The sequence below is a fragment of the Candidatus Omnitrophota bacterium genome, from assembly GCA_040755155.1.
Lineage (GTDB): Bacteria > Hinthialibacterota > Hinthialibacteria > Hinthialibacterales > Hinthialibacteraceae > JBFMBP01.
Window position 1 is genome coordinate 57,672 of the sequence record JBFMBP010000084.1, and the last position, 57,537, is coordinate 115,208.

Annotated in this window: 55 protein-coding genes and 1 other RNA gene (2 of these 56 running past the window's edge); 25 read left to right on the forward strand and 31 right to left on the reverse strand. The window is 50.2% G+C overall.

The genetic code is table 11. The annotated features are described in order from the left end of the window. From AB1656_11950 to rnpB, 7 genes are all read left to right on the forward strand, one after another. Window positions 1-95 carry the end of a type II toxin-antitoxin system VapC family toxin gene (locus AB1656_11950; GenBank protein ID MEW6236091.1) on the forward strand. Its footprint begins 274 nt before the window's first position, so the window shows 95 of its 369 coding nt (coding positions 275-369); the start codon falls outside the window, past its left edge; its stop codon occupies window positions 93-95. 182 nt (window positions 96-277) lie between these two features. Further along, window positions 278-1,606, forward strand: coding sequence for a hypothetical protein (locus AB1656_11955; GenBank protein ID MEW6236092.1), 1,329 nt, complete (start codon window positions 278-280; stop codon window positions 1,604-1,606). Between the two features lie 97 nt (window positions 1,607-1,703). Then, window positions 1,704-2,210 (forward strand): hypothetical protein, encoded by a 507-nt coding sequence (locus AB1656_11960; protein ID MEW6236093.1) that lies wholly within the window; start codon window positions 1,704-1,706, stop codon window positions 2,208-2,210. Window positions 2,211-2,219: 9 nt separating this feature from the next. Then, window positions 2,220-2,891, forward strand: coding sequence for a hypothetical protein (locus AB1656_11965; protein ID MEW6236094.1), 672 nt, complete (start codon window positions 2,220-2,222; stop codon window positions 2,889-2,891). A 23-nt stretch (window positions 2,892-2,914) separates the two neighbouring features. Then, window positions 2,915-4,753 (forward strand): O-antigen ligase family protein, encoded by a 1,839-nt coding sequence (locus tag AB1656_11970; GenBank protein ID MEW6236095.1) that lies wholly within the window; start codon window positions 2,915-2,917, stop codon window positions 4,751-4,753. Further along, on the forward strand, window positions 4,750-5,655 hold the full coding sequence (locus AB1656_11975; protein ID MEW6236096.1) for a flavodoxin-dependent (E)-4-hydroxy-3-methylbut-2-enyl-diphosphate synthase: 906 nt from the start codon (window positions 4,750-4,752) through the stop codon (window positions 5,653-5,655). The genes AB1656_11970 and AB1656_11975 overlap by 4 nt, the downstream gene beginning before the upstream one ends. Before the next feature lie 77 nt (window positions 5,656-5,732). Then, an RNA gene (gene rnpB, locus AB1656_11980) (RNase P RNA component class A) lies at window positions 5,733-6,094 on the forward strand. Between the two features lie 79 nt (window positions 6,095-6,173). Here rnpB and AB1656_11985 read toward each other — a convergent pair. Further along, window positions 6,174-6,926 (reverse strand): class I SAM-dependent methyltransferase, encoded by a 753-nt coding sequence (locus AB1656_11985; GenBank protein MEW6236097.1) that lies wholly within the window; start codon window positions 6,924-6,926, stop codon window positions 6,174-6,176. Between the two features lie 203 nt (window positions 6,927-7,129). On the opposite strand from AB1656_11985, the gene AB1656_11990 reads away from it, so the two are divergent. The 3 genes from AB1656_11990 to pseH all read left to right on the forward strand — a co-directional run bounded on the left by AB1656_11990 (window position 7,130) and on the right by pseH (window position 9,152). After that, the gene (locus AB1656_11990) at window positions 7,130-8,302 is read left to right on the forward strand and encodes a DegT/DnrJ/EryC1/StrS aminotransferase family protein (protein MEW6236098.1); all 1,173 of its coding nucleotides are present in this window, start codon (window positions 7,130-7,132) and stop codon (window positions 8,300-8,302) included. Between the two features lie 71 nt (window positions 8,303-8,373). Further along, the gene (locus AB1656_11995; protein ID MEW6236099.1) at window positions 8,374-8,637 is read left to right on the forward strand and encodes a hypothetical protein; all 264 of its coding nucleotides are present in this window, start codon (window positions 8,374-8,376) and stop codon (window positions 8,635-8,637) included. Further along, a complete protein-coding gene (pseH, locus tag AB1656_12000) occupies window positions 8,634-9,152 on the forward strand; it encodes a UDP-4-amino-4,6-dideoxy-N-acetyl-beta-L-altrosamine N-acetyltransferase (protein ID MEW6236100.1) in 519 nt (172 codons plus the stop codon). Before AB1656_11995 ends, pseH begins: the two co-directional genes overlap by 4 nt. Window positions 9,153-9,173: 21 nt before the next feature. Here pseH and AB1656_12005 read toward each other — a convergent pair whose 3' ends face one another. Together AB1656_12005 and AB1656_12010 are read right to left on the reverse strand one after the other, a co-directional pair. After that, window positions 9,174-9,860, reverse strand: a complete 687-nt coding sequence (locus AB1656_12005; protein ID MEW6236101.1) for a DUF4276 family protein — start codon at window positions 9,858-9,860, stop codon at window positions 9,174-9,176. Next, the gene (locus AB1656_12010; GenBank protein ID MEW6236102.1) at window positions 9,857-10,969 is read right to left on the reverse strand and encodes an AAA family ATPase; all 1,113 of its coding nucleotides are present in this window, start codon (window positions 10,967-10,969) and stop codon (window positions 9,857-9,859) included. Before AB1656_12010 ends, AB1656_12005 begins: the two co-directional genes overlap by 4 nt. 211 nt (window positions 10,970-11,180) lie before the next feature. Here AB1656_12010 and AB1656_12015 point away from each other — a divergent pair, with 211 nt between their 5' ends. Then, window positions 11,181-12,458: a Gfo/Idh/MocA family oxidoreductase gene (locus AB1656_12015; GenBank protein ID MEW6236103.1), complete on the forward strand. Its 1,278-nt coding sequence runs from the start codon at window positions 11,181-11,183 to the stop codon at window positions 12,456-12,458. Window positions 12,459-12,747: 289 nt separating this feature from the next. Here AB1656_12015 and AB1656_12020 read toward each other — a convergent pair whose 3' ends face one another. Then, window positions 12,748-14,100, reverse strand: coding sequence for a hypothetical protein (locus AB1656_12020; GenBank protein ID MEW6236104.1), 1,353 nt, complete (start codon window positions 14,098-14,100; stop codon window positions 12,748-12,750). Window positions 14,101-14,266: 166 nt separating this feature from the next. On the opposite strand from AB1656_12020, the gene AB1656_12025 reads away from it, so the two are divergent. Both AB1656_12025 and AB1656_12030 read left to right on the forward strand, forming a co-directional pair. Beyond that, on the forward strand, window positions 14,267-17,629 hold the full coding sequence (locus tag AB1656_12025) for a hypothetical protein (protein ID MEW6236105.1): 3,363 nt from the start codon (window positions 14,267-14,269) through the stop codon (window positions 17,627-17,629). A gap of 57 nt (window positions 17,630-17,686) precedes the next feature. Then, the gene (locus AB1656_12030) at window positions 17,687-18,061 is read left to right on the forward strand and encodes a four helix bundle protein (GenBank protein MEW6236106.1); all 375 of its coding nucleotides are present in this window, start codon (window positions 17,687-17,689) and stop codon (window positions 18,059-18,061) included. Window positions 18,062-18,147: 86 nt separating this feature from the next. Here the strand turns inward: AB1656_12030 and AB1656_12035 are convergent, their stop codons facing one another. After that, window positions 18,148-19,170 carry a hypothetical protein gene (locus AB1656_12035; protein MEW6236107.1) on the reverse strand — a complete coding sequence of 341 codons (1,023 nt, stop codon included), beginning with the start codon at window positions 19,168-19,170 and terminating at the stop codon, window positions 18,148-18,150. Window positions 19,171-19,664: 494 nt separating this feature from the next. On the opposite strand from AB1656_12035, the gene AB1656_12040 reads away from it, so the two are divergent. Further along, complete coding sequence (locus tag AB1656_12040; protein ID MEW6236108.1) at window positions 19,665-23,549, forward strand: PQQ-binding-like beta-propeller repeat protein; 3,885 nt, start codon at window positions 19,665-19,667, stop codon at window positions 23,547-23,549. Window positions 23,550-23,552: 3 nt separating this feature from the next. Continuing rightward, window positions 23,553-24,518, forward strand: coding sequence for a hypothetical protein (locus AB1656_12045; GenBank protein ID MEW6236109.1), 966 nt, complete (start codon window positions 23,553-23,555; stop codon window positions 24,516-24,518). Window positions 24,519-24,780: 262 nt separating this feature from the next. Here the strand turns inward: AB1656_12045 and AB1656_12050 are convergent, their stop codons facing one another. From AB1656_12050 to AB1656_12110, 13 genes are all read right to left on the reverse strand, one after another. Beyond that, on the reverse strand, window positions 24,781-25,737 hold the full coding sequence (locus AB1656_12050) for a hypothetical protein (GenBank protein ID MEW6236110.1): 957 nt from the start codon (window positions 25,735-25,737) through the stop codon (window positions 24,781-24,783). A gap of 41 nt (window positions 25,738-25,778) precedes the next feature. Further along, a complete protein-coding gene (locus AB1656_12055; protein MEW6236111.1) occupies window positions 25,779-27,164 on the reverse strand; it encodes a radical SAM protein in 1,386 nt (461 codons plus the stop codon). A gap of 106 nt (window positions 27,165-27,270) precedes the next feature. Next, window positions 27,271-27,753 (reverse strand): MarR family transcriptional regulator, encoded by a 483-nt coding sequence (locus tag AB1656_12060; protein MEW6236112.1) that lies wholly within the window; start codon window positions 27,751-27,753, stop codon window positions 27,271-27,273. Window positions 27,754-27,836: 83 nt separating this feature from the next. Then, the gene (ispE, locus tag AB1656_12065; protein MEW6236113.1) at window positions 27,837-28,709 is read right to left on the reverse strand and encodes a 4-(cytidine 5'-diphospho)-2-C-methyl-D-erythritol kinase; all 873 of its coding nucleotides are present in this window, start codon (window positions 28,707-28,709) and stop codon (window positions 27,837-27,839) included. 84 nt (window positions 28,710-28,793) lie between these two features. Next, window positions 28,794-29,594: a 2-C-methyl-D-erythritol 4-phosphate cytidylyltransferase gene (gene ispD / locus AB1656_12070; GenBank protein ID MEW6236114.1), complete on the reverse strand. Its 801-nt coding sequence runs from the start codon at window positions 29,592-29,594 to the stop codon at window positions 28,794-28,796. Between the two features lie 155 nt (window positions 29,595-29,749). Then, entirely contained in the window at window positions 29,750-30,019 is a 270-nt protein-coding gene (rpsT, locus tag AB1656_12075) for a 30S ribosomal protein S20 (protein MEW6236115.1), read from the reverse strand. 39 nt (window positions 30,020-30,058) lie between these two features. After that, complete coding sequence (gene rpsR, locus AB1656_12080) at window positions 30,059-30,331, reverse strand: 30S ribosomal protein S18 (protein MEW6236116.1); 273 nt, start codon at window positions 30,329-30,331, stop codon at window positions 30,059-30,061. Window positions 30,332-30,358: 27 nt separating this feature from the next. After that, entirely contained in the window at window positions 30,359-30,799 is a 441-nt protein-coding gene (locus AB1656_12085; protein MEW6236117.1) for a single-stranded DNA-binding protein, read from the reverse strand. 9 nt (window positions 30,800-30,808) lie between these two features. Beyond that, window positions 30,809-31,309 carry a 30S ribosomal protein S6 gene (rpsF, locus tag AB1656_12090; protein ID MEW6236118.1) on the reverse strand — a complete coding sequence of 167 codons (501 nt, stop codon included), beginning with the start codon at window positions 31,307-31,309 and terminating at the stop codon, window positions 30,809-30,811. Window positions 31,310-31,692: 383 nt separating this feature from the next. Next, the gene (gene pth, locus AB1656_12095; protein MEW6236119.1) at window positions 31,693-32,247 is read right to left on the reverse strand and encodes an aminoacyl-tRNA hydrolase; all 555 of its coding nucleotides are present in this window, start codon (window positions 32,245-32,247) and stop codon (window positions 31,693-31,695) included. Window positions 32,248-32,262: 15 nt separating this feature from the next. Then, window positions 32,263-32,907, reverse strand: coding sequence for a 50S ribosomal protein L25 (locus AB1656_12100; GenBank protein ID MEW6236120.1), 645 nt, complete (start codon window positions 32,905-32,907; stop codon window positions 32,263-32,265). Between the two features lie 32 nt (window positions 32,908-32,939). Next, a complete protein-coding gene (gene glmU / locus AB1656_12105) occupies window positions 32,940-33,980 on the reverse strand; it encodes a bifunctional UDP-N-acetylglucosamine diphosphorylase/glucosamine-1-phosphate N-acetyltransferase GlmU (GenBank protein MEW6236121.1) in 1,041 nt (346 codons plus the stop codon). 487 nt (window positions 33,981-34,467) lie between these two features. Next, window positions 34,468-35,547, reverse strand: coding sequence for a hypothetical protein (locus tag AB1656_12110; protein MEW6236122.1), 1,080 nt, complete (start codon window positions 35,545-35,547; stop codon window positions 34,468-34,470). Window positions 35,548-35,821: 274 nt separating this feature from the next. On the opposite strand from AB1656_12110, the gene AB1656_12115 reads away from it, so the two are divergent. The 3 genes from AB1656_12115 (at window position 35,822) to AB1656_12125 (ending at window position 38,047) form a co-directional block, all read left to right on the forward strand. Then, window positions 35,822-37,183: an aminotransferase class I/II-fold pyridoxal phosphate-dependent enzyme gene (locus tag AB1656_12115; protein MEW6236123.1), complete on the forward strand. Its 1,362-nt coding sequence runs from the start codon at window positions 35,822-35,824 to the stop codon at window positions 37,181-37,183. 302 nt (window positions 37,184-37,485) lie between these two features. Then, on the forward strand, window positions 37,486-37,710 hold the full coding sequence (locus tag AB1656_12120; protein MEW6236124.1) for a hypothetical protein: 225 nt from the start codon (window positions 37,486-37,488) through the stop codon (window positions 37,708-37,710). A 64-nt stretch (window positions 37,711-37,774) separates the two neighbouring features. Further along, the gene (locus tag AB1656_12125) at window positions 37,775-38,047 is read left to right on the forward strand and encodes a hypothetical protein (protein MEW6236125.1); all 273 of its coding nucleotides are present in this window, start codon (window positions 37,775-37,777) and stop codon (window positions 38,045-38,047) included. A gap of 447 nt (window positions 38,048-38,494) precedes the next feature. Here AB1656_12125 and AB1656_12130 read toward each other — a convergent pair whose 3' ends face one another. Continuing rightward, complete coding sequence (locus tag AB1656_12130; GenBank protein ID MEW6236126.1) at window positions 38,495-38,704, reverse strand: type II toxin-antitoxin system HicB family antitoxin; 210 nt, start codon at window positions 38,702-38,704, stop codon at window positions 38,495-38,497. Between the two features lie 1,075 nt (window positions 38,705-39,779). Between AB1656_12130 and AB1656_12135 the strand changes: the two genes are divergently transcribed. Beyond that, on the forward strand, window positions 39,780-41,438 hold the full coding sequence (locus AB1656_12135) for a hypothetical protein (GenBank protein MEW6236127.1): 1,659 nt from the start codon (window positions 39,780-39,782) through the stop codon (window positions 41,436-41,438). A gap of 82 nt (window positions 41,439-41,520) precedes the next feature. On the opposite strand, the gene AB1656_12140 is transcribed toward AB1656_12135, so the two are convergent. Beyond that, window positions 41,521-42,780 (reverse strand): molybdopterin-dependent oxidoreductase, encoded by a 1,260-nt coding sequence (locus tag AB1656_12140; GenBank protein MEW6236128.1) that lies wholly within the window; start codon window positions 42,778-42,780, stop codon window positions 41,521-41,523. Between the two features lie 191 nt (window positions 42,781-42,971). On the opposite strand from AB1656_12140, the gene AB1656_12145 reads away from it, so the two are divergent. From AB1656_12145 to AB1656_12165, 5 genes are all read left to right on the forward strand, one after another. After that, window positions 42,972-43,319, forward strand: a complete 348-nt coding sequence (locus AB1656_12145) for a hypothetical protein (GenBank protein MEW6236129.1) — start codon at window positions 42,972-42,974, stop codon at window positions 43,317-43,319. A 30-nt stretch (window positions 43,320-43,349) separates the two neighbouring features. After that, window positions 43,350-43,547, forward strand: coding sequence for a hypothetical protein (locus tag AB1656_12150; GenBank protein ID MEW6236130.1), 198 nt, complete (start codon window positions 43,350-43,352; stop codon window positions 43,545-43,547). Between the two features lie 69 nt (window positions 43,548-43,616). Beyond that, the gene (locus AB1656_12155) at window positions 43,617-43,904 is read left to right on the forward strand and encodes a HigA family addiction module antitoxin (GenBank protein ID MEW6236131.1); all 288 of its coding nucleotides are present in this window, start codon (window positions 43,617-43,619) and stop codon (window positions 43,902-43,904) included. 55 nt (window positions 43,905-43,959) lie between these two features. After that, window positions 43,960-45,351: a DUF3696 domain-containing protein gene (locus AB1656_12160; protein ID MEW6236132.1), complete on the forward strand. Its 1,392-nt coding sequence runs from the start codon at window positions 43,960-43,962 to the stop codon at window positions 45,349-45,351. Further along, window positions 45,348-45,839 carry a hypothetical protein gene (locus AB1656_12165; GenBank protein ID MEW6236133.1) on the forward strand — a complete coding sequence of 164 codons (492 nt, stop codon included), beginning with the start codon at window positions 45,348-45,350 and terminating at the stop codon, window positions 45,837-45,839. The genes AB1656_12160 and AB1656_12165 overlap by 4 nt, the downstream gene beginning before the upstream one ends. A 9-nt stretch (window positions 45,840-45,848) precedes the next feature. Here the strand turns inward: AB1656_12165 and AB1656_12170 are convergent, their stop codons facing one another. The 4 genes from AB1656_12170 to AB1656_12185 form a co-directional block, all read right to left on the reverse strand. Then, entirely contained in the window at window positions 45,849-46,502 is a 654-nt protein-coding gene (locus AB1656_12170; GenBank protein MEW6236134.1) for a prepilin-type N-terminal cleavage/methylation domain-containing protein, read from the reverse strand. 84 nt (window positions 46,503-46,586) lie between these two features. Next, window positions 46,587-47,462, reverse strand: a complete 876-nt coding sequence (locus tag AB1656_12175; GenBank protein ID MEW6236135.1) for an NAD-binding protein — start codon at window positions 47,460-47,462, stop codon at window positions 46,587-46,589. After that, window positions 47,432-49,003: an ion transporter gene (locus tag AB1656_12180; protein MEW6236136.1), complete on the reverse strand. Its 1,572-nt coding sequence runs from the start codon at window positions 49,001-49,003 to the stop codon at window positions 47,432-47,434. The genes AB1656_12175 and AB1656_12180 overlap by 31 nt, the downstream gene beginning before the upstream one ends. 239 nt (window positions 49,004-49,242) lie before the next feature. Beyond that, window positions 49,243-50,631, reverse strand: a complete 1,389-nt coding sequence (locus AB1656_12185; GenBank protein MEW6236137.1) for a hypothetical protein — start codon at window positions 50,629-50,631, stop codon at window positions 49,243-49,245. Between the two features lie 502 nt (window positions 50,632-51,133). Here AB1656_12185 and AB1656_12190 point away from each other — a divergent pair. Beyond that, the gene (locus tag AB1656_12190) at window positions 51,134-52,303 is read left to right on the forward strand and encodes a metallophosphoesterase family protein (GenBank protein ID MEW6236138.1); all 1,170 of its coding nucleotides are present in this window, start codon (window positions 51,134-51,136) and stop codon (window positions 52,301-52,303) included. A 160-nt stretch (window positions 52,304-52,463) separates the two neighbouring features. Here AB1656_12190 and AB1656_12195 read toward each other — a convergent pair whose 3' ends face one another. From AB1656_12195 to AB1656_12225, 7 genes are all read right to left on the reverse strand, one after another. Beyond that, on the reverse strand, window positions 52,464-52,724 hold the full coding sequence (locus AB1656_12195) for a type II toxin-antitoxin system RelE/ParE family toxin (protein ID MEW6236139.1): 261 nt from the start codon (window positions 52,722-52,724) through the stop codon (window positions 52,464-52,466). After that, on the reverse strand, window positions 52,721-52,963 hold the full coding sequence (locus tag AB1656_12200; protein ID MEW6236140.1) for a hypothetical protein: 243 nt from the start codon (window positions 52,961-52,963) through the stop codon (window positions 52,721-52,723). The genes AB1656_12195 and AB1656_12200 overlap by 4 nt, the downstream gene beginning before the upstream one ends. Before the next feature lie 80 nt (window positions 52,964-53,043). Next, window positions 53,044-53,304 carry a type II toxin-antitoxin system RelE/ParE family toxin gene (locus tag AB1656_12205; protein MEW6236141.1) on the reverse strand — a complete coding sequence of 87 codons (261 nt, stop codon included), beginning with the start codon at window positions 53,302-53,304 and terminating at the stop codon, window positions 53,044-53,046. A gap of 4 nt (window positions 53,305-53,308) precedes the next feature. Beyond that, window positions 53,309-53,545, reverse strand: a complete 237-nt coding sequence (locus AB1656_12210; protein ID MEW6236142.1) for a hypothetical protein — start codon at window positions 53,543-53,545, stop codon at window positions 53,309-53,311. A 123-nt stretch (window positions 53,546-53,668) separates the two neighbouring features. Further along, a complete protein-coding gene (gene speE / locus AB1656_12215; GenBank protein ID MEW6236143.1) occupies window positions 53,669-54,901 on the reverse strand; it encodes a polyamine aminopropyltransferase in 1,233 nt (410 codons plus the stop codon). Between the two features lie 373 nt (window positions 54,902-55,274). Then, window positions 55,275-57,170: a 1-deoxy-D-xylulose-5-phosphate synthase gene (dxs, locus tag AB1656_12220; GenBank protein ID MEW6236144.1), complete on the reverse strand. Its 1,896-nt coding sequence runs from the start codon at window positions 57,168-57,170 to the stop codon at window positions 55,275-55,277. A 290-nt stretch (window positions 57,171-57,460) separates the two neighbouring features. Next, a protein-coding gene (locus AB1656_12225) for a polyprenyl synthetase family protein (GenBank protein MEW6236145.1) crosses the window boundary here: on the reverse strand, window positions 57,461-57,537 show its 3' end. Its footprint extends 850 nt past the window's final position; only the last 77 of its 927 coding nucleotides appear in the window; its start codon lies off the right edge, out of view; the stop codon is at window positions 57,461-57,463.

Here is a 57,537-nt window from a genome sequence, read left to right on the forward strand (position 1 = left end):
CTTTCCTAATCACGGCCGATAGAGAATTGTATGATCGGGTGAGGAATAGTCCTTATCGCAACATTATCGCATGGATTGAATATCCAGTTTTATAAGATTAATTATGGGTTCATTAATCAAGAAAAAAAGTATTATTAAATTGCAATGAAGCTATTCAAGCAACTCAAAAAATATTCCCATTAAATACGCATAAGGATCATTTATCATCATTTTAAAAGAGAATCGTAAAGAGATCGGAAATGAAACACGAAGGGCATAAATATTAAGAGGATTTCCAATGGCTTCTCTTACGAATATGCAAGATTTACGGACTATTCTAGGCCATCTGAACGCGGAAAAACCTGCGGGGCTAGGACTGAAAGATGGAGAAACGGCGCGTCAGGAACGAGGCGGCGATTTTTTGCGCAGATTGAATCTCGAACTAGAAAGCCGTCAGGGAAAAGCGCGGGTGCTTGTTACAGGACAAATTGGGGTTGGGAAGTCTACCGAATTATTACACTTTTTTCATAACCACGGTGGAATAAAAAAAACTGGTTATTGGATTTTCTGTAATTTAGAAAAAGATGAACATCCGGAACGATGCGGCGCAACAGGAGTTTTTCTTACAATTTTAAGAGATTGTTGGGGGGCAACACGAAATTTACGTAATAAAGCTGATCTACCACAAAGGGACAAAAAAGAATATCTTCAGTTACGGGATGAAATATTGAAAAGATTAATCGATTGGCTAAAAGGTGAGATCATTGAAGATGACGCAACAGCAATTTTTCGTTTTGGAAACATGGATTTTCCTGTATTTCTTGAAGAAAAGGGACAAGCATTAGCTCTTATATTAGGGAAAGCCTCTCAGCATGAAGCTGTTTCTCAACGTTCGGAACAATTCGGATTAGTTCCTGACTCTTTAGTAAATTTATTAAATAAATTACTAATATGGATAAAGAATGCATGGTATGAACGTCCACCTGTTTTAATTGTCGATCATGTAGATAAAATCCGTGATTCAACAGCCGCTAGCGAAGTTTTAAAAGAATCTATTCCGCATTGGCAACGAATTGAAGCCTCCATCATCATGACGGCGCCTTATGAATATACGCTGGGAGAGATGCGCCATTCCGTCGAATCGTATTGGGGAAGGCCGTTGATGATTTATCCGCTAGAGATTCCCGAATTGGATGAGAGCGACATTCCTTCCATTTATCATGATATACTCAAGAGTTGCGGATTGTATACGCTCATCACGACGGATAGTTTAAGATTACTGGCTCATTATAGCGGGGGAATACCTCGTTCCTTCGTCCAGTTTTTGATAGAAGCCAGTAAAGAAGCGCATTTGTCAGGGCATAAAAGAATTGAAACTTCCGATGCGCAGGCAATTATATACAATGCGGAAAGAGCGTATCAGGATTATGGTCCAACTCAAATGGATTTATTGGATCAGATTACGCAAAATAAAATCGGATTAAATCAATCGGCGTATCTTTTGCGATCCCCGATTGGGCTGCTGGTATTGGAAGCTAAAGAGGGAGTGCAACCCTTACGTGTTCATCCATTGGCTCAAAAAATGCTGGAACGCTATCGGATGAATCCGATGAAAAGCGCAATATAATATGTCTACCGCCGAACAATTCGCCCAATCCATCCTGTTAGAAAATCGCGGCGTTCATGTCCTGCTTTGGAGCGATCAAGACGATCTCTATCGAGCTTTGATCGTCATTCTTTCCGTCCTGAAAGACCAGCCGGTTTATCCCTTGCTGCTTACTTCTACAAATGAATCCATTTCAAAACTTAGAAGCTTATTCGAGATAAAACAACCGCCGCAAGAAATCGATGGGGAGACAGACGAATCCCTGCTGCCTGCAAGAAAAGACCTTTTGATATTCTTTATTCAACAAGCGACAAGTAAAATGATCGGACCATGGTTGAATGGATGGCGGAGCCAAATAGCCTCTTCCCCTGGAACCCTCTTAGTGATTCGTCACGCCGATTTTATGGACTTTCAAAGAGAGGCGCCCGATTTAGCGTCCTTTTTCGGTTCGAAAAATCAGGATTCCGCTTCTATGTTATCGCTCTGGAATAAAGAAACCGCCCAAAATATCAAAATAAATTTACCGAAAGAACTTCATGATATTCTCATAAAACTACCAGGAGAACTCCCTTCCAAGAAAGAAATTGAATTTTGGATAAAACAACATCCTCCTATTGACGCATAGATTCTTGCTATGAATAGTTTACCTTTTAAGGAAATTCAAAATTTATTTTTGAAATGTTTGAAAGAGGCGAATATTTTTGATCGTCCCGATTCCGATGGCAGGTTATTCGAAGCGGAAGACATTACAAAAGATAATAAAAGATGGTTAGCGGTTGCGGCAGGAGTCAATAAAAAAGAAGCAAGCGAGCTATTCTTCGGAAATAAATCGCGCGCCGTCAAAGCGGAGTATCCAATCCGCTTCCATCGATCCGGCGAAATCCGAATGTTATTTATCGTTCGTCCCTTCGATAGCGATTTATCCAAAGTTCAACCCTTATCATTAATAATGCCTTTCGCGAAAACCATTCCATGGTTGGAAGTACGTCAAGCCTATCTTAGAGTTTCGAATTTACCTCAAAATGATAAAAATATCGATAATATTCGTTGGGAGTGGGATTGCAATTACTTCAGAGAAAAGCCGCAAGAATTTTGGCTCAAAGGTTGGTTCGATGAATTAGGTTTTAATCCATCCCACTCGCCATCTCATCTTCATTTTAATTCGAATAAATCAATCCAAAATAATCCATCGAGCATCCGTGATGGCGATTTAGCGGATGATTTGCGCCTTGCCATAGGAAATCCCAATCCTCTCGCTTTTATTATTTCGCTTGCCTTATGGATAAAGACTTTGCAAGTACGATAAAATAATTTGAGTTAATGAATCTCATGCCACCATCCTTCCCCCCCCGCGATCTTAAATTCATAACCGTCTTGTTAGCCATCCTCTTTCTGTTCGCGCCGCTTTTTCCTCAATTGTCCACTCCCCAGTTCGCCTATTTCTTTCGTTCCGTCATTGATCTTTTGATTGTCGTTGCTTTCTGCCGGTTGGGATTGGTTTCGGCGATGGCTCGAATTCTGCTATTCCCTATATCGATCCCTGCTCTTGCGGGATTGGCTTGGCTGTTCTTGGAATTGATGCAAACGCCTGACTTGTATCGCGCCAAAGGCAAGTGCATGGTTTTATTAACGGTGTGGATGTTGTTCGTCCTGATGCGTCTGATTCCCATAACGAATGCTTCGCGGCGCTGGCTTTGTCTTTGTCTCGCGTTGGGCGGCGTTCTCGCCGCTTTGCATGGGCTTTATTTGCAATGGACGGGCTTCGGCGAATTTATCGACGTTATGAAAGAAAACGCTCTCTATGACGACGCTATGCGCAAGGAACTCATCGTCTCGCTGGAAGCCAACCGCGCTTTGGGGCGCTTCGGCAATCCCAATCACCTGGCGGGGTATCTTGCGCTCTCGCTCTGGCCGTTCTGGTTCCTTTGGAAAGAAGAGCGCGCCGCCTGGCCGCGCCGCTTGCTGCCCGTGATGGCGCTTCCCATCTTGATTTGTCTTTACCGAACCTATTCCCGCAGCGGGCTGCTGGCTTTGCTCGCGGCGATGCTTTTCGTTTTTCTTTATGAATTGATCGAGCGAGGTTACGGTCCCCGGCTCATGCGTTGGGCTTGGATCGCTGGCGGATTATGTCTTGCGGGGATCGTCGCGGCGGGATTGCTGGGATGGTTCATGGCGCAGGGAATTATCCCCTCGCCGCCGCCGTCGCTTTTCGGTGGACGGCTATTGACGATATCGACGGTGGAAGCGCGGATGGATTTCTATCGCGGCGCTTTGGCGATTATCAAGCAAAATCCCTGGCTGGGCGTGGGGCCGGAAGGATTCGAATCTTACTACTGTTCCTTTATACGTCCCGGTGACCGCGAATCCCGTTATGTACATAATTTCCTGTTGGAAGCGGGCGTCGAGGGCGGCGCCATCGGTTTTTTCCTTGTCTCATGGCTACTTTTCGCCGTGATCCGATACTTGCGCCGCGCTTGGCAAAACTATCCGCATGAACGCGCCGTCATCTTCTCCGCCGCCGGTTGCTTTGGGACGCTCGTTTTTCTCTCTCTGTTGGATTTTCACAATAATCTTATGGAATTCTGGATTGCTCCCGTCTTTTTTTTGGGTTTGGCTTCTCGCAATTCTATTGCAGCGCCGCCGCCGGAGCGCTCACTGCGCTGGATGGGGATTGGATTCTGCGCGGTTCTGGCGTTGTCGTGGACGTTTTGGGGATTCTGCCGTTATTTCAACGAGATCGACCGCGACAAAGGGTATTATCTGGTTGTCGACCATCAGCCCGCCGCCGCCCAACAGGCTTATGAACGCGCTGTTCTGTTTGATCGGACGGACGCCGATTCCTGGCGCAGTCTAAGCCTGATTTGGGCGGAAATCCCCGAACGAGACGCCCAATTGCGCCGATTATCCTATATAAAAACCGCCGTCCGCTGGGCGCCGCGCCGCGCTTTGATCCGTTCCGATTACGCTGCAGCTCTCTTTGCGCTAGGATATTCCGAGCAAGCGCTGCGCGAAATCGAAATTGCGCAGCGTTTGTTTCCCGCCCGGCCCAAGTATTATGAAATCATGGCGGATTTTTACCGCCTCCTCGGCCAGCCGGAGCAAGCGGCGCAAGAAAAGCAAAAAGCCGAGGCCATCCAAAAAGAGATAGAAGCGCGATATCCGTCATGACCGCACAGACGTTAAATGCAATAAATCCAATAACTCATCCCCGCCGCCAAACCCGCCAAGTGCTGGTTCGCGGCGTTCCCATCGGCGGCGGCGCTCCCATCGCCGTGCAAACGATGGTCAAAGTCCCCACCACGGATTACGGCGCCGTTATGCGCGAAATTGAAGCCTCCAACCGCATCGATCCCCGCGACCTTCCCGACCGCGAACAGAATATCTTGCAGGACTTGCATTGCTGGGAAGATGCCTGCGCCTTGGCGCCTTTTCATAGCGACATCAACCGCGTCAGCATTCCCGACGAAGAATCCGCCGATAATCTGGAGCGCATCGTCAAGAATTCCCCTATCCCCATTGTCGCCGACATCCATTTCCGGCCTCCGATGGCCATCGCGGCGTTGGAAGCGGGCGTAGATAAACTGCGCATCAATCCCGGCAACATCCGCGATCCAAAATTGCTAAAAAAGCTGGCCCGCGAAGCCATCGACCGGGGCAAGCCCATGCGCGTTGGGGTCAACGCCGGTTCGCTCGATAAAAGTCTGCGAGAGCAATACGGCGATCATTCCGCCGAAGCCCTGGCCATCAGCGCTGCCCAATCCGTCCAGCTCATGGCTGAGGAAGGCGTGCGCGGCATCGTGGTTTCGCTCAAAGCCAACGACGCCCGCTGGACCATTGACGCTTATCGCCTGTTCGCCCAAAAGAACGACTACCCGCTTCATCTCGGCGTGACGGAAGCGGGCTGCGGACGCGCCGCCGTCGTTAATTCATGGGCGGGAATCGGTTCGCTTTTGCAGTTGGGAATCGGCGATACGATCCGCATCTCCCTTACGGAAGATTCTCGTCTGGAGGTAATCGTCGGCCATCTGCTTCTCCACTACCTCGGCCTGCCGCGCCATCCGTTTTCATAAATATCCAATGAGAACGAATTCCTAAAAATCAGTGATTGATTATTTCGGATAAAAAAACGATCTATACTATGAAGAAAAGGGGGGAGGAGGCGATCGCGAGCGGATTTATTCCGTTCGAGGAAAGTCCGGACTCCACAGAGCAGGACGCTGGGTAACGCCCAGGAGGGGAAACCCTACGGAAAGCGCCACAGAAAACATACCGCCCGCTTCGTCGGGTAAGGGTGAAAAGGCAGGGTAAGAGCCTACCGCGGTTCCGGGCGACCGGACCGGCATGGCAAGCCCCGTCCGGAGCAATGTCAAATAGGAGAGGAGGAGCGGCTCGCTCCGCCCCGCGTCATAGCGGGAAACTCTTGGGTAGGCAGCTGGAGGCCGTCAGCAATGACGGTCCTAGAGTAATGATCGCCCGCGACAGAATCCGGCTTATACCTCCCCCCTTTTTCTGCCGCCCCTAAGAAAACAAAGAGTAGAAGAGGCTTCCAGCCTCTTGAATGGAGAAGGAAAGAGCCAGGATGGCTCTTCTACTTTTTCCGCGCCAACACAATCAACGATAGCCCTATAGGCAAACCGAAACTAAGAATGAATGGCTTTTCGCTCAGATAAATCAGGGTGAGGAGACGGTTTAATATGGGGTGATGATGCATGTTGTCAGCTCGGGCTATTCGATTTTGAGTTTTGACGAACCAGCGGCGCAATCTTCCCCACCATCGCCAAAGAATAGCGGCGGGCAACAGCCAACAATTCATGTAAGACTGATGCTCGACCTCAAATCGATTCCCTTCCAGCATGGTAAGAATCCGCCGCGTTTCATAGCGCCGCACATGATGATTGATCTCGTCATGCTCCCCCCACAAGGAAGGAAATACCGGCACAGTGATCAAAACATATCCCTGCGGTTTGCAAACGCGCGCGATTTCTCGCAACGCCGCTTCGTCCTCTTCGATATGCTCCAACACATCTAAGGCCGTCACCAGATCGAAAGAAGCATCGGCGAAAGGCAATGCTTCTAATCGGGCTTGCCGCGCGTTCTCTTCCTGCCGCTGGCGGCAAAATCGAATCGCCTCTTCAGAATAATCCACGCCGGTGACGTTTCCAAATTCCTTCAACAGCGAAAGATTGATTCCCGTTCCGCATCCGGCGTCCAGAATTTCGCGGCGGCTATTTTCCGGCGGCAAAAATTTCCGCAATAAGGCGGATAAGATTTTTCTTCGGCTGACGAACCACCAATTGTTATTTTCGAATTCATAATAATCCGCGTAATAATCCGTTCGCACAATTTTCTCGTTTCATCGATCCAAACGCATCCCGCCGATAAGGTTTGATCCGTTTTCTCAATTTGATAAATCCTCCGATTTAGAGAATTTACGAATTTGGGTAAATCGGCTCACGTATTGGCCGATAATGAAAAATGAATAACTTTCCAACGAAAGTCATGGATATCGATCGACAATTTTAGGAAAAGGTTAATAGGTATATAATGGTTAATCTAGCCCTGGTTGAACCCGAACTTATGGCCAAGTCCGCCCATCCCGCCAATACGATTCCCGTTTTCCGACCTTCCATTACGGAAGAGGAAATCCGCGCCGTCGCCGACGTCATGCGATCCGGTTGGCTGGGGCTGGGACCAGTGACGGAAGAATTCGAAAACGCTTTGGCGGCGGAATTTGAAGCCGGTCACGTCATCGCGCTCAACTCGGGCACGGCGGCGTTGCATCTCGCCGTCCTCTTGCTCGATCTTCAGCCGGATGACGAAGTGATTGTCCCTACGATTACCTTCGTCTCTACCGCCCACGCCGTCCGTTACGCCGGGGCTAAGGTCGTTTTCGCCGACGTGGATAAAGATACGCTCTGCATCAGCGTCGAGGACGTTCGCCGAAAAATCACGGACAAAACCAAGGCCATCATCCCCGTCCATTACGGCGGCCATCCCTGCGACATGGACGCCCTGCGCGAATTGACCGCGGGTAAACCAATAACGCTCATCGAAGACGCAGCCCACGCCTGCGGCGCAAGTTACAAGGGAAAAGCCATCGGCGCCATCTCGCCTCTCACCTGCTTCTCATTCCACGCCGTCAAGAATCTCACTTGCGGCGAAGGCGGCGCCGTCTTTACTAATAATTCAGAATGGGCGCGCATTCTACGCGAAATGCGCTGGATGGGCATCTCCAAGGACACCTACGCCCGCACCTCCCACGGCGAAGTGTACGCCTGGCAATACTGGGTTGACGAATTGGGCTTCAAATATCATATGCACGACATCTCTGCCGCCATCGGACTAGTGCAATTGCGCCGCTTGAAGGAAAACAACCGCAAGCGCCGCCGCATCATGGAACTCTACAACCGCGCTTTCGAATGCCATTCCTGGATCGAAACGCCAGTGGAATATCCCCATGTCCACTCCTCCTGGCACATCTATCCCATCAAAATTTCCCGCCGCGACGAACTGATCGCCCATTTGAAACGCGGCGGCATTGCGCCTGGCGTTCATTACTATCCCATTCATTTGCATCCCTATTACGCCGCGCAGGAATCCCATTGCCCCATAGCGGAAGAGGTATGGAAAAAGGTATTAAGCCTCCCCATGTTTCCCGATATGACTGACGCCGAGATATCGCGCGTTATCGAAGCCGTTCTCTCTTTCGAACCTTGAATGCCTTTAAAAGTAGGGTGGGCTAAAAGCGAAGCATAGCCCACCTTTTTTACAAACCGGAAAACGCCAATATGAACGAATCGCCTTTCTCTTCCTCCTGCGTTCTTCGCCGCGATCCGGAATTGCTGCGTTCACTGCTCTCGGCCATCGAAACGGCGGATAAAACGGAACAAAACCTTTACGAAGCCTTCGAAATGCAAATAATTAACGATCGCCGCTACCAGCGGCTGCACGCGCAACTTTTTGAAGTAAAATGGATGCTCCTGGAAATCTTGAAAAAACTATCCGGCGCCTCCTCCCAATCCTCTTTGGAAAAAAGAGAGATAACGAAATGATGATCGGCGAAAAAACTATTTTGCGCGCTTTGGAAGACAGGGACGTCGAACTTTTGCGGCGATGGCGCAACCATCCCGATCTGTTGAAATACCAATGCTCCGATATTCCCGTTTCGGAACACAGCCAGCGGCGTTGGTACGAATCCTACGAAGCCAATCCCGCCTATCGCGTTTTTATCATTGAAAACAAAGAAAACCAGCCGGTAGGTTATACGATCCTGAAAAACCTCGATCATAAAAACCGCCAAGCCGAAATCGGCCTCTACCTCGATCCCGCCCAACAAGGCAAAGGCTACGGCAAAGACGCCTTCCTTACCCTAATCCGTTTCGGATTTTATGAATTGAATCTGCATCGTATTTACCTCCAAGTCTTCGATTTCAACGACAAAGCGATCAAGATGTACGAAAAGATCGGCTTTAAAACCGAAGGCCGGCTGCGCGAAGCCTACTTCACCCAAAACGCCTTTCACGACATCCTCGTAATGTCCATCTTGGAAAATGAATTTCACTTTTAAATTTTACGAAACGTGTTTTCGCTATATGTTCGCCTTGGAGAGGGATTCGATCTTCGTTAACCAACTATGGAAATGGGGACATTTTTCCCGAATGAGCGGCAGCCCGATTTTTTGGGCAATCAAAGGACCGGCGGATGCTTTCATGCCGTAATATTCTGGCAAGAGTTGAATAATCCGTTTTGAAGGCGCCGTATTATTTCCATCATCGATTAATTCGGGAGAGGAAAAAGAGGCGCATTGATTTCCAATCTCTTTAATTGCTTTGATTCGATTGGGAAATTGAGCCTCGAATTGCCTTGGATCGGCAAGAATCAAGGCTTCGAATTCATGCAATTGAATGTAAGGAATGAATCGCTGGGATGATATATCCTCTCCCATCGCTTCTTCCATCTGCTCAACTCGCCGATAAGGATCGAAGTTTTTCTTGGCTTCTTTATAGCCGGGAAAATCTGGCGGAAGCGCATATAGATCGAACATCGTTGTAAAAAGGGCGTCATCGTTTTGATCGTCATTCATCCATCGCAAGATATCTCTCTTAGCTCGCGGATAATCCAATAAACCTCCCCGATAAATACGCCTTCTCTTTCGGCTTGTTTCTACGCAGCGCGCATCCGCAACGACGCCAAAATGCCCAAGATAATTGACTAAAACGAAATTTACGAACGTCTCTTCCGTTTGTCCTTCGGCGATGATGTGCAGACGGATCATAACGCAGGTCTCCCGCCGATGACGTTTTTCTCCCACAATTCCCCAATGGAATATTCTTCGAGCCATTCGTTCAGCTGTTGGGCGTCAAGACGCTTGAAAGTCGATTCCCGTCCGATGCGATCCACAACAATAATATCCTCCGGATCGAATTGATCGACGAAAGTAACCGATTGAGTGGCGACGATGACTTGATGATTAACGGAAACGCTTTTCAACAAACCCGCAATCACATTGATCGCCGCCGGATGAAGTCCAAGTTCTGGTTCGTCCAAAATGATAACAGTCGGTATTGTCTTATTTGGTATCAATTTATATGGTTGGAGCAGCAAGGAAATTAACGCCATAATCCGTAAAGTCCCATCGGAAGCTAGACTAGGGCTAAAAATCAAGTCGGAATTTATTTCTCGCCATTGCAATAAAATTGATCCATAATCGGGGATCAAAACGAAATCGTCAAAAAAAGGAATAATGAGACGAATCGTTTCTACGATTCTCCTATAACAAGGTTGTTCGTTTTCGCGAAGACGATAAAGAAACGGCGCCAAGTTGCCGCCATCTTCCTTTAAAAAAACATTATCTTCCACATTCCAGCGGTTGCGAATTCTTGCTGTCTCGGACGTATTATGGAATTGATGGACGACGCAATTCTTCATCAGTCCAAGAATCACTTCCGCCGTTTTATCGATTCTTTCAATAATGCGCGCTTCTTTATGTCCCGAATCGAGTGACGACCATTCTCTTTTTGACGGGTATTCATGTCGAGAAAAACGGTATTTTTCATCCACAAAAATCAAAGTATCTTTCGCGGCATGGCTAAGACTAAAATCGTATTCATTAATCCCAGCGGTTGTTTCGAATGACAACGAGGCTTTGATATGCTGCGTTTTGGCCGAACCGTCATGAAGCAGCGCATCGGCGCCGCCGGATTTGCCTATAAACGTTTGCAGATTGCCAAACGAACCCGTCATCCAGTTCAGCATTCTAAAAAAAGCGATAAGGTTGGATTTTCCCGCGCCGTTGGGGCCGATCAATATATTAAGATTGCGCAATTGTAATTCGTCCAACTTGCGTATCGATTTGAAACCGTGAATTTCCATTTTTGTCAGCATCTTCATATCCCTTTTAAATCACTACATACGCCGCATCCTGCTCATCTCATTCAATAATAAATGAAATCGGAATCTTAAAATAGTACTCGTCTTCGCCATACATTCCTCTTCTCCGGCTTTGATTTTTCCCGCGCATTCCGGTAGTCTGGAATCGGTCCTCGGCTTCGACGCGAGGCCGGAGCAATTTCGGAGAGGAAAGGGAAAGATCGCCATGACGAAGGATAGAAAAAATTCAACTCCCATGAACGAAAGCAAAAACAAACCTACGATCACCCGGCGCGGCTTTCATCGAACGATGGCGGCGGTTTTCACGGCCGCTTCCGCCCGGCGGGTGTTGGGCGCGAACGATAAGATCAACATCGGCGTAATCGGCTGCGGCGGACGGTCCTACGCCCATATCCATACCATCCTGAAATTGATAGAGAGCGGCGCCAACGTCGCCATCACCGCCGTCTGCGACATCTATCGCCCCCGTCTGGAAAAGGCGAAAGCGGCAACGAACGGCCAGGGAACCATGCGCCATGAGGAACTCCTTTCCTTTAGCAACGTCGATGTCGTCGTGGCGGCGGGGCCGGATCATTGGCATGGCTATCACGCTCTCGACGCCATGAACGCGGGCAAGGACGTCTACTGCGAAAAACCCCTTTGCCATTGGCGGCAGACCGAACTGCCCAAGCGCTTAGTCGCCACGGCGAAAGAAACGAAGCGGCTCATCCAGGTGGGTACGCAATGGATGTCCAATCCCGCCTACGCCAAGGCGAAGCAACTGATCGCGGACGGCGCCATCGGCAAACCGATTATGGCTGAAACCGGCTACTACCGCGTCGGCGATTGGGGTGAGCGGGGAATGCCCATCGACGATCCCAACGCCAAACCGGGGCCGGACCTGGATTGGGAGCGCTTCCTCGGCGACAGCCCCCGCCGCGAATTCGACGTCAGCCGCGTATTCCGTTGGCGCATGTATTGGGATTACGCGGGCGGCCCGGCGACGGACCTCTATCCTCATCCCTTCACGCCGGTGGCCTACATGCTCGATCTGGACTATCCCGAATGCGTCGTCTGCACCGGCGGCAAGCACCGCTACGAAGAGCGCGAAGTGCCCGACACCTGCAACATGATTATCGACTATGCGGGCGGCCTGACTGTGTTGGTGACGGGAACCCAAGGCAACGATTATTCCGCTCAAGGAACTGCTCTACGGCCTATTTTGCGCGGCTGGGACGGAACGCTCACCTTTGAAGAGAACGACATCGTGATTCGCCCCACGGAAGGTTCGTCCATTAAGGAGCAGCGCATCCCCGCCGATTTCGGCGAGCGCTTTACGGAATTTTGGACGACATTTCTTGATTGCTGCCGCAACCGCACCCAGCCCAAGGCGAACATCGAACTGGGCGCAAAAGTGCAAATCGCCATGCAAATGGGCATCGCCGCCCTGCGGGGACGCCGCGCAGTCTTCTTCGACCGCGAACGTCAGGAAATCATGGATTGAAGAAGAGGATAAAACAATCGCCGCCATGCGAAGCCGAAAGGCATCGCCTGGCGGCGGAGATATAAACGCATGATTGGTCTTATTCCGATTTCACTCGATTGAGACATTCCTTTGATATGGAGAAGAGTCATCTCCAGCATATCGGGAACCATGAGATATTGTTTGATTTATATCTTGCATGAGAGCGGATTAGCGCACGCATCCGCCTCTATCCCCCTAAATATTCTTTGGACGAATACAGTATTAAGACATAGGCGTCGCCGTTCCTGCAACGGCTTCATAAAAACTATCAATATAAAGTAAAGTTGACGCCGCATCCCAGACTGGAGGCGTCCGCGGGCTTCTTTTTTTCGTTTTTAAAAATATGTACTCTGTTCTCCGCCGTGATGGCCGCGTCGCCGAGGCCGTCTCCCGTCATATCGCCAAGCAATAGATAGCCTCCCGGACCGTCGAGAGAGAAAGTTGCGATTCTCTTGCCTTGGTTATTGTAGAGCGCATGATTGTAGGCGTTGGCGATTTCGCAGGCGTCGTCTCCCGTCCAATCGATCCATTCGTGATGGCGGCTATAATCGGTAACGATTTGGCCCAAGCGTTCGCCGTTTTCGCCCAAAATCCACAAGGGGCTTTTTCCTTTGGGTTGATGATCGATATCCACCAATATATTCGTCCCCGCCAATGCTGGGAAAGCGTCGCCGATTTGTATGGATTCGAAATGATAGCCGGAAATTTCCCATAGTGGATTGCCCTCGCCGTCGATGAGGGTGATATTGTTGGCGCCGCAGCACGTTAGCGCCAGGCGGGCGTCTTTCGGCGTTTTGCCCGCACGCAAAACGCGGATGGCGTCGAGATGACCCCGCGATAGATCGGCTTGCTTTGATTGGAATACCCAGCGCACGGTTCCATTGTGGTTCAGCATGGCGTATCCCGCCGCGATCTCATCCAAGCCGTCGCCGTCGAGGTCGATGGGGCGCGCTTGATGAGACGTGCGATAGCCGCCGGGTTCGCGGACCGTCCATAGAAGTTTTCCCTCGCGGTTGTACGCCCAAATCTGCGTGTAGCGGGTTTTCACTAAAAAATCCGTGGCGCGGGGGCCGCCGGAAAGATTGGCGAAGACGAGCGAGTCGCTCGCTTCCGGCGGGATGGGAAGCCTGCGCTTCTCTTTACCCGTCGCGCCATCCAACTCGATCAGTTGTTTGTCTCCCAAGACGACGACCTCATTGCGCCCATCGCCGTCCCAATCGTAGATTTGACAAGCGACGTCGTGATGCAAGTTCTTGCGGCCGACTTGGGGATCGCCCCAACGCCAAATGACGCTTCCGTCGAGACGCTGCGCGGAGACGGCGCTGGTATAATGAACGTCGTCATTATTGACGTTACGGGCGCTGACGATGTCGGCCTGGCCGTCGCCGTCCACATCGCCGGTTACTACCCAATCGCCGGAATATTCCGGGTCCAGCGTTATGGTTTTCCATGGGGAAATCGGCATCCCAAACTCTTTCGATTCGCCCGCATCCACAATATCGAAGAGAAGATCGGATTTTTTCTCTTCGGCCAAGGCGATAGTCTGCCCTATCATAAAGAACGCTATCGTTCCCCAAAGAAATCCTTTTATCTGCATCGCAATCCTCCGTTTTCTTCTCATGGCCGCATCCTCGCGTAGAATAAATTATAATAATGATACCATATGTCTTTCCTCGAATAAACCAACTTCGCGGCGCCTTGAATCGAACGGCTAATTCCAAGATACTGCAAGGGCGTCAAGATCGACTCCCGCCGCCATCATGCGGAGCGGCCTACACCAATTCCTTATGAAACACCACGCCGAATCGCCGTATTCTTCCATCTTTCCTGCTTTCTTGCGGGAGACAGGCCCCTGGCTCGTCATGGCCGCCGCCGTTATTTTCCTTTTTCATGAGGCGCGTCCTCATCCCTGGCTCTACGACCGGTTGAAAACCGTTCCGATTGGATTTATCGGTTTTTGGTGCGCATTAGCGGCGTTGGTTTTATTGTCTTCCCAATTGACGCGCATAGGATGGAAAATCCTCTTTGGAACGATTCGCATTATTTGCGATCGCTTGCAGCGCAAACCCTATTCCTTCGGCTTTTTTCTGGTTTGCGCCAGCGCCTTATTCTTTTGGATCTTTAAGATTCAGCATATGGAATCGGGAGACATCCATCAATTCAAATACGCCGCCATGCAGGGAAGAGCATTTTACGTCGGACACGCTCCCCTGGAAACGTTATTGCGCTTCTGGCTGCGCGATATTCTTTACCTCTATCCCGATGCCGACTTAGTAGCGATTTTTCAATGGCAAATTTGCCTATATGGAGCGATCTATGTTTTGACGGTTTTGGGATTCTGCGCCCGATTGCCGCGAGAGTATTATTGGTTCGGTCCGATTTTCCTTTTGATTTCTCCCGTTATGGAAGTGTTTTGCGGCTATCTGGAGGTTTACAGCCTCCCTTTATTGTTGGAAGTCCTATTCTTATTGACGGGGCTGTTTTATATCAAGAATCGCGCTTCCATCGGATGGGTTAGTTTTGCTTATGGATTGGCGTTCGCCAGCGCCTTGTGGCATGCTTTTTTGTTTCCGGCTTATTTCTTTTTGCTGATCCATGCCTGGCGCAATAGGAAGATGAAGGCATGCGGCTTCGCCGTTCAGGGATTGATCGCCGTCTGGCCGACGCTCTGCGCGCTGGCGCTGCTTTCACGGTATACTAACGCTTTCATCGGTTTCGAAAGCCGTTTCGGCGATTCTGTCCATTTCATTCCCTTCAATCAATATGCGCAATCGATAGGATATTCGGCCGCTTCCGTCCGGCACCTCGCCGACGCGGCCAACGAAATGATTCTCATCGCCTTGGCGGGTACGCTCTTCGTTCTCGCCCGCTTCTTCTGCGATTGGAGGATCGTTCTGCGGAAATTAATATATAAGGCGGATTTTCTTTTTTTTCTACTCGCCGCCATAGGGGCGTTGACGCTTGGATTTACCTATTATCCCGCGTTGGGTTTGCCGCTCGACTGGGATTTGTTTGCATTCATTTTTCCCTGCATATCTTTGCTAGGAGTCGCCATGATGAAAAATATCTTTGCCGCCAATAAATGGAAAAAGGCCATGCTAGTCCTTGTTGTTGCATCGGCGGGACTCGCCTCCGCCTGGATTCTGCAAAACTCCCTCTTCTGGTACTATCCCGCCCTGATTTCCAAGTTGGGGCCGTATATCAGCATGGCCGTTCCCGACTATTATTACCGGCAAATGCGCATCGCCTTCGAGCATAACAATCAACAAAACCTTTATTGGCTGGCGGACGAGGCGTTGAAGGAATCGCCGGGGAAATACCGCGAGATTCTGGAATTCATGAACGAATGGGTCGTCTCGACGTTGGCGAAGACTCCGCCGCAGCAATTCGATTGGCCCGGCTGGGCCTGCGATGTCTTCGTTCAACCGGGCGGGCCGCCGGAGCGCGTGTATGTTTTCGACAACAAGGGTCGGATCTTCATCGAAAACGGCGAAGCGTTGAAATGGATCTACGCTCCGGCGGAGGCTCTTGGCAGTCCCGTCGTAGGCGGCGAAATCGCAGTGAGCGGCGACGCCGTGATGCTGACGGAAAATGGCGTCATGTTGAATGTCGCCAAATCGATCCTGGAAAAGGGAATCGCCGAATCCGTTCAATGGGAAAAAGCGCAGGCCTTTGCCAATTTCCTGCCCGAAGCCATGACCGATCACGATCTTCCCTTGCGCCTGATCGATATGGAGATCAAGGGAGACGACGGCCATATCTGCGTATTGGACAATTACAACCGCGTATGGGACGCGACGGCGAGAACGCTGATTTTTCAGGGAATGCCTGCCTACAACACTGTGCGATCCTTCCATTTCACGTTGAATTATCAGCCGGTAACGATCGACGTCAACAACCGCATCTCTTACGATAACCGCAAGGCGCGGCTTCCTTTCAAAACGAACTGGTTCTATCCGATCGTGCGCGACTTCATCCTGACTCATGACGACGAAGGCTTATTGACTCTCGATCTGAACGGCAGCGTTCATCTGGCCGGCAGCACCCCGCTTTACGAACCGATTCTCACTACGGATGTCATTGTCGACCGCTTCGCGAAGATCAAGCCGGTCTATAGCCGCGATTCGCTGCTGCTGCTGGACAATCGCTATCGTCTTTACTATACCAAGATCGACGTCTCCAGCGCCTCGTGCCGCGCCAAATTCGAGGGAATGATCAGGGCGGGCCTATATACGCAAGCTTACCGCCATTTGCAGGAGATGTGGAGAAAATCGAGCGAATTGACGTCGCTGTGCTACGAAATCGTCGATACGGATTTCATCCGCGCCATACGCGGGATAAAAATGTACGAGGGTCTCGACGAAATTCCCATGTTCGTAGACGCCTTTCCCATCAGCGGCAACCTGATTATTCTGCTCGACCGCTGGGGACGGCTGACGTATGAAATCGACGGAAAGTGCTACTTGTTGGATGGTTCGGGGCTGACGGCGTGGCCGCATAAGGACGTGATCGACGGCGCCGCCGCTCCCAAGGATATTTACTTTCTAACGTCGGACGGCCTTGTCTGGCATTACGATTCGCTGCCTTCCTTCGTTCGGGAAGAATCGCCTTTGAATCGACAGCCCGCGTTATGGGCCGATCTGCGCGATTACCAGCGGGAGGCGCTATGGATCGGAATCGAGGCGATCCGCGAAGGCAATGAAATTCTCGCCATGACTTCGGAAGGCCTGCTGGTTCGGTTGGATTTGAAAACGCGCGCTCTGCTGGACCGGATCGAACTGCCCGCGCCGGATAAAACGATTCACGATTTCGCTTGCTGCGAAAAAGGCGGCGATTTGACGGCGGCCTATACTACGCAGTCGGGACCGGCGACGGTTTATACGTTTTGGGACGCGAAAGCCGTGACGGTTCCGAATACGAATTTCGATTGGCGGGCGATCAGCGATATCCTTTTGCCGAGTCCCTCTCAGGTTTTGGTTCTGGACCGTTTTGGAGTCCTTCATCCCAGCTATTCCGATATCCAATTTTACGACGCCATTGCTACGCCGATCGCCGACGCTGTCGCCATAAAATTCTTCCCCTCCGGCGATAAGGCGCTATGGATGAGAAGCAACGGCGACAAGCGGATTTACCGCGTAAAAAAAGAATGATAAGGGGACTTTGGGACTTTGGGACTTTGGGACTGGGAGGCAGCAGGACTGGTAGATATGAGTAAGATACAAAGTCATAAGGAGTTGAATGTTTGGAAGAATGCGATGGATGCGGCTATGGCAATATTTCAGATTACAAAAGGTTTTCCTGCTGAAGAGAAATATGGTTTAGTAGATCAAATCCGGCGATCTTCTCGCTCCGTCGCCGCCAATTTGTCGGAAGCATGGAAAAAAAGGCGTTACGAAGCGGCTTTCATTAGCAAATTGAATGATGCCGAAAGTGAAGCCGCAGAGACGCAAACATGGATTGAGTTAAGTCAGCGTTGTAAGTATATCGAATTTGAAAAAGCCAATGAACTGGATAATATGTACGAACAAATCATTGGGCAGATCGTCGTAATGATGAGAAATTCAAAAGACTGGATTCTTTGATCTCCAAAAGAAAATAACCAATGAAAATAGTACTAATCTCAAAGTCTCAAAGTCTCAAAGTCTCAAAGTCTCAAAGTCCCAAAGTCTCACAGATCGCGCGGGGATTGCCGGGAGACCATGCGGCTGACAGGTTGTTTTTTGGGTCCCAGGCCGGAAACGCTTTTTTCGATTTTCACTTGTTTTTCAAAGTGAAAACCCTTCTCGCGCAGTTGTTCGCCGTAAGTATTGAAAATGGCTTCTTCGAATTCCATGAGTTTATGCAGCTGGCTCATGCACGTTTGCAGCTTTTGATCGAAGGAGATCAAGCGTTCGCCGAGCGCTTGGATTTCTTTACGGTATTCCGCGAGATTGGGGGGAATTTCTTTACGTCCGGGAGAGGAGGGCAAATCGCCGGTATAGATGACGGAGCGAGTTTGTTGAAGAATAGTGTTTGTTATCTCCGGTTCGGCGTCTTTAAAAATTTGGGCGACTCGTTTTAAGGCGTTTTCGGAATGCTTGCGCCCGGAATCGAGCAATTCTTTTTTCAGGCGCAGGGCTTTTTCCCGGTGGCGGGCCAATTCCAATTGCCATTGCGCCAGTTCGAGCATATCCGGCGCCAAGGCGCGTTGGGCGATGCGGATTTTCGATTGCATGTGATCCGCCAAAGTGGCTTTGGCCTGGTTGAGTTTATCTTGGATATCGTAGAAATCCAGCGAATCCGGCGAAGAACTTTGTAGGGATTCCTCCAATTTTTTTACAAGCATTTGGAGTTTGAAAGCGAGAATGTAATCAGGATGCTTCTTTTTCTTATCCGCAATCTGTTTTTCCAGCGCCGCCGATTCCTTGGCGAATTTCGTTCCGGGATCGAGGTAGTCCGAAAGGACGGGGATGGCGTTCTGCAATTCCCGGCTGGCGGTTCCGCGCTCGCGGGTAAGATCGGCGATTAAATGCAGGCATTCCGACAAGTCATTGCGCAGAGGCTGGAGGTGCAATTCGATGTCGAAAGCCAATTCGGTCTCTAGATTGCGCAGGCAGTCGCGAGCCTTTTGCGAGGAGAGCATGATCTCCAACTTCTCGTACGACTTCGAGATTTCTTTATCCGACATCAGTTCGATGCGATTGCTTGCCATCCCATCTATCCTTTTGCAACCAGCGGCGTCACCTGCTCTCGCCGGGATAATTTTAGTATAACTCCTCCACGAAATATGGCATAATAATAAGGCGAAAAGAAGCGATTGGGAAGAAAAGATTCGCCTTAACCAGCGTAGAAATAGGATTAAAGTTGATTTACAGTAAGCCATGTTACGCAGTCCGTACTCTTGCGCTATCAGAAATATAGTACAAAAGAGGCAAGGTTCGAAAACCGCGAAATTTCTTCTCCCAGCCTTGAAAGGCTGGGCTATTGTCAAATGCCCCTTTAAAGGGGCAAACGGCAATAGCCCGCCGTTTCAACGGCGGGTTTAGAAAGGGATGCTTTTTTCGTGTTTTTCTTTTTCATTTCGCGTTTTCGCAATTCAATCCACGAGGGTAAGAGATTCAATTAATTTTTCATAACGCGTAACATGAGTTGCTGTAAGCCAGTCGTGGAACACGGTTGCGCATCTTTTTTCGGGGAGAAAAGATCATGAAAAAGAGATTCGATAAAATGTTCGCTGCCCGACTCGCATTGACGATAGGTTTTTTCCTATCTACATCGTATTCCGCTGCGCCGAACGACGCAGAACTCGCCAAGCATCTGATGACGATGGCGAACTTGCCGCGAGGCGTTTGTACGGTTTTGGGAAGCGAAGATGGCGGAGCGAGTTTGGAAATCGCCCGCATTGAGGGGTGCTTCGTTCACGTTCTCGAACCGCGCGCCTCCGAAATCGCCGGTCTGCAAAACCGGTTGGACGTGGATGGATTATATGGAAAGAGGATTATTGCCGAGCGATGCGATCTTCGGGCATTGCCCTATGCTGATAATACCGTCGATCTGATTTTGACCGCTCATTTATCCAGCCGCATGTTGAAGACGCTTTCTCCTAGCGAGATTTTACGCGCGCTGCGTCCGGAAGGATGCGCGATATTGGGTAATCTCTCCAGCGAGCAAAAGAATCTCGATGCGCCCACAGCGCAGCAGATCAAGGAGTGGCTGGAAAAGGGCGGCGCCGCCAAGGGGGAATTCAAAGAAGACAAGTACGGACGTTGGACGAAGATCGTCAAGCCCAAACCGGAGGGCGTCGACGACTGGCGGCATTGGGAAAAGGAACCTGACAACAATCCCGTATCCAACGATCAAGTCATCAAAGCGCCCTACATGACGCAGTGGCTGGGCAAACCCTATTACATCGCCATGCCCGCCGTTACGACTACGGCGGGCGGGCGGCTCTTCATCGCGATGGGACACATCGCCCATCATGTGCGGGAGGAGCCATGGCTGAATACGGTGCTGGCGCAAAACGCTTATAACGGAACCATTCTTTGGCAGCGCAAACTGCCCGACGGCTATCTCGCCCACCGCTCCGCCTTTATCGCTACGGAAGACGTTTTTTACATGATCGATATGGATGGGAACGGCTGCTTATTGCTAGATCCGCAGACGGGGGAAGAAAAAGGCCAGATCGATATTCCCGAATTGAAAGGGGAATGGAAATGGATGGCGATGCAAGGCGGCCGGTTGTACGTCCTGGCGGGCGAAAAGAAGGACCCGTCAGAAACCACCATCGTCCGCAGTAACTACACGCATTGGAGTTGGAATGAGTTAAGCCAAGGGTATTACCAAAAGCGCATTCCTTGGGGATTTGGTCGCATGATCGCCGCCTACGATCTCAAGGAGCGCAAAACGCTATGGACGCATGGAGAAGATGCGGACATCGATTCCCGCGCGATGGCGATGGGCGGAAACAGTGTTTATTACTATTGCCCCGATGCGAAACTCTGTTGCCTCGATGCGCAAACAGGCGCCGTCAAATGGACGAATCCAGATAACAAAGTTCGCGAACTGATCGAAGAGCCGGGGCAGGGATTGGTTTCCACGCCCGGATTCCGCACCATGTGCTTTTGCGTCTATACGCCCAAAGCCTTGTTCTTCGAAGCCCAGACGCGTATGAACATCGTCGCCGTTTCGCTGGAGGATGGGCATTTTTTGTGGACGCGCAAGAAAACCTCCAATAATCCCAACATGATTTATATTGACGATAAATTAATCGTGGGCTTGGGCGAGGAAGGCAATTCGTTGCAGATCGATCCTGTTAGCGGATTCATCGAGAAAGACCTGGGATTCAAGAAACGCTCCTGCGCCCGGCTGACGGCGTCGCCAGATTCGTTTTTCTGCCGCGGATGGTTCGAGGGAGTAACCCGTTTCGACCGCGCCAGCGGCAAGATTCAGTTCAACGGAGCTTTCCGCCCCTCGTGCAACGACGGCATTATTCCCGCCAATGGCATGCTCTATTTAGGGCCGTGGGCTTGCGATTGCAACCTATCGCTGATGGGCCGCGTGGTTTTGTGTTCGGCGGGCGATTTCAATTTCGATATCAAAACAAACGAGAAAGAACGCCTTGAAATCGGCGAAGGGAAAGTCCGCCAGATTAAGCCCTTTGCGACGGCGGAAATGGATTGGTTGACCTATCGCGGAAGCAACGCGCGCAGCGCCACCACGAAAGTCGCAATCTCCGCCAATGCCCAAAAATTATGGCGTTATAAACCTGAAACCGAGATTCTAGCCACGGCGCCAGTCGCCGCCAATGGGCTGATTTTCTATGGCGGCGATGACGGCAAAGTGCGCGCCGTCGACGCCGCTAGCGGCGCGTTGAAATGGCATTACAAGACGGCCGGCCCCATCCTGCATCCTCCCGCCGTCTGGGACGGACGCGTTTATGCGGGATCGGGCGATGGCTATATTTACGCGCTGGAGGCGGCGACGGGGCGGCTGTTGTGGCGTTTCCGCGCCGCGCCGGTGGAGCGGAGAATTATGGTTTATGGTTCGCTTTGCTCCACCTGGCCGGTTAACAGCGGCGTTTATGTAAAAGACGGAGTGGTCTACGCCGCCGCCGGGATTATCGATTACGACGGCACCTACTTGTATGCGCTCGACGCCGTTACGGGAAAACTGATTTGGGAAAACCATTCTTCCGGCCATTTGAACGAAGAATTGCGCAAAGGCGTTTCCGCGCAAGGAATGCTCGCATCCGCCAATGGACGCTTATGGATGCCGGGCGGTAATGTGGTATCGCCCGCCGTTTACAATATGAAGACGGGCGAATACGAGGGCGACCAACCCCTCGACGGTTCGCCCCAAAGCAACCGGGGCGAGGAGATCGGCGTATTTCTCGACAAATATATTCTGCTGGGAGGCAGGCTGCGTTTTTCCGCTACGGAGAACGTCGTCGATCCCGGCGAGTTCGCAGCGTTCGCCGTGGACGGCGAAATAAAAGGAAATAAAGGCGTAAATTTGAACGCGGGAAAAATTCCTCCCGCCTGGAACGAAGAAATCGTGGTTTATGTCAACGGAATGAATACGCCGCCGCAGTGCATGAAGACAAGCGACGTGGAGCAGTATTTCCAACAAGGAGACCGTCGCAGCCGTCCCCCGGCGCAATGGACCGCTGAGGCCTTGAAAAGCGGCGATACCGTCGCCTTGGCGATTGCGGACAATGCGATTCTCGCCGTCTGCAGGATGCCGCAGTCCCGCTCCCTGTATCCCCGTTGGCAAGTATTCGCGCTGAATCCCAACGATGGATCGCCGATATGGAACCGCGATCTCAACGGTGAAGCGCTGCCCAATAGTCTGGCAATTGACCGCGATGGGCGGATCGTCATTGCGATGGCGGACGGAAGCCTGGAATGCTTCGGCGGCGAAGCGGCTTTCAAAGCCCATATCCAAAACATTCTCAAACAAGCAGAGAATAAAGAGATTGGAAAAGACGAAGCCGTCGAATTGCTCAACAAGGATTTGAAATCGACGCGAGACCAACAGACGCGGGATTTCATTATTTCCAATATGGAAAAACTCGGCTATCGCTTCGGCGACAAGGCGCAGCAAAACGGCTATCTCATCCATTGGAAAATTCTTGGCCCAACGCCTTGGGACGAGAGCGACAATCCCGTCGATAAAGTTTTTATCGGCGAACCGAACGTCGACGTCGAAAAAGCTGTTGAGGCGAATGGCCGCAAAATGGATTGGAAAGACTACGTTTCGGGAAGCGATGTCGGAGAAGTCGATCTCGCCAATATGCTGGGAGATTTTACCAACGCCGCCGCTTACGCTTACGGCGAATTCGAACTGAAAAAGGCGCAGGAATTGAGATTGAAACTCGGCAGCAACGACGGCTACAAATGCTGGTTCAATGGAGAAGAAGCGGGACGCTTCGATGGGGGGCGGATTTATATTCCCGATAAGGACTCTTTGGACGTCAAAGGCCGCATGGGCGTCAACCGGATACTTTTGAAAATAACGCAAATGGGCGGCGGTTGGGGCTTTGGCGCGCGAGTGACGGATCGGGACGACAAACCGATCGACCTGCGGAAATGAATCATGCTCCGATATGGCCATGCAGTAACGATTTTTATTTTTCTCTTCAGCCGCGCCGTTCCAGCGTGCGATAAGATGACCGTGCGCGACGCCGCCTTCCGCGAAGAGCGCGATATGCATCGGCTATGCCTCATCGCCAAACCGGACGATCCACAGGCGGAGGCGATGGCGAAACGGTTGGATGCCTGGTTCGGAACGGCGGCGAGCGATTTCAATGCGAAATATTTGCGCGTAGATATCGGCGATCCTAAAATTCAATGGCGGGATTATGGGCTGCCTTCGGCTCCGCCTTCCGCGCCGGTCGCAGTGCTCGCGGGATTCCATGCGCTGGAACGCCAAGCCTTTTTCATCGACCATTGGGAGCCGGAACCTGGCGATGAAGACCTGGATATTCTAACGGATTCGCCCGCGCGCCAGCGCCTGCGCCAGGAACTTCCTCGGAGAATCGCCGTATTGCTGTATATCCCCAGCGCAGAGGGAGAAAACCCCGCTGCGGCGCGCGCCATTGAGGAAACTGCCGCCTATTGGAATCGCCGGGAGACGGCGGGTATGGTGATATTGCGCGTGAGTCGCGCCGACAAGCGTGAGCGTTTGTTGCTGGCTTTCGTAGGCGTTAAAGAAAACGGCGCGGATTGGGCGGCGCTGGCGTTCGGACGGGGCAAATTGATGCCGCCCATGCAAGGCGGCGAAATCGCCAAAGGGCGAATGGACGAACAGATTCTAGTGTTGTTGGGCGACTGTACCTGCCTTCGTTCGCCCTCCAGCCTGGGCGTCGATATTCCCATGCTTTGGGATGCGGCAATTGACGACGGCGTCATCGCCTTGCGCGCAGACAATTTAGCCAGCGCTTTCGCCAGCGCAAGTGGCTCGTGGAACGCCATTACATCCACGATCGCCGCTTTGATCGCCTTCTTTCTGATCGCCGCCATCGCGGGCGGCGCGATTTTATGGAGAAGAATCCCGGCGTAACAACAAATGATGAATGATGAATGATGAATGATGAATGATGAATGATGAATATCGTACACTCAAAGAGTTTTGCGGGTGCGGTGCTCATCACTAGATTATCCTATTTTTCATTTTAGTGATTATCCACGCCGCCAAAAAAGATAAACATGTTATTGTTAACATGATGAATTCTATCCTTCCTGTAAATTTCCATATTTGGAGCGCTGTAGTGTAGGCTCAAAGCGCTGTGGGTGGGCTCAAAGCGAAGCGTAGCCCACCACCATTATTGCTGTATATCTCTATCTCTATCTCTATCTCTCATCTTAGCGATCGCCCATGCTGCGAGATAAAAAAATCCGGGAACCGTCATCATGGGAAAGGCCCATCCTTTTGGGAATCTTCCGCTTTGGGAGTAATGAAGCAGATAGAAGAGAGAGAATCCGAAGACTGACATCAATCCCCCAGCCAGTTCCATGAACCAGCCGACGATATAACCGAACCATGTCGTCAACAAACACATCATATGCACGGTGTGATAAACATTCCGGCTGAAAGGATTGAAGCCGCCCTCGCCGATGAAAATCAACATGAATAACGCAAACAAGGCGAGTCCCAATACTCTTCCAATCCACGCCAGAATAAGGATGAGATAATCCGCCGCTGTTTTTTTATCCCTTAATGGCAAACGAGGCCGCAGGATGGGTTTGATCATCCGCCAAAACGCCATCGATCCTTCCACGAAGCCTGCGCGAGAAAAATAGACATAGGCGATTAATATCATTCCCCCGGCGAATCCAGCGGCGTAGCTGGCCGAGTGCGCCCATAAATCCGTCATAAAAGCGATTTGCTTCTCTTGAGGAATACGGGAGGCCATATGATGTGGGAGAAAGGCTATGCCGTTTCTCGCCAGAATATAGCCGATGACTCCAGCCAATAACGCCGCCAGACCCGCCGACAACATAAGAATCGCCATAGGACGAATTAGAGAAGACGCAGAACGTTTCGGCCATGCGCCGGCGCGGGCGGCGTACGCCAAGGGAACGCCGAGCAATAGGCCCACCCACCACGAAGCGATGACGCCCCAGCCCAGGCCGATCAGCGTAGGGGAATCGGTATGAAATACGGGGGGATGGCCGATGGTGAAATATTCAATGCAGATGCGCGCCGTGATTTGATCGTGAAGAACGCCGTAGATCACGGAGGATGTTATAGCCAGCAAAATAATATAGAAGGCTTGCATTGCCGGACGTCTCCTTTATTCATTCGTCTTCTTTTGTGATTCTATTGTAAAGCGGCGATTTCCGTTTCTTGGACAATAGATGGATTGTGGCGGCTGAGAGACGACGTTTCCGGATTCCATCCTTGGATATGCCATTGGCGGATGCGGCCATAATAGGCGAGGTTGAGCGCCGCCGCGTAAAGAGAGCCGATCAACGCTCGCGGCCTGTTTGCGGCGCGAGCCAAACGCCGGGCGATGCGCCAGGGGCGATAGAATTCGCGCGTGACCCAATCGTGCCCCGCTTGCAGCGCTTCGGCGGACATGCCTTTCGGCTGAAATACGACGTGATGGAAATCGTAATGGGACCAATTGCGATCGACGATTCGATCCGCCATGGTTTGGTATTGCATTGTTCCCGGCAGCGGCGTGAAGATCGACGCCTGGATCAAATCCACTTCCAACTCGTCCAGCAGCGAGAGCGTTCGGGAAAAAACGCCGGGACCGTCGCCGTCGAATCCGAAGACGATCCCCGCTTCCACGCCGATGCCGTGGGCATGGAGCGTGCGGATGGCTTCCCGATATCGTCCGGCTTGATGGCAGTTTTTTCCAACGCCATCCAAATTCTTTTCGGAAAAGCTTTCCAAACCCGCGAAAACGCCGACGCATCCCGCTTCCGCCGCCATGAGAACCAACTCCGAGTCTTCCGCCAATGCCAGCGTCGATTGCGTAATCCAATATTTCTTCAATGGCGTAAGCCCGCGAAAAAGCGCCGCTGCATATTCTCGATCCGCCGTAAGATTGTCATCCACGAAGAGGAGATAAGAAGATGGCGCCGCCGCCGCTTCGGCGAGGACGTCCGCGACGGGACGCCGCCGTTGAATGCCTCCGTGAAAGGCGGAGACGGCGCAGAATGCGCAATGGTGGGGGCAGCCGCGCGCCGCTTGGATGGCGTAAGGCGCGGCGTACCGATTTTTTCGCAGCAGATGGAGAGGAGGCGGCTTTAAATGCTCCAAACTGGGCGGGGCGTCCAAACGGTTAATCTCTTGCAGGCGGCCGCGCCGCGCATCCTCGACCACTTTGGGCCAAACGCCTTCGGCTTCGCCCAAGACTACGGCGCTGGCGCAGCGTAACGCTTCCTGCGGGCGAAAGGTGGGATGCATTCCGCCTAGAACGACGGGAACGCCCTTCGCCCGAAAGGAAGCCGCGATTTCATACGCCCTGGGCGCCAGCGCCGTCATGCAGGTGATGCCCACTAAATCGGTCTCTTCTTCCCAGGGAATGTCCTCGATTTGTTCGTCGATCAGCCGCACCTCGTCTTCCGGCGGCGTCTCGGCGGCGACGCGCAATAGGCTGAGCATGGAAAAGCGGAACGTTTTGCCGTTGAACAACCGGCGGCGCCCCGTATGGCGCCATTGCCCGCTGGCGGGAGCGATAAGCCATATTTTCATGATGCGCCTCCTTAAGATTAGATATAAACAGAATAGTAATATATTATTTATTAATAAACAATATAACCGAAAAAATACGCCCCTTTCGCAAGGAGCGGGATTTTTTTCAGGATTTCTCTCCCGTTCTGATTTTTCCCCGGATCGATTCCATCGCCCGGCATACGCGTTTGCATTCCACGCCGGATAGTCCATCCATGATTTCGCCGACGCGCCGATAATAGGCTTCTTCCGACCGATCCAAAACGGCGCGGCCCTGTTTCGTCATTTGAACCCATTTCACGCGGCGGTCGTTGGAATCGCCTGTCCGTTTAACGCAGCCCGCTTGTTCCAGGCGGTCGATCAATCCGGTGATATTGGAGCGATTGACAAGAAGCATATCGCCAAGCGTCGTTTGGTTGAGAACGCCATCTTTCGCCTGATATTTTAAAAGCATGAGAACGTTGAATTGGGAATCCGTCAGACCGAATTCCTTCAATATCCGGTCCCCTTCCTTCGTCAACAGCGAGCCGGTGAAAACGATGTTGAGCACGGCTTCGTGAGGAAGATATTCGATCGGATTGATGCCCAGTTCCGTATGCAGGCTCATCATGGCGCTCCTTTATGATATATCAATATATTATTACCATATAAACAATCTGTCAAGCGGATTAACGGATTTTTTTGGAAAATGATCTAAAGGCGTAGTTCGCAAACCTGCGAAGGATAGCCTTCCGTTAAAAGACGGCCCCGTACGTCTTCCGCTTCCGTCCGGCAGCCATGGAGGCTGAAGAGATTCGATCCGGAACCGGTTAAAAGGGGCTTTGTTGGCGAGAGAGAGGCGAAAACGTCATTGGCTTGGCGGATGGCGGGATGCGCTGGAAAGAGAACCGCTTCGAAAGAATTGAAAAGATGGTTGGGAAGCGAATCCCTCTGGCCGCCGTTCAAGGATTGAATAAGAGCGGCGGGCTGGCTATGAGTCTTCGTTTCTGATCGATCCCAAAGCGCATAGGCTTCCTTGGTCGAGATATGAACGGAAGGGGAGCATAAAACGACGAATAGGGGGGACGTCATTAAGGAAATATGCGTAGAAATTTTTACGACTTTTTCTCCCTTCCCCCCCACATAACAGCAACCCTCTTTCAAAAAAAAGGGAACGTCGGCGCCGATGCCCGCCGCGATTTGCGTTAGTTTCTCGGGGGGGAGGCGCATATTCGTGAGAAGATTCATGGCTTGGAGTACAACGGCGGCGTCGCTGCTGCCGCCGCCCAAACCCGCGCCGTGAGGAATTCGCTTGTCAATATGGATGCATACGCCCGATTTGGTTCGCGTCTGTTCCAAAAAGCGGCTGGCGGCCTGGAAGGCGGTGTTTCGAGAATCGGTTGGAATCGAAGAATGGTTGCAGGTTAGTTCGATCGTTCGCTGAGGAATGAGCGTGCAGGTGATGAGGTCATGGAGCGATAGTTTGGCGTTCACCATGTCCAGCTGGTGATATCCGTCTTTTTGAATTCCCAGAATATCCAAATATAAATTGATTTTTGCATGGGCGCGTAACTGGATCGTATTCATTTGCCTTCCATTCTCGCAACGTCCATTCATGAAAAGAAAAAAGCGGATTGGGATATAACAAACCGATCGATGCAGTTAGTGGCATCATGATGGATGGCCTAAAGTCAAGAGAATCGATTCCGCCAAACGGAGATCTTCCGGCGCGGTGATTTTCATATTCAAGTACGATCCTTCCGCCATTTTAACCGCTCCCCTCGCCATCTCCAGCACTTCGCCGTCGTCCGTTGGGTAAGGAGGAGGCGAGCATTGGCGGTAGGCTTCTAAAATGATGGGATAAAGGAAAGTTTGAGGAGTTTGAGCCAGCCAGAATTTCGTTCGCTCGCGCGTGCGGATCACGGCGGCGTTCGCATCCGTTTCTTTGAGCGTATCTTTGAGAGGTACGCCGATCACGCAGCCGGGGGTTTCGTTTAGCTGTTCTAAAGAATCCAGAATAAATCGTTCTTGGATAAAAGGACGGGCTGCATCGTGGATCAGGACGGCGGCGGGAGCGGCGGAGGCGAAAAATTCCAAGCCGTTGCGGACGGAATCGAAGCGTTCGGCGCCGCCGGGGACGAATCCTCCTTTCGCTTTCGGGCAATAGTTTTCAATAAGGGAGGAGATTTCGACCCTGTCTTCTTGCCGGCCTACAATGGCGATTCGAGATATCCGCCCGCATTTCTGAAAGACTTCCAGGGAATAGGAAAGAACCGGCCTCCCCCCCAGGAGTTGGAGGACTTTATTTCTTCCGCCGCCCATGCGGGAACTTTTCCCCGCCGCCACGATGACGGCGGCGGCCTCTATGGCATCCGGTATCGGCGTTCTCATGGTATCGGCAATTCGCGCTTTGCGCGTTCGCAGAGTTCGTAGGCCGGAAAACGCGCCGGAAACGGCGGCCGCCATCGGCATTCGGGCAAATCCGCGCTTATTCGACGAAAATCGAAAAGATGGCGCGGATTCTACGGAAAAAGAGTAATGGCTTCGATTAAACCGTTAATAAAAAGAGGATAACGGCCCCAGCGGCGTCGGCCGGCCGGAGCCGTATATGGGTTGTCATGCGTAAGTCAGTTTTTTTCCATGGCGCTGACAAGACGCATTAATCGGGATTTGTTACGAGCGGCGTTGCGCGGATGAATGACATGTTTCTTCGCCGCCGTATCCAAGGCGGAAACAGCGGTAATGAGGCGCGTTTTGGCTTCTTCCGTTTTTTTCTCCGAAACGGCCAATCGCACCTTTTTGACCAATGTCCGCAGCCGCGATTTGGCGGAAACGTTTCTCGCCCGCCGTTTCGCGTCTTGCTTCAAACTTTTGGCTGTCGCTTTATGATTGGGCATGAACGATGGCTCCTGTGTATTTTTTGAATACTTTATTTTTTATCGATGCGTAAAGGCCAAGAGAGCGATATTGCGCGCTTGCTTGATGGAAATCGTCAACAAGCGTTGATGCTTGGCGCAGGTGCCGGTGATGCGCCGGGGAACGATCTTGCCCCTCTCCGTCAGGAACTCTCTTAACAAACGGTAATTTTTAAAATCGATATAAACGGTTTTTTGTTCGCAAAACCGGCATACTTTCTTGCGCGAGAAGCGTCGGCGTTGAAATTTCTTTTTGGGCGCCCCCGAAGTACGAGATTCTCGAGACTCTTTCATGGAATTTCTATCTCCTAAATTAGTTTTTTAAAAGGGTAAATCGCTGTCGTCTCCCGGTCTGCCGCTTTGAGAAGACGGTTCGGGAGGCGGAGGCGGCGCATCTTGATCGGAGGGCGGCGCGTAGGACGAATCGCCGCCCGCGCCGCGTCCGCCGCGGTCGAGAAATTGCACATTGTCCGCTTGCACTTCATAGACCGTTCGGTTCTCCCCTTCGGGCGTTTGATAACGCCGCACCTGCAAAGAACCATCCACGGCGACAAGGTAGCCTTTATGAGTGTAGTCCCTTATTAATTCGGCCAGTTTGCGCCAGGCGACGATTCGGATGAAATCTGTTTCTCGTTCGCCGTTGGCGTTTTTAAAACGACGATCCACCGCCAGTTGAAAATTAGCGACTGGAATGCCGCTTTGAGTCATGCGGATTTCCGGATCCGCCGTTAAGCGGCCTATGAGTACGATATGATTCATAATGTCCCCCGTTTAATCGTCTTCCACATCGATATCATCCAAATCGTCGTCTTCATCCGATTCGTCGATAGCCATTGTAGAGGATTTCTCTTCCCTTGCGGATTCATCCAAAGCGGACGCTCTCGCGGCTTCTCTCGCCAGCGCTTCCGTCCGCTCCCGCTCGGCGTCGTCTAACGCCTTTTGCTTCCTCTCGGCGTCAATCTTTTCCTGGATCAATTTCGCCTTGGGAATCTGGATGATCAAGTGGCGCAGGATCCCGGCATGAGTATGGATGAATTGAATGATCTCTTCCGGCGTCGTTTCGGGAGCGTCGAATTCGAGGTTGATATAGACGCCGTCCGTTTTTTTCTTGATTTCGTAGGCTAATTTTCGGATGCCCCAATTGGCGTCTCTGGTAATTTGTCCGCCGTTGTTTTGGATGACGGATTTCATTTCATCCGCCAACCGTTGAATTTCGCTTTCTTCCAAAGCGGCGTCGATGATGTAAAGAATTTCGTAGGGCGCTACTGCCATAGATTCCTCCTTCGGGCTTTTGGCGCCCATCCCGAAGATGGGCGCAGGAAGGTAGTTCGCGTCGTTCCGCGATCCTATTCCATTTTGGGTAAATTGTTCGAAAAAGTATAAGAACAAACCATTATTTAACTTCCGAAATCCTCGCTTGGCAAGGGTTCGGCTTCGTCAATGACGATTTTTCGAGATGTCTTTATGGAATATGACAGGGATGCGATAAGCGCTCATCCCAGAGGGATATGGATAAAATAACCAGCCGCAAGGAATTCCCTGCGGCCGGATTGATATTCGTTTAGAAGGGAAAAGTTAAATCTCAATGGAATAAAAGCGCAAAAACTAGGGAAATAACCGCCATCAATTGGATCGAATCGCTGGCTTAGAATCGGCTAGCGGTTGAATTGATTCATGGCTTTTTCCATTCCATCCAATAAAATCGCTTCAACCGCTTCCCCAGCGCGGATAAGGGTTTCGTCCATGATTTCTCTCTCTTTCGATGTGAAAGGACTCAGAACGAAATCCACAATATCGTCGCTGTTTTCGCCGATGCCCAGGCGCAATCTTGGAATCTCTTCCGTCCCCGCCATTTCGAGGATGGAACGAAGACCATTATGTCCCCCGTCGCTTCCCTTGAGCCGTATCCGGATTTTCCCTAGCGGGAGATGGATATCGTCATAGATAATCAACGTTTCCGCGCAGGAAATTTCCGGCTCGCGCAATAGTCTTTTATAAGCGGTCCCCGACCGGTTCATATAGGTCATGGGCTTGACGAGGATTACCGGCGTATCGCGAAAATCCCCCAAGCCGAACAGAAAGGAAGAGCCTTTTTGCTCGACGGAGATGTTCCAACGGTCGGAAAGCCCATCGATCAATTGGAAACCGACATTATGGCGCGTCGATTCGTATTTTGGGCCGGGATTGCCAAGTCCAACCAGGCACCACACGTTTGCCTCGAATCGTTACTCGGATTTTTCCGAACCTTCGGCGGCTTTTTCCGCTTCCCCTTCCGCAGCGGCGGCGGGCGCGCCCGGAGCGGCCTCCACCTTGGGCAGCGCTACGGAGGCGACGGTGCGGTCCGGAGCCGTGAGGATTTTATATTTCGGATTCCCCGGAATATCGGATACGTGAAGACTATGGGCTAGATCAAGTTCCGTTACGTCGATTTCCAGACAATCGGGAATTTCCAGCGGCAGGCATTCGATTTCCACATCGCGGAGCAGCTGCTCGAAGATGCCTCCTGCCTTCACGCCTTTGCAGGAACCTACGGGGTGGATGGGTACCGTAGTGGTAATAGTTTTATCGATGGATATGCGCAGAAAATCCAAGTGTTCCAACGCGCCCGACAACGGGTCGTGTTGGGTTTGACGAACCAGCGCCAGTTCCTTCGCGTCTTCTCCCGCAATGGCGACGTTCACGACGATGTTTTCCGACTCCCCGCCGCTGTGTATGGCTCGCTCGATTTCATGGCGATCAACCGAAACAGGGATGGAAGTCCCATTTCCTCCATATATGACGGCGGGGACCCTGCCCGCGCGCCGGGAAGATCGCGCGGCTCCTTTTCCGATCTTTTCCCGGCGTTGAACTGAAATTTCAACCTGTTTCATGGCTGCCTCCAAATATTGCTAGAAAGGTGATTTTAGACTTTTTTATTCAAATACGGCTCGGCGTAAACGATTTCACCATGCTGAAGATTGGCGAAAGGCCCAATGCTCATGCCGGGAGGTATGGCGCATCCCCGCAAATAGGAACTATTCACGCGGCACCCCTTCCCGATTTCGCAGTCGTAGATTTGAGTCATGGGACCAATTTCGCATCCTTCATGGATAGTCGTTTTTCCGAAAATATGCGTATTGGGTTGGATGATGCTGTCGATGCCGATCGTAACGCTGTCGTCGATGAACGTATTGGCGGGGTCTACGATCGTAACCCCTGAATACATCAGGCGCTCCAGAATGCGATTGCGCATGATCCGTTCCGCTTGCGCGAATTGCACCCGATTGTTGATACCCATCGTTTCCAGGGGATCTTTGGCGATATAGGCTTCCACCCTTTTCTTTTCGCTCACCATAATATGGATAACGTCGGTGAGGTAATATTCCCCCTGTTCGTTATTCGGCTTTACTTTGGCCAAGGCGTCGTAAAGGTCTTTGCAATCGAAGACATAGGTTCCCGAGTTGATTTCCAGAATCTTCTTTTCGTAGATATTCGCATCCTTATCTTCGACGATGGAGAGCACCGTATTGTCCTGGTGGCGAAGAATGCGTCCGTATCCGGCGGGTTTCTTCATCTTCGTCGTCAGCACAGTGGCGGACGCGTCCTGATGGCGATGGCGTTCGATCAGCTTCTCGAAGGTGCTCTTGGTCATGAGGGGCGCATCGCCCACGACGACCAGCAAGTCGCCATCGCAGTTTTCAACCAGCGGCTTGGCGCACAATACGGCGTGGCCCGTACCCAGGCGCTTTTCCTGAAGGGCGAATTCCACCTTGAAGCCGCTCAGCGCCGCTTCCACCATTTCATTGGCGAAACCGATGACGACGACTTGCTTTCCGTCGATCAATCCCTCGATATTACGCAGGATGTGAACGATCATGGGACGCCCGCAAATCCGATGAAGCGATTTGGGAACTTGCGAACGGAGACGAGTACCGTCGCCCGCCGCCAGGATAATGGAAGACAAAGATTTTTGCGCCATAATGTTTTGGGTAAAACAGGCGTCTCGCCTGTATATTTCAGAGGAGATGGCTCCTTTACGTTCGGCTAGCGATCTATGACGATTTATTTTGTCTCCTCTCCCTCTGGGAGAGGGTTAGGATGAGGGAGTTTGGGAAACTGCGCAACAAACAAAAATAAAAGTCATGGAACGCTAGTTCCTACAAAAAAACAGCCCGTAGATTCTCCACGGCCTGAAAATGGTTGAACTAGAAACAACTATTTTATGTCTTTTCACCCTCAAACGTCAAGACGCGCATTATAAATACTAATCACCATTGAATTTGTCGCTTTTAAAATCCCTCTCCCAAGATTGGGAGAGGTTAGGTGAGGGTTGATATTATTGGACTTATTATCCCCTCGCCCTAGCCCTCTCCCAGAGGGAGAGGGAATTATAAAATAGGACTTGGTATATCTCCTCTTCGCGGCCCGTTTCGCTTCAAGAGAACGCCGCTTCATCGCAGCAAATCGCATAGAATATCCGTCGCCACTTCGCCGCCATTCAAGGCAAGGCGTTCATGCGGTTGGGTTTGCGATGCCGCAGCTTCGAATGCGACGTCGAGAAAATCCCATTGACCGTCATGGAAAATATCGTCCTGGATTTTATAGGAGGATAAATATTTTGGCAATTCGCTCTCGAATACTCCCTGTTCGGGAAAATTGGAGAGAGGGATATAAGCGATAGGCGTTTCATGGGCGATGCATTCGGAGACAATGCCGTATCCCAGTTTCGCCAAAACGAGATTGGATGCCCGTACGGCGTCGGGATGATAGATTCGTTCCGGGTCTAAAATCCAAATGTTTGGTGGACCAGCCAGTTCCCGATTGAAGGTTAAAAAGTTTATATCGGATCGAGCCGCCAGCTGTTCTTTCTTGATCCTATTAAGACCGCATCCGCCGAATGTAATCAAAACCACGCGTCCATCCAAGGGCAAACCTAACGCTTTTCGCGCCTGGGAGCGAGTTTTTTTCGACCGGCGCGCGATGAGAGGGATATCCTTCGCGTCGGGAAATACGGAAAGATCGCCGCTTAAGGGAGTTTTGAGCAGAAGAGTGGTTCTGGCGTAATAATCGGCGATGCGGTCGATGATCTCTTGAAAACGCGGTTCGTAAGTTAAAAAGGCCGTAAATATCCAATTCCAACTGAAATTGGCGACAATCAAAGATGGAAGCTCCGCCGCCTCGGCCACGGCGACGGCGAAAGGAGAGATATCGCCGATCACCAGGTCGGCGCCGATTTTTTCTAAACGCTGCGCTTCCTCTTCCGCCATTTCGGGGTAATGGTCCAACAGATCGTTCCAGCGTTCGAATGTGCCCTTGATATCTTGCTGCAAACTATCGATTTGCATCACTCCGCAGTCGTGGAGATAATCGTGATACGTAAAAGCTCTTTTCAAGGATCGGTAAAAGAGCCAGCGCGGGGCGGTGGTTACGACTTCCACGCCGATTAGTTCCGGAAGATTCGAAATCAACTCGATGGCCCTGGTGGCGTGGCCGAATCCATGCGAGCTGACATAAAAAACGATCTTGGGCATAGCTGGCATTACCCCTTAGGCAAGAATAACTTATAGATTACCTATAAGATAGTTCGAGAAAGAAAAAACAAAAGTCCTTATTTGGTTTCTAACGAAGAGATCGTAGAAAAAGCAACCATATGGCGAAAAAAAATTGAAATTCTCTCCATGCTATTCCTAAAGATTCGCGGCAAGAATGAAAGAAGCCGCTATTCAAGAAGTAAAAAATATGTTAAATAATTTGTGGGAACGGAAAAAGTTGTTTTTGAAACGATGTTCGTAAGGAGCTTGGATCATGAATAAACCATTGGCCAAAAGAAGAACTTTTCTACAAACGGCGGCGGCGGGGACGGCGGGGTTGGGATTGGCGGGTCCGATGATCCTAACCACGGCGGCATCCGAAACCAAAGAAAAACTAGCAATGCTGGGAGGAACGCCCATCTGCAAAGCGAAATCCGCCTCCTGGCCCAAAGTCGTAAAAGAGGACGGCGACGAGGATGCCTGGATGGACGTCTTGAACAAGAAGGGCTGGTGCCGCCTCGACGGCGAATACGTCAATACCTTCGAGAAGGAATACGCCAAATTCACAGGCGTAAAAGAATGCCTCGCCACATCCTGCGGCACCACGGCTTTGTATACCTCTCTTAACGCATTGGGCATTGGTCCCGGCGACGAGGTGCTAGTAACGCCCTATACCTTCGTCGCCACCATCAACGTGATTTTGTTGCAATACGCGCTTCCCATCTTCGTCGATACGGACCGCGAGACTTTCCTGATCGATCCCAAGAAGTTAGAGGAAAAGATCACGGAAAAAACCCGCGCCATTCTTCCCGTACACATCGGCGGCAACGTGTGCAATATGGACGCCATCATGGAAGTGGCCAAGAAACATAAACTGATTGTCGTCGAAGACGCCTGCCAAGCCCATCTCGCCGAATGGCGCGGCAAAAAAGTTGGCTCCATCGGCAACAGCGGCTGTTTCAGCTTCCAAGTGACCAAAAACCTGTGCTCCGGCGAGGGCGGCGCCGTCATTACCGACGATTCGGATCTCATGGATCGCTGCTTCTCGTTCCATTCCAACGGCCGCGAACGTACCAATAAATACGGCTTCGGCTACGTCCATAACGGAATCAACGCCCGCATGACGGAATTTTCCGCCGCGCTCCTGCTCCAGGGCATGAAGCGCGTGGAAGAGCAATCCCGCCTGCGCACGGAAAACGCCCTCTATCTATCCAAACAATTGGAAGAAATTCCCGGCATCCATCCCGCTAAGATGTACGAGGGAACCACGCGCAACGCCTACCACCTCTATATGTTCCGTTACGATGCCAAGGAATTCGGCGGCGTCCCGCGCGATAAGTTCCTGAACGCCATGAGCGCGGAAGGCGCAGGCTGCGGCAGCGGCTACTCGCCCCTCAACAAAGAGCCGTTCCTCAAGGACGCTCTCTATTCGCGAGGTTACCAGGCTGTTTATTCCAAGGAACGCATCGATAAATATTTCTCCGAAAACGAATGCCCGGAAAACGACCGCCTCTGCAAGGAAGAAGCCTGCTGGTGGTATCAAACCCAGTTCCTGGCTACCAAAGAAGATATGGATCAGCGGGCGGCGGCGGTGCGCAAAATCCACGCCCACGCGGCGGAACTGGCAAAAGCGTAAGTATTGATTTATGCGGATGATGAGCAGCTAGAGCGGCGATTATGCCGCTCTAGCCGCTATTTAGGGGGAGATTTTATTTTGCAGGAAAATGGATTTATATTAAAAAAACTTGCGAAAATTATGCAATTAATCTTGAATATGTCGATATTATGTGGTATGAGAAAGGCGTTTACAATATTTCTAGTGTAGGCTATACTCACCTTTTTAGAGTTGACGATATCGTCAACTCTAAAATAGTGTTTGCTTTGAGTAATATGTGGAGTGGGAAACGTCTAAACGGCGTCTCAACAAAAGGAGAGAGAATGATGACTACGATACATAAGGATTTCGCTCCTGGTACGGATGAGTGGAACAAAGTCATGGAAACAGATTTCCCCCGTATCGTTGTTACCGAAAAAACGAAGGAAATCACATTACGAGAATCGACGCGTTATAGAGGTAGCGTTAGAATCTCGACGGGAAGATTCTGGACGGATGAGGAATACGAAGAACGCCGTAAACGTATTCTGGATACCCCATTGCCTTAATATAATCTCCTAATTTTTAAAATTTTACGATACAATTTTTTTAAGTTTATCTTCGGGGGGGCGTGTGCCTGTAAATAATCACAATTGGGAAAAAATAATTAAATTACACCAATACCTAAAATCTCTAATTATTAGAGGGGAGGAATTTGGCGGAAATTTTGATGCCTTTTTGCAGCCTTCATTGGAACAAAGAAGCGCTCTAGATCATTTGATTAGGGCAAGAGCGGCTGAATTAGGTTTATCTGAGCATGAGAATAACGTTGATTATATTGAACAACAATATGACAAAGTTGTTGGACATTTATATCGGGCTTTTTTGATGCGTCCGATTGGTTGAGTATTAAAATACGAGAGCAAATAATCGATGATCTGTCATATTATGAGAATGAATGTATAACTTCAGTAATACCAGACTATTATCCGAAAATAAGGATTCGAATAAATCATATATCGCACGAAATAGCAAAAATAAGAGGTGGAAAAGATATCGGAAAAGAGAGAGATCAAATCCTTACTGAGATAGATAGTTATTATAATTTAATTGAGGAACTTTTTTCTCATTATAAAACAATTCTGCAATCCATCCCCACTTTTGAGGAATACAAAAAACGCGACGATTGGAAAAAATATAAAATTAGGATCGTATCAATAATTACGACAATAATTGGAACAGTAATTGGCGCTATTTTATTCAATTAACGCGCCTTATGTAATCCATTCCATCAACCTCCGCTAAAAATCAATAACATTAATATTCGTTAATTTTTCTTCATGAAATCCAAAATTATTCATGAATCCGTGACTCGAAATGCGGGATTTCTTCCCCATCCTCTAAAAGCGCCTCGAGATGACATGCAATGGCTTCGCGAATCCGTTCTAGGATTTCTTCCCGCGTACGCCCTTGCGTAAAGCAGCAGCCAAGAGCGGGAACGGACGCAATAAATACACCCGCTTTGGGATCTTTTTCTATATTAACTGTATATTGATAGATCATAAAATCACCCTAGTTTTTGAATTTACTTTATTATTATAACACAAGTTGCGCAATCCGAACCATGTAGGGTGGGCTAAAAGCGAAGCGTAGCCCACAACACCCCTGCAAGTCCCCCAGCCCCCCAGACCCCAATGTCTCAATGTCTCAATGTCCCAAATCTGCGGCCTTCCCCATAATAACAGAGGGACCTTCTCACGGCGCGCGCCGAGCAGTCCCCGCCGTACTCGCCGCTAAATAGCGAAGTGGAAGAGGATGGCATCGTCGATAACCTCGCTCAGCCTTTCAGGGTGGGCGTCGGTGAATGAGTAGCGGGGGTGGAACTCACAGTCGTTTCGCCAAGCTGGGATTGAAAGGGCGAAGCGATTGCCTGGGAACCGGTCTGCCTATAGGGCAGGAAGCCCCTTGGCGAAAACGGATACTTGAGAAAAAAGCAGGAACAAACCGCAGGGCGGCAAGCAAATTTTATCTTTCCTTTTCTCGATCTTTTCGATTGCATTTCGGATAAGAAAGAGGAAAGAAATAGACAAAATGCCGCAGCCTTGCCGCCCTGGTTTGCCAATTTTCAAAAAAACGATTTTTTAAATCCGAGGGGATAATCTTCTTGATGTTATCTCCTGCGTCTTCCTTTTTTATCCCTCACTTTTTTTTCATCTTTTTCTTTCCCTTCGTGGCTTTCTTTTCTTTAGTGTTTTCGTGATTCAATCCAACCGGCTCCCTCGCCCCATTCCTGCTTTCATCTCTCACCCTATTTTCGCGTCTTCCGCTCCCTTCGCGTTTTTATGATTCAATTTCATTCTCGCTATCGCGCTATTCGGGGGATCCTTTTTATCCGAATATCTGATTCAGACATTGAATCAACCAAACCTGAGAAAGGAAAAGTACCTAAGTGCCGGATGTACCATAAATATATATATTGCTATAAGAAGTATTACTTATTAATGGAAAGCAATATTTATTTACACAACCAATCATGTTATTTTTAGATTAAAAAGAATAATTTAATAGATTTATTCCAATTTTCTTGATACGATGGCCGCAGAGATTAAATACAAAACAACGGGAAAGGAGATGTAGTATGATGAAACGCGGGATTTTTTTCGTATTTCTCATGACGGCGATCAGCCCGCTCGTCTTCTCTCAGGCAATTGGGATTTTCGACGGCCAAGTGAGCATTGGAGACGATAACGGCCAGGGATCGGCCACGTTTGCGAACGGCGTTTACGATGTCGTCGGCTCCGGCAACGATCTCTGGGGATCGGCGGACGGTTGTTATTTCGTTTACAAGGAAGTAACCGGCTCCTTCTTGATTACGGGCGAGGTCAATTGGGAAAAAGGGGGGCCGCGTGACGGCGACGAATGGAAGAAGGCAGGATTTATGGCGCGCGATAGCGTCGGTTTTGAAGACGATCCCGGTTCTCCGCACGCTACCGGGATTATCATCCGCAGCCAGGGTTCCAATTTGGAGAAACGAACGGATTACACTGGCCGTTCGGACGATATCGCCGTCCAGGAAAAACGGGCCGACGAGACTAACGTCATTCAACTCATGCGGGTGGGCGATACGTTTACGATGCTGCGTCAAGTAACGGATGGTACGTTCCGCGTGATCGGATCCATCGATATTCCCATGCCCACAACGATTCTCGTGGGTCTGGTGGTCACTTCGCACAATACGAGCACGACGGAACGCGCGTTTTTCTCCGGCGTAACGCTGCAACTTCTCGGAGTGCCGGTGATTGTGACGCGGACTATTCCACAATATAAAGTGGAAGCGGGAGGGTCCGTGACTGGCATAAGCTTAGGGCTGTCTGTGGAGACAGGGAAGACGACCGATGCAACGGTAACAGAAAAAGTTCCTGCCGGTTTTACCGTTTCCAACGTAAAGGCATCGGTGGGAACAACGAGCGTTAGCGGGGACGGGGTTATTACCTGGACGGTTCCCGGAGCAACGGGAGCGGACGCAAAGTTGACTTACGACATTTCCGCTCCTATAAGCGCTGTAGGCGTGTTGGCATTTTCGGGTAATGCGAAATCCGGCTCCGATATTTACTCCGGCGGCGGCGATTGGCAACTTACCGCCGTTCCGCCCAAATCCAACGGTTATGGCGTATTCACCACTAGCGAAGATTTGTACGAGAGCGAAACGGCGGAAGGCGACGCCGGTTACGATCCCAATACTGGGACTTATGTCGTTATTGGCGCCGGCAATGATATCTGGGGCAGCGCCGATAATTTCCACTATTTATATCGCGAAGTTTCGGGAAAGGTTTCGCTAAAGGCGGATTGCCTATTGTATGAAGGCGACGGACATACGGAATGGGCGAAAATCGGCCCGATGGTGCGGGATGACGCCGATTCCTGGTCTGCTCATGGCATGTCGATGATCCGCACATGGGGAAGAGATTTCGGTCCGCAATGGCGGGATATCTATGCAGGGACTTCCGGCAATAACGAATCTTTGAATGTTCCGGGAGGAACGGCGGCGGGCCAGCAAACCGGAACCGTCGAAATCACCCGCGATGGAACGAAAATCGGCTTCTATTATTATGACGCCGCCAGCGGCCAACGGGTGGAAACCTTGGTTCATGATGTGGGGGATATGGTTGATCCAATTTATGTAGGATTCGCCGTAACCTCGCATAGAGCAGGCTATTACAGCACGGGCGTCTTTAAGAACGTCGTGCTGGCGATCGATGGCAAAACTGTTCCCATCGACGAATGGTCGCTCTATTAGAGTTTAACGAAACAGCAGGTTGCGAAAGGGTGGACGGGATTTCCCTCCGCCCTTTTTTTTGTATGCATCGCGTCTCGCGCATTTACGCCTCGACAACCAAATCGATTCGCTGAATGGCGTTATAGCCGGACTTAAGAAAAGGACGAGGCATGGGCTGCGCGATTCCATTGGCGTCGATCGTGCGGCAGAACAGGTCATAATGGCCGCTGGGAACATTCGTCAAAAGCGCCGCCCAATGAACTAGAGCGTCACGCATCGGCCACTGGCTAGGCTTCCCCGTGGCAGAGTCGATTTTGAGCGTCGGCGAGGGCAGTTTTTCATCTCGCATTTCCCCGCCCCAACGATCCGGCGGCGGAAGAATTTCGGCGTCATTCCAATCGGTTTTGGCGAAATAGGGATCGTCGTCCGGCAGCGGTTTATCTTGCGCATGGAGAAAATATTGGACTTTGGCAAGACCCGACATTCCGACTTGCGCCACTCCGGTTAGGAGAATCGGCTGTCCCGCTTTCGCTTTTTCCGGCGCATGAATAAAACACGCCCACGTCTTCAAATGGCTTTCCGTGTCATTGTTCCAAAGGGCGTAAGTATCATTGGCTTTGTTGCTATTGGTCAGCAAAATTCGTTGCAGCCACTTGACCGATTTATTGCCGTAAGCGCCGGGAACCAACATTCGCGCGGGCCCGCCGCGGACCGGCGAAAGCCATTCGCCATTCAGTTTATAACAAAGCGTTACCGGAAGCTCGCCAGGAGGGTCTTCCAATACTCTACCAATAGATAGAGAACTCTGAAACCGTTGTTTGATATCGTCGTTGTGATAGCCATAGTAAAAAATCCGTCTCACGTTTTTCGTTGGCTTGGCTAGCCAGATTAATTCCCTGAGCGGAACGCCTTCCCACAAACCCATGCCGCAGGGACTTTTTCCATTGGTGCAGGACATGACGCTCAAAAAACGTATGGCGTATTTTTCGGTGAGTTTCATCAATCCCGGCCAATCTAAGGCGGTTCCCGATTCCAGCGAAAGGGGATGCTCCACGACGGAATCGCTTTCGGGATCGGCCAATATCTCCAGCCTCCACGTCTCGCGTTCCAATCCTACGGCGCGGCGTTTTTCCGGCGTCAATTGGTATGGCGGCGGATTACCCCGGCCATAGTTTATAAAATCTTCGTCGCGGGTGAGATATTCCATTTTCGCTTTTGCTTCGTCTATAAAAGAAGAAGGAATTTTATCTTGAGACCATAGATTCGAGGCGTTCAAGCCCGCTATTCCCATCGCGCCATATCCAAGAAAAAAACGGCGAGTAAAGCCGATATGCTCTTCCGCAAGATTCTTTGAAAAAACCATCTTTGTTTTCTTCCAGTTCTTCTAAGCCGCTCGGACTGCTTTATTTACTATATATCGACGCATGATATAGTATACTCTGAAAACGAAAGCGCTTTCAATGAATTTCATCATCGACAAGAGTAGCAGTTTGCATGAATTACAAAGTCGGAAACGTTCAAGCATCCGTTAGAGAATGCGAGGGAAAAATCAATATGGAATCGACGAAAACCATCGATGCTTACTCGCGCCGCGTCCTTCGTCAAATCGCTCCGGAAGTCCGCGATACGTTATCCATCATTCAAATGGAAGCCATTGTCCAAGCGATCAAAGAAGTTCATCCGTTAAAAGAACATCTCGTAAATATTCGCGGCGTTCTTCCTTTTTTCCGGATGCGTTATTATTTCGTCTTTCTCATGGGGCGAGACGAGAGAAGGAATTCGAAAACGGACGAAAACGAAGGCCGTTCGCCCCAGTCGTTATCGGCGCTTCTATTGTTCTCGATATTCGCTCTATCCCCTTTGCTTTTGGCGATGATCTTGTTCTACTTCTTGATCGCATAGTGAATTATTACTCAATAGATGGAGGAATCAATGTTTAAAAGCCAGGATTTAGTATGCGACGTGTTGTCCAAACGCCCCGCCGCCTGGGCGGTATTTGAAAGGCATGGCCTATGCGCCGACTGCCGCCAATCCCCGCCGCCTGTCCCCATCAGCCATTTCGTGGAAAAACACTGCGAAGGGCGCATCGACGAATTTTTGGAGGAATTGAACGCGGCGGCGGGGGAGTGAGACCTTTGGGAACGATATTGAAACCAGTAACGCTTCGAGTTATGATGAAAAACATCATTGAGGTATGAAATGAAAATGTTCAATCCACCCCATCCGGGAGAGATTATAAAAAATCTATGCCTGGAACCGCTTGGCTTATCCGTAACCGAAACCGCCAAAGCTCTGGGCGTAAGCCGTAAGACATTATCGAGTCTTCTCAATAGACGCACGGGAATAAGCCCTGAGATGGCAATTCGCCTATCCATGGCGTTTGACGTTACGGCGGAAAGCTGGCTAAATCAACAAGCGCAATACGATCTCTGGAAGGCGGAACAGAGCCGGGGAAAATTGCGAGTCAAGCGTCTATCGGCTGTTTGAAATGTCGATGCGGCGGCATGATTTTTTTCGCTAACGAATCCTTCGAGGATTTTCAATGATTACCGAATTGCATTTGCAGAATTTCAAATCCTGGAAAGATACCGGCCCCATGAAATTCGCTCCCCTCACCGGCTTTTTCGGGACGAATAGTACGGGAAAATCCAGCATCCTGCAAGCGCTTTTGATGATGAAGCAAACGGTGGAATCCTCTGATCGAAGCCGTGTGCTTTATATGGGCGATGAGCGATCGCTGGTGGATCTGGGAACGTACTACGATATTGTTAATGGTCATAACGAAGATGCGTCTTTAGAAATATCAATATCTTGGAATCTATTAGAACCTCTTGATATTTATGATCTCCCAACAGTAAGAAATTCAATTGGCAGTATAAATTCTTTTTCCTTTCATACCTCAATTAAAGAAGAAGCCAAACGACTTCTTTGCGACAGATTCGAATATTCATATGAGTCAAAATTTGGTAGAAAAAAACCAAAACCAATTCTAAGAATAGCTGAACAAAAAGTAGGAATGGAGCGAAAGAGAGAGTCTTCCGATAAAAAAGCAGAATACGAATTTATTTATGAGAATATTGATCCTCTACGATCTTCAGGACGCCCATGGCCACTTCCTTCACCTGTTAAGTTTTATGGTTTTCCTGATGTAGTTTTCGCTTGTTATCAAAATTTAGGTTCATTAGGTAATTTTGTTTTGGAATTTGAGAAATTATTTTCTAAGATTGCTTATTTGGGACCATTACGGGAATACCCAAATAGGATATATGTCTGGGCGGGAAACAATCCAATCGATGTTGGTAAAAAAGGAGAAAATGCTGTTGCGGCGATCCTTTCTTCGCAAACCAAAGACAAATCACGAAGTCAAATCAAAATACATGTTGGTAAATGGCTCAAGAAGATGAATATGATCGATTCGTTTTCTTTACGCCCCATAGCGGCAAACCGGAAAGATTATGAATTGCTTGTCAGAAAAACTCCGAAAAGCCCGGAAGTATTAATAACCGACGTTGGTTTTGGAGTTTCTCAAATTCTTCCCGTTTTAGTGCTTTGCTATTATGCGCCGAAAGGTTCGATAATCCTTTTGGAACAGCCTGAAATTCATCTGCATCCATCCGTCCAGTCGGTTTTGGCCGATGTCTTTATCGATGTGGTCAACAATAGAGGCGTGCAATTGATAATTGAAAGCCACAGCGAACATCTACTGCGGCGGCTGCAACGCCGTATTGCGGAAGAAAAACTAGCATCGGAAGATGCAGCGCTCTACTTCTGTAAAATGGATGAAGATTCATCGAAGATAGAAAAACTGGAAGTCAATCCATACGGAGATATATGCAATTGGCCAAAAGATTTCTTTGGCGATGAAATGGACGATCTCGTGGAAATGACGAAGGCGAAAATGAAGCGTATGCAGCAGGAAGAGCGTCATTCATGAAATACGTAGTGGATACGAATGTGCCGATCGTGGCTAACGGTAGATCGGAACAGGCTTCTTCGGAATGCGTAATCGCTTGCGCGGAAATGATCCAGAAAATAACAAATTCAGGGATGATAGTAATTGATAACCAGTGGCTTATCATAAATGAATATTCGAACAAATTAAATCAAAAAGGTCAGCCCGGCGTTGGAGACGCTTTCCTTAAATGGATTCTTACGAATAATAGAAATCCTTGTCTATGCGAACAGGTGAAAATTACTCCCACAAATTCCCATAAAAACAATTTTAAAGAATTTCCCAACGATCAACGGCTAAAGAAATTCGATCCCAGCGACCGGAAATTCGTCGCCGTGGCGCGCGCTCATAATGAGCATCCCCCTATTCTTCAAGCCGTGGACGCTAAATGGCGGAATTATCGAAAAATCCTTTCCGAGCATGACGTAACCGTTCAATTTCTTTGCCCGCAAGACAACAAAAAAAACTAACACGGCTTCTTATCCGCCCCCCGAGCGTACGACGATGTCGCCTACGCTTTTTAGGCCGTTGGTGGCGTCGAAGGGGACGGCGCGGACGGGATCGCTGGCTCCGGCGCCGATGCCGAAGGTTTTATCTGGGCCGCTGCCCACGAGCGCGAACTCGTCCAGCCCCAAAGGACGCAATCCTAGTTTTTCCGCGATGCCCGGCTTGAGCGCGTTGATGTTGTGATTGTACTCGTTCGTGCCGGATACGCCTCGGTAGGAGGATTCGTAGTCCCCGTAAAGGTACGTCGTTCTCTCGCCGCCGATGGCTTCGAAGAAGGGATCTTCGGGCAGGGCGGCCATATAAGGAATGGGGCTGGTCAAGACGGCGAGTACCGCCCAGTTCGAGCGCGTTTCGCAGTCCGGCCCCATGCCTACCTTGTTAAAAAATTTTTCCAGCCGTTCGCAGCCGAGCGCCGTGTCGTCGTCCCAATAATCAATGGGATAAAAGCCCTTGTCCACATGCAGATTCATAACCGCCGTCGACAGGCTTTTCATATCCGACTGGTTGCGGGCGATCTTGGCGCGAATCTGCGCGTTGAGAAAATTGGGAACCGCAATAGCCGCCAAAACGCCAATAATGGCGACGACGATCAGCAATTCGATGAGAGTGAAAGCGTTCTTTTTCATGCGCGCCTCTTATTGCGTTTAAGGTACGCAGGCGGCGACGCCCGCAGTATGGATACTCCCATTGTTCGAATGAATTCGATTTTGTCAAGAAAAATTTTCATGAAAAGCGAGTTTCGATAGCTCCGGGGGAATATGGGATATAACGATAACTTGATCGTTTTCCGTCAGCGGATCGTCTTTTCCGGGATGATGGTTCGAGCGGGGATTGATGACGGCGATGCGGTCAGGCGTTTGTTTCCCAAGGCCGCTGGAAAAATCTTGATAAGACGCTTTGCGGCGAGCGTGTTCGATCCTGCCCTTCTTATTGCGGTTTTTTATATAGCCGCAGACGATGAGCGGCGCTTCCGATCGAATCGCGCGCCGCGCTAATTGGCGGAAGGTGATTCCCTTCAATTCGATGGGAAGGTGCGGGAGATAGATTTGATTCGTCTTCTCATCCGTGGAAAGAAGATGTTCGAAAATATTTTGGATGCCGGGAGTAATGCAACTTTGGGCGATGATCTTTTCGGAAATTTCGCCCTGGCAGACGATTTCGTCGATTTTAGTAGATTTCAAGTGAATGCGGTTTACGGAAGAGAGCAGTTCGATCACGGTGTGAACTTGGGGATTTTGCCGTTCGATGGCTATAGCGACAAGCGTAGAACGGGCGTCCGCCTGATCTCCCTGCTGGGGATCGGCGAGAATGATGGCGGCGCGGGCGAGGCTGATGTTCGCTTGACGCAGTATGTCCTCTTCCGTGGGGCAGCCTTCGATTACGAAGAAATGTTTTCCGCCGCATGATTCCGGAATCCATTCGGGATGGCTTTCCCACAAACGCATATCCTGAACGAGCAGGACGGCGTCGAGGGGACGATCATGGCTTCCCGCATGCAATTCTTGGACGATTCTTTTCACCTTGTGGCTGCAATTGCAGATAACGACGTGATGTTTCAGCTCCTGGAGAGCCTCTTCCCGCTCCATAAGTCCTCCTCTGCCATCGCGGCGAAAGACGGCAATTCATAGGCTATGATAATCAGGTGATCTTTCGCGTCGAGAATGATTTCCGACGGGGGAAGTTGATCTTGGCAATTAATCGGGTTGATCCAAAAACGAGTGTTGGGTTCTTCGGGGGATGAAAAATCCACTCCTATGACGACAATGGCTTCCTCGTCATGATCCAAAAAATACAATTGCGCTTCTTTGAAAGTTTTACCAACCAGGTGGGAAGGGACGGGGACTGTATAGAACTCGCAGGAGTCGCCGGTGAACGTCATCAGTTCGTTGTAGATTTCCGTAACGCCGGGATGGAGTACGGCCTGCGAGGCCAGGCGTTCGATGTAATGGCGGCTGAGAATGAAGTCGGCCCCCGCCAGATTTTTAGCGTAATGCAGACTCTCGCCGGACAGCAATTCCACTGTCATCGGAATTCCCCGTTTGCGGCTGGCGACCGCTAAGGCGATCATGAGCGTGCGATTGTCGATGGAAACCGTACTTTGCGAAGGATCGCGCATGGAAAGCAATACCACTCGAAGCGCATGATCGATATCCGCCCGCGTCAAAACTTCCTCTTTGACGGGATCGCCAGAGATGGCGAAGACTTTTTTGTAGATCACGGGATCGGGAATTTTCAATTCCTCCGCAATGGGGCTGATGATCAGAAAAAAATATTTCCCGTCCAGGGCGGCGTTCACTTGGCGGATTACATTGTCCAAATTGGAATTTTCTCCCAGAATAACGATATGATGCTTCATGACGCCTTCCGGCGGCTTTATGGCGATCTTTCCCGCACGATGCACTTTACGGACCAGGATCGAAACGATCTCGGCGGTGAGCATCCCCACGACGATAATTCCCGCAATCAGAAAAATGGTTACTTCCACGCGGCCCAAAGTGGAAATCGGTTCTTTGTCTTCGATGCCGGAAATTAGAACGATGAGAATATTCCAATAGGATTTTCCATAATCGCTAAACGGCCCCGCTTCCTCCGTAATAAGACTTTCCGTAAAGAAAAGCAGATGCGCGCCGATGATCCAAATCAATACGCCATAGAAAAATAATCGTCCTAATTGGCGAAGACGGTATTGATAATTGAGGACGCTGAACCAGATGCGGAAAGAGATCATTCCCCGGTAAATCAGAAATCCGTAACGTAGGAATTTCAATAAGCGCAAAAGCCGCAATAGGCGCACAAGCCGCAGCAGCCGCATTCCCCGGAAAGCGCGCAGCAACAGCATCTCTTCACATAGCATAAGCAGAGAAGGAACGATGGCGATCAGGTCGATTAGCGCGTATAAAGTGAAAGGGTAAATCAGCCGGTTCGCCGAAGAATACCACCGCAGAACATATTCCACGATAAAAATAGCCGCAAAAACGAATTCCGTGTACGTAAAGAACGTCAAATGCTCTGGAAAGATATATTCCAAAGGTACGGCGGCGCAGGAAATCAGGATGCAAGCCAGAATGAATAGATCCATGGCAAGGCTGAGGCGCGTGGAATCCCGCCCGCCTTTATAAGGCTCCATTATCTCTCGCAATACTTCGCGAAAAGGCCTTTTAAGATGATTGTTTTCCATATCCTTTGAGCCTCTTGCAAAACTCTATTATTCCTCCCCCAAGCCTGGGGGAGGTTAGGAGGGGATTGTTTTAAGTCTAATAAAATCAACCCCCCTCTAACTCCTCCCAAACTTGGGGGGAGAATTAAAAGCGGATTTTATCAATTTTGCAAGAGCCTCCATTCAAACGCGCGTTTTCTCCACTGCGTTTATTCGCACAAAAGAACGGATGCGCTTAACGATGGAAGGCCATAGGTGAAACCGCCATTCTCCACGGTCAGCGTTTCCGGATCGCCAAGAATGGTTATGCTCTTGCCGTCCAAGGAATTCAAGCCGGATAGATCGAATGCCAACGCCTGCGCCGCTTCGTTAACGATGAAGAAAGCCCATTTTCCTTCGCGTTCCTTCGCCAGAAAGACGATGCCGTTGTCGTCTGAGGCGGAGGATGGATGTTGGATGAATTTTATCCGCGAATTGGCGTCGGGTGCGGAAAGATAAGGCTGAAGATCGCACAGTTCGGAAACCGTTTTCGTCAATTCCAGCCAGAAAATTGAATTTTTATCCACATAATCGCTGCCCCAATAGAGCAAGCCCCGCGCGCCGTTGGCGATGGCGTCATAGGCCATGAATCGCGTTTGGTTGTAAGTCGGACGCGGACGTTTTTTATCGGTGGAGCGGGATTCGTTTAGATCGTCCCAGCCGAAGCCCTGCAATACCATCCACACCGGCTTGCCGGGAATCGACGCCGCCATACGCTGCGTATAGCGTCCCACGCAGGCGAGGTTGCGTTCCGCCAGATCGCTATGTCCGTTGTCCGGCCCGAAGGGAACGGGATAGATGTCGCATCCGGCGATGTCGGCCAATTCGCCAAAGGAAGTCAGATCGGCGATGGAATTGCGCGGGGCGTGGTTGAACCATAACACGTGTTTAGGATCGGCCTGGCGGACAGTTTCGCATCCCGACGCCAGTTGCTGGCGCAAGGGTTCGATCGCCTGCCGCCATTCGCTCAATTTCTCCGGCGATGGGGGCAGTTTGACGAGGGCGCGGATTTGTTCTTCCAACGCATCCGCTTGTTCGTAGCGGGCGCTATTACGATAGCGCCGCCATAAGGCTGCCATTGATTGCAACTTTTCTTTTTCTTCCGCCGATCCGGAAAATTGGGCTAACGCCTCATCCACTTCCTTCCACCGATCAACGGTGCGGTTCCATCGCAGCCACCAGACGTTCCACAACGCTTCGTCCGGCGCTTCCCAAACCGCCAACGCCGGATGGGAGGCGAACGTCTTGACGGCGGCTTCCAGCGCTGTCTTTTCCTGTTCATTGGATACAGCCAGACCGCCTAACGGAATCCAAGCATGAAGCTCATGAGCCTGCGCCCGATCCAGGTCCTCTTTCGCCGCGTTGACGCGAATCAAATTGAATCCCGCTTCGGCGGCCTCTTGGGCGAAAGCGTCGTTCTTGGCTTGTTCGTATAGGCCGAGAATAAAAACACGCTCGCCATTCATCCGCAGCATTCCATCTTTATCGATGGAGGTGGGATGAGCATAAGCGCCGCAGACGCCAAGGAGCAGCAGGGAAAGAACGATCGTAGATTTCATGGGATTTCCTTTCGCGCGAGTCGCAGCTATTATGAAAAATAACGCTCGAAACAAAAAATTATTCCACTTATACCATTCTGAGTTAGGATTGTTGCTTGTAAATTCCCTCGCCCTTTGGGAGAGGGGTAGGGTGAGGGAAATATAAGTCTAACAATATCAACCCTCACCTAACCTCTCCCCATCTTGGGAGAGGAATTTTTAAAACAGCAATATTAATGCACGTTGGTATTATTATTACCATGACGGGGAGTGGAATGCGATGGATGGAAGCAGGGTCTATTCATTATTTTGCGAAAGACGTACAATGGACTTTTTCGGAACCGCCTTCTTCCAGAAACGCAACCGTTAGGAAGGCTGAATGTCATTCAAGAAATCAATGCAGGCAGAGGCTCGCAAGGATATTCAATTTAAGATGTAAAGAAAGATAGAATAACAGGGAAAAGTGAGCTCGGTTTGCGCATTCGGATTCAACGCATATCTACAGGTTGAAAAGGAGTTTTTAATGAGAGTGTTTCTTTGTTCGGTCATTGTATTTCTCGCTGGTTCTTCTTTTGCGGCGCAAGAGAAAACCGATTCGTTCGATTTTGTCGTCAAACCGTATTTGCAGTATTCGACGCAAAACCAAATGACGATTCTCTGGGAAACCACGGCGCCGGCGAAATCTCAGGTTCAATACTACGAAGCCGTTATCCACTCCGTATCCCCGGAATGGATGGAAACTCCGGGACAAGGAACGGAAAGCGAGATGAACGAAATCGCGTTAACCGGTTTGAAGCCGGAAACCAATTATTTCTATCGAACCATATCCACCACGGAAGACGGTCAAAAGCTCGAAAGCGAGCTCTATTCCTTCAAAACCGCCGTTAAAGAAGATTCGGCCTATGCCTTCGCCGTTTTTAGCGATTCGCAAACCAACCCGGAAGTATGGGGGAAAATTGCGGAATTGGCCTGGCGGGAGCGTCCCAACTTCGCCGTTCACGCAGGAGACATTGTGGGGACGGGCGGCAATAAAAGCCAGTGGGTTGATCATTTCTTAAAGCCGGGCCATGTTTTCATGAGCCGGATTCCGATCTTCGCCATCCTGGGAAATCATGAAAACGACGATGCGAATTATTACCGGTATATTTCCAATCCCAAACCGGAATATTATTACTCGTTCCAATATGGGAATGCCCAATTCTTTCTTCTGGATAGTTGCCGCGACGCCGCTCCCGGCGGCGAAATATATCGGTGGCTCGATTCGGCTCTCGCAAGTTCCAAAAGCCGTTGGAAATTCGTCGTTCATCATCATCCCCCTTATTCGTCCGACGAAAACGACTATGGAGATGCGTATAAAGAAAAATCTCTGCTGGCCGATCGTCATGTTCAATCTTTAATTTCTCTCTACGAAAAACATAACGTTGACATGGTCTTCTTCGGGCATATTCACGACTACGAACGAACCTGGCCCCTTCGTCAAAATCGAATCAACCATCAAAACGGGGTGATTTATATCCAGACCGGAGGTTGCGGCGGCGATTTGGAAAACTACGCGCCGACTCGCTCCTGGTTTACGCAAAAGGTTCATCGAGACCATCATTTCTGTCTGATCAATATTCATGACAATCATTTGGAATTCCAAGCCATTGATCGGAATTGGAATTTATTCGATGCGTTTTCGCTGGTTAAATAATGAGTAACTATTTAGCTGTATGAAGTGAAGAAATACTTATTTATTATTTCGCCCTTTCAGGGCTTTAAAACAAGGATTTCTCTTCAATCGGGTAAACTGTTACCCCATTTCATTGTCTCAGTGCGATTCTTTACTTTCATAAGAATATTCTACCGTTCTTTTACCGGTAAACCTGCCGCCGATGGTCGATATCGATGACGAGGACGATAAGCCGGTCGTCGTGAATTTCATAAACGATGCGGTAATCGCCCGAACGAAGCGACCAACGATATTCAATGCCCTTTAACTTTTTTACTCCGCGAGGCCTGGGGTTTTCTGTTAACGATAACAGGAGGATATCGATGCGTTTTTGGATCGTTTTAGGAAGAGAACGCAGATTATGCCGAGCTATTGGTCTAAATTCGATTTTGTACTCGGTCATGAATCTAGTCCCAATTCTTTTCTAATCTCCTCATAAGGTATATTCTCCCCCGGCTCTTTTAGCGCGGCGTCGGCGAGTTGGTTCAATCTTCGATCTTCCAGCTCGTCAAGGTAAGCGTAATCTTCCATCTCCATAACGACGAATTCTTTGCCCTTATATTGAAAAAAGACACGCTCGCCGGTCTCTAAGATTTTTTCGCAATAGGCGGCTAGGTTCTCTTTTTCGACGGCTTGAGTCATGACGTTTTCTCCATTGAATGTCGTTGCGTATATCTTATGGATTTAGTCTAACTTTTTATCGGGCGTATCGTAAAAATTTTCTATCGCCGGTAAACTTGCCGCCGATGATCGATATCGATGACGAGGACGATAAGCCTGTCGTCGTGAATTTCATAAACGATGCGGTAATCTCCCGAACGAAGCGCCCAACGGTTCTCTACACCCTTTAATTTTTTTACGCCGGAAGGACGGGGATTCAGGGCTAAGGATTCTAAAAGTGCGATGATTTTGCTTCGCCGTTCCGGGGATAATTTTTTTATTTCGCGCTGCGGCCGGGATAGGATTTCAATGGTATAAGCCATCGACTTACAATCCAAGTTCTTTTTTGAATTGTTCTAAGGTGATCGTCTCCCCCGGTTCCTGCAGCGCGGCGTCGGCGAGTTGGTTTAACCTTCGGTCTTCCAACTCGTCCAGATAGGCGTAATCCTCCATCTCCATGATGACGAATTCTTTGCCTTTATACTGAAAAAAAACGCGCTCGCCAGTGGCCAGGATTTTTTCGCAATAGGCGGCCAAGTTTTCTTTCTCGGCGGTTTGAGTCATGGGAAACTCTCCATTTAAACATCTCTGCGCTGATCGGCGTTTATGGATATATTCTAACTTTATATCGGGAACATCGCAACGATTTTCTGGCGCCGGAAAACTTGCCGCCGATATTTGAAATACTTATCTGGCGCTGCGTTCAAAAAATCTCCTCATCCCCGGCGGAATGACAAATATGGCCTGTATCGTTTCGGGCGATACAATGCGTAAATCGACGATTCCCCGTTGCGTCAGCCGTTGATCTGCCGTCTCCAGCGAGATCGGCGCACTCTCTTCTTGCGAACAGAGAAGATATCCGATAATCGTTCCGTAGGAGGGGACAAATTGCATATACGGTTCCGCCCGCCGGAACGCTTTCCTAAGCCGACCGGCGATGCGCGCCGAATTTTCCCCGATCAACAACGGCGCTCCGACATGCAGCGCCAAATAGCCTCCCGGCGCTAGTTGCCGCGCCGCCGCTTCGTAAAACTCCTGCGGGAATCCATCCGGTTCCGGTCGCGCGGGATCCGCCGTATCCACGAGAATGGCGTCATAAGGCTCTTGCGTTTCATAAATGAATTTCGCTGCATCTTCTATATGCAGGGTTACCCGGCTATCATCCAGCGATCCCCGATGGATCGGATGCAGCCACTCCCTCGCCGCTTCTATCATGACGGGATCGATCTCCACGATATCGCAGCGTTCCACGCAGGGATGCTTCAAAACCTCCCGCGCCGCGCCGCCGTCGCCGCCGCCGCAGATCAAAACGCGCTTCGGCTGGGGATGGCATAACAATGGAATATGAACCAGCGGCTCGTTGAAATAGAAATCGTCTCCTTCGCTGGTCTGCAATACGCCGTCAAGCGCAAGAAAGCGCCCGAACGCCTTGGTTTCGCCGATGGTGATTTTTTGATAAGGACTTTGGCGTGTGAAGAGAAGGGATTCGATATCGAGATACATGCCATAGGCAGGACGAACTTTTTCAGCATCAATCAAGCGGGGGATCATGGCCGCCTGTTCGGTCAGTTTGCGCTGCGCCAGAAAAATTTCCGCGATGCGTTCGCCCAACGCTAAGGTCCGCGCCTCGTTAATGCGTTGAAAATCGCAGACGCTGATTTCCGCCAATGCTAGCCGCCCGTGCTCCGGCCACGTATGAATTACGACGTGCGATTCCGCCAGGATATACGCCGCCGTAAAACCGCCTTCTGCGAAGCAATAGCTCGTCTCTTTCAGAAACGTTAGCCCCGACGTTTGGATCGCTTCGATCAATAGGGGAGAAAAGAGTTCCGGTTGTTTTAGAATATTCTCGCCGCATCGGCAATCTTGCAAAAGGATGCGCAGATTTGTCCCCGATGGCAGGCGGTGGTTTTCGTTCATTCTAAAAACAGTGGCTAGCGAACAGTAATAATCGAAGCAGGAAGATATTCATTTTTTTTTACGATATTGAATCGCGAAATCACGAAAAAGATCGAATTCCACGAAATGATCGAATCATGGATAGCGCGGATTCTTTTTAATTGCACGAAAAAGATCTTTTTACGGAGCGATTGTTATCGCCAACTGTTTTTCGGGTTTTTCTATTAATTTCGCGCTTTCGAGATTCAAAACGGCGATAATAATAAACCTCTTTTACTTTATTGGATTTATCCTTACCCACAAGTCGAAAGGAAGCTCAAGGGCAGAAACAACCTTGCCCTTGCCACCCCTTATTAGTCTTGATCCTGTCCATCTCACATCGTTAATTTACGTCTCAAACCACGGCCGCCGCCGCATGGGAATGGATGAATTGCGAAATCCGCAAGGCGACCTGACGGGGCAATAGGCCATGCTCTTCGAAAATTTCCGAACGTTCGCCGTGCTCGATCATTTCATCTGGCAATCCCAATCGCAGTAAGGGAAAGCGTTCCATACCCAAATCGTGAAGCGCTTCCGAAACGGCGCTGGAAAAGCCTCCGTTGAGCGTATGATCCTCATAGGCGACGAAATAATGGTGGGTCTTCGCCAAATCCTGGATCATCTCTATGTCCAATGGCTTGGCGTAGCGCATATTGACTACGGTTGGACGGATGCCTTCTTTTTTCAGCAGATCCGCCGCTTCCAGCGCGCGATAGACCATATAGCCGTAAGCCAGAATGGCGACCTCCTTGCCTTCCCGCATTACCTCGCCTTTTCCAATGGGCAGCGGCGCTTCCTCTTCCAACCATTTTACCCCTTCACCAGTGGCGCGGGGATAGCGCACGGCGAAGGGGCCATCGTAGTTCAACGCCGTCCATAACAACGCCGAAAGTTCCTTTTCGTCGGCGGCGGCGGATACCACCATATTCGGCAAAGCGCGCAAATAGGCGATGTCGTACAATCCTTGGTGCGTGGCTCCATCGTCTCCTACGACGCCCCCCCGGTCGAGGGCGAAAATCACCGGCAGATTTTGAATGCAGACGTCGTGATAAATCTGGTCGAATGCGCGCTGCAAAAAGGTGGAATAGATCGCCGCTACCGGACGGATGCCCTCGCAGGCCAATCCCGCCGACAATAACACCGCATGTTGCTCCGCGATGCCCACGTCGAAAAACTGGTTGGGAAATTTCTGCGCCAGCGCCGAAAGCCCCGTTCCCGAGGCCATAGCCGCCGTGATGCCCACGACTTTGGGATTCTTCTCCGCCATCTTGCACATTACTTTACTGAAAACTTGGGTGTACGCCGGTCCCAAGGACTTCTTCATGGCGAAAGTTTTCGGTTCGCCCGTGATCTTATCGAACGGCTTGGCCCCGTGCCACGAGGCCGGATCATTTTCCGCCGGTTCGTAGCCATGCCCTTTTTCCGTGATGACGTGCAACAGGATCGGGCCTTTTAAATCTTTCAAGCTTGTCAGCGTCTCTTCCACCAACTGCAAATCGTGACCGTTGATGGGACCAAAATAACGGAAGCCCAACTCTTCGAAGAAGGCGCCGGGCACGATCAGCGACTTGATGCTTTCCCCCATCTTTTGCAGACGCCGCACCAGCGTTTTGCCGATGCTCTTCTCCAAAAACTTGTCTACGCCCTCCATCGTTTTGTTGTAATAATAACTACTGATGATCCGGTTGAGGTAATGGGAAATCCCTCCTACATTAGGCGAGATCGACATGTAATTGTCGTTGAGAATGACGAGCATATCCTTTTTTAGATGCCCGGCGTGATCCAGACCTTCGTAGGCCACGCCGCCCGTCAATCCCCCGTCTCCGATGATAGCGACGACTTTATAGCTTTCCCCCTTCAAATCCCGCGCCGCCGCCATGCCTAAAGCGGCGGAAACGGACGTGCTGGCATGGCCTGTCCCGAAATGATCGTACCGGCTCTCGCTGCGCCGGGGGAATCCGCTCATGCCCCTATACTGCCGCAAGGTATGAAATTGATCCCGCCGCCCCGTGAGCAATTTATGGGCGTAGGATTGATGACCCACATCCCATACGAATTTGTCTTTAGGGCAATCGAATACGCGATGCAGAGCGATAATAAGCTCTACCGCGCCCAGGCAGGGCGCCAAGTGCCCCCCGCGCTCGCTGACGACGTCGATGATGCTTTGCCGCAAATCTTTCGCCAGAATTTCCAACTCGGCGAAACTCAAATCGCGCAGATCTTCTGGGCAGGATATTTTTTCTAAGACCATAACCTCTTACCGTTCTCTTTCTCGAAAAATCAATATCGATCCGCAGGGATGGCGAATCGATTTCTATCAACTTAAAAATAACGGAGCCTCTTGCATAATTCTTTTATTCCTCCCCCATGCTTGGGGGGAGGTTAGGAGGGGGTTGACGTAAGTCCGTTAAAATCAACCCCCCTCTAACTCCCCCCAAGTTTGGGGGGAGAATTTAAAGATGGATTTCAATAATTTTGCATGAGCCTCAACGATTAGCGGTTTTTAAGGCTAAATAATGTAAGTACATCGGCGCTGGGGGATCAGGCGTTTCTTTCCAGCAGCCATTCCGTCATCTGAATCAGAAATTCCGCCCGGTCTCCTTCCGCTTGCATTAACG

What these genes read in the sequence shown, in the direction of transcription:
- AB1656_11955 (MEW6236092.1), top strand. Translation starts at nt 278, where the DNA reads ATGGCTTCTCTTACGAATATGCAAGATTTACGGACTATTCTAGGCCAT.
- AB1656_11965 (MEW6236094.1), top strand. Translation starts at nt 2,220, where the DNA reads ATGAATAGTTTACCTTTTAAGGAAATTCAAAATTTATTTTTGAAATGT.
- AB1656_11970 (MEW6236095.1), top strand. Translation starts at nt 2,915, where the DNA reads ATGCCACCATCCTTCCCCCCCCGCGATCTTAAATTCATAACCGTCTTG.
- AB1656_11975 (MEW6236096.1), top strand. Translation starts at nt 4,750, where the DNA reads ATGACCGCACAGACGTTAAATGCAATAAATCCAATAACTCATCCCCGC.
- AB1656_11990 (MEW6236098.1), top strand. Translation starts at nt 7,130, where the DNA reads ATGGTTAATCTAGCCCTGGTTGAACCCGAACTTATGGCCAAGTCCGCC.
- AB1656_11995 (MEW6236099.1), top strand. Translation starts at nt 8,374, where the DNA reads ATGAACGAATCGCCTTTCTCTTCCTCCTGCGTTCTTCGCCGCGATCCG.
- pseH (MEW6236100.1), top strand. Translation starts at nt 8,634, where the DNA reads ATGATGATCGGCGAAAAAACTATTTTGCGCGCTTTGGAAGACAGGGAC.
- AB1656_12005 (MEW6236101.1), bottom strand. Translation starts at nt 9,860, where the DNA reads ATGATCCGTCTGCACATCATCGCCGAAGGACAAACGGAAGAGACGTTC.
- AB1656_12010 (MEW6236102.1), bottom strand. Translation starts at nt 10,969, where the DNA reads ATGCTGACAAAAATGGAAATTCACGGTTTCAAATCGATACGCAAGTTG.
- AB1656_12015 (MEW6236103.1), top strand. Translation starts at nt 11,181, where the DNA reads ATGACGAAGGATAGAAAAAATTCAACTCCCATGAACGAAAGCAAAAAC.
- AB1656_12020 (MEW6236104.1), bottom strand. Translation starts at nt 14,100, where the DNA reads ATGAGAAGAAAACGGAGGATTGCGATGCAGATAAAAGGATTTCTTTGG.
- AB1656_12025 (MEW6236105.1), top strand. Translation starts at nt 14,267, where the DNA reads ATGAAACACCACGCCGAATCGCCGTATTCTTCCATCTTTCCTGCTTTC.
- AB1656_12030 (MEW6236106.1), top strand. Translation starts at nt 17,687, where the DNA reads ATGAGTAAGATACAAAGTCATAAGGAGTTGAATGTTTGGAAGAATGCG.
- AB1656_12035 (MEW6236107.1), bottom strand. Translation starts at nt 19,170, where the DNA reads ATGGCAAGCAATCGCATCGAACTGATGTCGGATAAAGAAATCTCGAAG.
- AB1656_12040 (MEW6236108.1), top strand. Translation starts at nt 19,665, where the DNA reads ATGAAAAAGAGATTCGATAAAATGTTCGCTGCCCGACTCGCATTGACG.
- AB1656_12045 (MEW6236109.1), top strand. Translation starts at nt 23,553, where the DNA reads ATGCTCCGATATGGCCATGCAGTAACGATTTTTATTTTTCTCTTCAGC.
- AB1656_12050 (MEW6236110.1), bottom strand. Translation starts at nt 25,737, where the DNA reads ATGCAAGCCTTCTATATTATTTTGCTGGCTATAACATCCTCCGTGATC.
- AB1656_12055 (MEW6236111.1), bottom strand. Translation starts at nt 27,164, where the DNA reads ATGAAAATATGGCTTATCGCTCCCGCCAGCGGGCAATGGCGCCATACG.
- AB1656_12060 (MEW6236112.1), bottom strand. Translation starts at nt 27,753, where the DNA reads ATGATGAGCCTGCATACGGAACTGGGCATCAATCCGATCGAATATCTT.
- ispE (MEW6236113.1), bottom strand. Translation starts at nt 28,709, where the DNA reads ATGAATACGATCCAGTTACGCGCCCATGCAAAAATCAATTTATATTTG.
- ispD (MEW6236114.1), bottom strand. Translation starts at nt 29,594, where the DNA reads ATGCCGATGGCGGCCGCCGTTTCCGGCGCGTTTTCCGGCCTACGAACT.
- rpsT (MEW6236115.1), bottom strand. Translation starts at nt 30,019, where the DNA reads ATGCCCAATCATAAAGCGACAGCCAAAAGTTTGAAGCAAGACGCGAAA.
- rpsR (MEW6236116.1), bottom strand. Translation starts at nt 30,331, where the DNA reads ATGAAAGAGTCTCGAGAATCTCGTACTTCGGGGGCGCCCAAAAAGAAA.
- rpsF (MEW6236118.1), bottom strand. Translation starts at nt 31,309, where the DNA reads ATGGCAGTAGCGCCCTACGAAATTCTTTACATCATCGACGCCGCTTTG.
- AB1656_12100 (MEW6236120.1), bottom strand. Translation starts at nt 32,907, where the DNA reads ATGAAACAGGTTGAAATTTCAGTTCAACGCCGGGAAAAGATCGGAAAA.
- AB1656_12110 (MEW6236122.1), bottom strand. Translation starts at nt 35,547, where the DNA reads ATGCCCAAGATCGTTTTTTATGTCAGCTCGCATGGATTCGGCCACGCC.
- AB1656_12115 (MEW6236123.1), top strand. Translation starts at nt 35,822, where the DNA reads ATGAATAAACCATTGGCCAAAAGAAGAACTTTTCTACAAACGGCGGCG.
- AB1656_12120 (MEW6236124.1), top strand. Translation starts at nt 37,486, where the DNA reads ATGATGACTACGATACATAAGGATTTCGCTCCTGGTACGGATGAGTGG.
- AB1656_12130 (MEW6236126.1), bottom strand. Translation starts at nt 38,704, where the DNA reads ATGATCTATCAATATACAGTTAATATAGAAAAAGATCCCAAAGCGGGT.
- AB1656_12135 (MEW6236127.1), top strand. Translation starts at nt 39,780, where the DNA reads ATGATGAAACGCGGGATTTTTTTCGTATTTCTCATGACGGCGATCAGC.
- AB1656_12140 (MEW6236128.1), bottom strand. Translation starts at nt 42,780, where the DNA reads ATGGTTTTTTCAAAGAATCTTGCGGAAGAGCATATCGGCTTTACTCGC.
- AB1656_12145 (MEW6236129.1), top strand. Translation starts at nt 42,972, where the DNA reads ATGGAATCGACGAAAACCATCGATGCTTACTCGCGCCGCGTCCTTCGT.
- AB1656_12150 (MEW6236130.1), top strand. Translation starts at nt 43,350, where the DNA reads ATGTTTAAAAGCCAGGATTTAGTATGCGACGTGTTGTCCAAACGCCCC.
- AB1656_12155 (MEW6236131.1), top strand. Translation starts at nt 43,617, where the DNA reads ATGAAAATGTTCAATCCACCCCATCCGGGAGAGATTATAAAAAATCTA.
- AB1656_12160 (MEW6236132.1), top strand. Translation starts at nt 43,960, where the DNA reads ATGATTACCGAATTGCATTTGCAGAATTTCAAATCCTGGAAAGATACC.
- AB1656_12165 (MEW6236133.1), top strand. Translation starts at nt 45,348, where the DNA reads ATGAAATACGTAGTGGATACGAATGTGCCGATCGTGGCTAACGGTAGA.
- AB1656_12170 (MEW6236134.1), bottom strand. Translation starts at nt 46,502, where the DNA reads ATGAAAAAGAACGCTTTCACTCTCATCGAATTGCTGATCGTCGTCGCC.
- AB1656_12175 (MEW6236135.1), bottom strand. Translation starts at nt 47,462, where the DNA reads ATGGAGCGGGAAGAGGCTCTCCAGGAGCTGAAACATCACGTCGTTATC.
- AB1656_12180 (MEW6236136.1), bottom strand. Translation starts at nt 49,003, where the DNA reads ATGGAGCCTTATAAAGGCGGGCGGGATTCCACGCGCCTCAGCCTTGCC.
- AB1656_12185 (MEW6236137.1), bottom strand. Translation starts at nt 50,631, where the DNA reads ATGAAATCTACGATCGTTCTTTCCCTGCTGCTCCTTGGCGTCTGCGGC.
- AB1656_12190 (MEW6236138.1), top strand. Translation starts at nt 51,134, where the DNA reads ATGAGAGTGTTTCTTTGTTCGGTCATTGTATTTCTCGCTGGTTCTTCT.
- AB1656_12195 (MEW6236139.1), bottom strand. Translation starts at nt 52,724, where the DNA reads ATGACCGAGTACAAAATCGAATTTAGACCAATAGCTCGGCATAATCTG.
- AB1656_12200 (MEW6236140.1), bottom strand. Translation starts at nt 52,963, where the DNA reads ATGACTCAAGCCGTCGAAAAAGAGAACCTAGCCGCCTATTGCGAAAAA.
- AB1656_12205 (MEW6236141.1), bottom strand. Translation starts at nt 53,304, where the DNA reads ATGGCTTATACCATTGAAATCCTATCCCGGCCGCAGCGCGAAATAAAA.
- AB1656_12210 (MEW6236142.1), bottom strand. Translation starts at nt 53,545, where the DNA reads ATGACTCAAACCGCCGAGAAAGAAAACTTGGCCGCCTATTGCGAAAAA.
- speE (MEW6236143.1), bottom strand. Translation starts at nt 54,901, where the DNA reads ATGAACGAAAACCACCGCCTGCCATCGGGGACAAATCTGCGCATCCTT.
- dxs (MEW6236144.1), bottom strand. Translation starts at nt 57,170, where the DNA reads ATGGTCTTAGAAAAAATATCCTGCCCAGAAGATCTGCGCGATTTGAGT.